The sequence below is a fragment of the Providencia sp. PROV073 genome (assembly GCF_033688125.1).
Taxonomy (GTDB): Bacteria; Pseudomonadota; Gammaproteobacteria; order Enterobacterales; family Enterobacteriaceae; genus Providencia; species Providencia hangzhouensis.
Map to the genome: position 1 here is coordinate 1,787,815 of NZ_CP096353.1, position 57,671 is coordinate 1,845,485.

The 57,671-nt window shown below is 40.8% G+C and carries 50 protein-coding genes, 8 tRNA genes and 2 pseudogenes (2 of these 60 only partly in view); 39 read left to right on the forward strand and 21 right to left on the reverse strand.

The features are described 5' to 3' along the window. The 4 genes from ptsI to cysZ all read right to left on the reverse strand — a co-directional run. Nucleotides 1-1,443 carry the 5' portion of a phosphoenolpyruvate-protein phosphotransferase PtsI gene (ptsI, locus tag M1F17_RS07910; protein WP_004264877.1) on the reverse strand. Its footprint begins 285 nt before the window's first position, so 1,443 of the gene's 1,728 nt are visible here — the first part of the coding sequence; its start codon is at nucleotides 1,441-1,443; its stop codon lies beyond the left edge, outside the window. A gap of 140 nt (nucleotides 1,444-1,583) precedes the next feature. Continuing rightward, nucleotides 1,584-1,841: a phosphocarrier protein Hpr gene (ptsH, locus tag M1F17_RS07915; protein ID WP_004264876.1), complete on the reverse strand. Its 258-nt coding sequence runs from the start codon at nucleotides 1,839-1,841 to the stop codon at nucleotides 1,584-1,586. A gap of 352 nt (nucleotides 1,842-2,193) precedes the next feature. Next, on the reverse strand, nucleotides 2,194-3,147 hold the full coding sequence (gene cysK / locus M1F17_RS07920) for a cysteine synthase A (RefSeq protein WP_004264875.1): 954 nt from the start codon (nucleotides 3,145-3,147) through the stop codon (nucleotides 2,194-2,196). Between the two features lie 226 nt (nucleotides 3,148-3,373). Then, on the reverse strand, nucleotides 3,374-4,138 hold the full coding sequence (cysZ, locus tag M1F17_RS07925) for a sulfate transporter CysZ (protein ID WP_004264874.1): 765 nt from the start codon (nucleotides 4,136-4,138) through the stop codon (nucleotides 3,374-3,376). A 218-nt stretch (nucleotides 4,139-4,356) separates the two neighbouring features. On the opposite strand from cysZ, the gene zipA reads away from it, so the two are divergent. From zipA to M1F17_RS07945, 4 genes are all read left to right on the forward strand, one after another. Further along, nucleotides 4,357-5,340, forward strand: coding sequence for a cell division protein ZipA (gene zipA / locus M1F17_RS07930; protein WP_004264872.1), 984 nt, complete (start codon nucleotides 4,357-4,359; stop codon nucleotides 5,338-5,340). Between the two features lie 57 nt (nucleotides 5,341-5,397). Then, nucleotides 5,398-7,413 (forward strand): NAD-dependent DNA ligase LigA, encoded by a 2,016-nt coding sequence (gene ligA / locus M1F17_RS07935; protein ID WP_272656757.1) that lies wholly within the window; start codon nucleotides 5,398-5,400, stop codon nucleotides 7,411-7,413. A gap of 278 nt (nucleotides 7,414-7,691) precedes the next feature. After that, nucleotides 7,692-8,876, forward strand: coding sequence for a NupC/NupG family nucleoside CNT transporter (locus tag M1F17_RS07940; protein ID WP_004264869.1), 1,185 nt, complete (start codon nucleotides 7,692-7,694; stop codon nucleotides 8,874-8,876). Between the two features lie 80 nt (nucleotides 8,877-8,956). Continuing rightward, on the forward strand, nucleotides 8,957-9,172 hold the full coding sequence (locus M1F17_RS07945) for a DUF3820 family protein (RefSeq protein ID WP_196732337.1): 216 nt from the start codon (nucleotides 8,957-8,959) through the stop codon (nucleotides 9,170-9,172). Here M1F17_RS07945 and M1F17_RS07950 read toward each other — a convergent pair. Beyond that, nucleotides 9,169-9,588 (reverse strand): MarR family winged helix-turn-helix transcriptional regulator, encoded by a 420-nt coding sequence (locus tag M1F17_RS07950; RefSeq protein ID WP_004264867.1) that lies wholly within the window; start codon nucleotides 9,586-9,588, stop codon nucleotides 9,169-9,171. The genes M1F17_RS07945 and M1F17_RS07950 overlap by 4 nt on opposite strands. 120 nt (nucleotides 9,589-9,708) lie before the next feature. Here M1F17_RS07950 and M1F17_RS07955 point away from each other — a divergent pair, with 120 nt between their 5' ends. Further along, the gene (locus M1F17_RS07955; protein WP_004264866.1) at nucleotides 9,709-10,461 is read left to right on the forward strand and encodes an SDR family NAD(P)-dependent oxidoreductase; all 753 of its coding nucleotides are present in this window, start codon (nucleotides 9,709-9,711) and stop codon (nucleotides 10,459-10,461) included. A 70-nt stretch (nucleotides 10,462-10,531) separates the two neighbouring features. On the opposite strand, the gene M1F17_RS07960 is transcribed toward M1F17_RS07955, so the two are convergent. From M1F17_RS07960 to gltX, 3 genes are all read right to left on the reverse strand, one after another. Next, nucleotides 10,532-10,607: transfer RNA gene (locus M1F17_RS07960), tRNA-Ala, on the reverse strand. 42 nt (nucleotides 10,608-10,649) lie between these two features. Then, nucleotides 10,650-10,725 (reverse strand) — tRNA-Ala (locus M1F17_RS07965). 176 nt (nucleotides 10,726-10,901) lie between these two features. After that, entirely contained in the window at nucleotides 10,902-12,323 is a 1,422-nt protein-coding gene (gltX, locus tag M1F17_RS07970) for a glutamate--tRNA ligase (protein WP_094961729.1), read from the reverse strand. Nucleotides 12,324-12,746: 423 nt separating this feature from the next. On the opposite strand from gltX, the gene M1F17_RS07975 reads away from it, so the two are divergent. From M1F17_RS07975 to M1F17_RS07995, 5 genes are all read left to right on the forward strand, one after another. Then, nucleotides 12,747-12,822: transfer RNA gene (locus M1F17_RS07975), tRNA-Val, on the forward strand. A 26-nt stretch (nucleotides 12,823-12,848) separates the two neighbouring features. Then, a tRNA-Val gene (locus tag M1F17_RS07980) sits at nucleotides 12,849-12,924 on the forward strand. A gap of 34 nt (nucleotides 12,925-12,958) precedes the next feature. Further along, a tRNA-Val gene (locus tag M1F17_RS07985) sits at nucleotides 12,959-13,034 on the forward strand. A gap of 36 nt (nucleotides 13,035-13,070) precedes the next feature. Beyond that, nucleotides 13,071-13,146: transfer RNA gene (locus M1F17_RS07990), tRNA-Lys, on the forward strand. Nucleotides 13,147-13,178: 32 nt separating this feature from the next. Beyond that, nucleotides 13,179-13,254: transfer RNA gene (locus M1F17_RS07995), tRNA-Lys, on the forward strand. Nucleotides 13,255-13,818: 564 nt separating this feature from the next. Here the strand turns inward: M1F17_RS07995 and M1F17_RS08000 are convergent. Further along, nucleotides 13,819-14,516 (reverse strand): IS1 family transposase gene (locus tag M1F17_RS08000; RefSeq protein WP_104872948.1). Its coding sequence is split into 2 segments (ribosomal slippage): nucleotides 13,819-14,267 and nucleotides 14,267-14,516, totalling 699 coding nucleotides; the frame shifts between segments, so codons are not numbered across the junction. Between the two features lie 71 nt (nucleotides 14,517-14,587). On the opposite strand from M1F17_RS08000, the gene M1F17_RS08005 reads away from it, so the two are divergent. Both M1F17_RS08005 and M1F17_RS08010 read left to right on the forward strand, forming a co-directional pair. Continuing rightward, complete coding sequence (locus M1F17_RS08005) at nucleotides 14,588-15,031, forward strand: MetQ/NlpA family ABC transporter substrate-binding protein (RefSeq protein ID WP_318837351.1); 444 nt, start codon at nucleotides 14,588-14,590, stop codon at nucleotides 15,029-15,031. A gap of 228 nt (nucleotides 15,032-15,259) precedes the next feature. Next, nucleotides 15,260-15,997, forward strand: coding sequence for a cyclase family protein (locus tag M1F17_RS08010; protein WP_004264854.1), 738 nt, complete (start codon nucleotides 15,260-15,262; stop codon nucleotides 15,995-15,997). A gap of 52 nt (nucleotides 15,998-16,049) precedes the next feature. Here the strand turns inward: M1F17_RS08010 and M1F17_RS08015 are convergent, their stop codons facing one another. Next, on the reverse strand, nucleotides 16,050-17,285 hold the full coding sequence (locus tag M1F17_RS08015; protein WP_110591942.1) for an SLC13 family permease: 1,236 nt from the start codon (nucleotides 17,283-17,285) through the stop codon (nucleotides 16,050-16,052). Between the two features lie 546 nt (nucleotides 17,286-17,831). Here M1F17_RS08015 and M1F17_RS08020 point away from each other — a divergent pair. The 6 genes from M1F17_RS08020 (at nucleotide 17,832) to M1F17_RS08045 (ending at nucleotide 23,107) form a co-directional block, all read left to right on the forward strand. Then, nucleotides 17,832-19,781 (forward strand): PTS mannitol transporter subunit IICBA, encoded by a 1,950-nt coding sequence (locus M1F17_RS08020; protein ID WP_110591941.1) that lies wholly within the window; start codon nucleotides 17,832-17,834, stop codon nucleotides 19,779-19,781. Between the two features lie 11 nt (nucleotides 19,782-19,792). Beyond that, on the forward strand, nucleotides 19,793-20,953 hold the full coding sequence (locus M1F17_RS08025; protein ID WP_036958981.1) for a mannitol-1-phosphate 5-dehydrogenase: 1,161 nt from the start codon (nucleotides 19,793-19,795) through the stop codon (nucleotides 20,951-20,953). A 101-nt stretch (nucleotides 20,954-21,054) separates the two neighbouring features. Beyond that, nucleotides 21,055-21,585 carry an MltR family transcriptional regulator gene (locus M1F17_RS08030; RefSeq protein WP_036958979.1) on the forward strand — a complete coding sequence of 177 codons (531 nt, stop codon included), beginning with the start codon at nucleotides 21,055-21,057 and terminating at the stop codon, nucleotides 21,583-21,585. Between the two features lie 97 nt (nucleotides 21,586-21,682). Continuing rightward, entirely contained in the window at nucleotides 21,683-22,105 is a 423-nt protein-coding gene (locus M1F17_RS08035; RefSeq protein WP_094963173.1) for a GNAT family N-acetyltransferase, read from the forward strand. A 95-nt stretch (nucleotides 22,106-22,200) separates the two neighbouring features. Further along, the gene (locus M1F17_RS08040) at nucleotides 22,201-22,707 is read left to right on the forward strand and encodes an AAA family ATPase (protein WP_094963172.1); all 507 of its coding nucleotides are present in this window, start codon (nucleotides 22,201-22,203) and stop codon (nucleotides 22,705-22,707) included. Between the two features lie 229 nt (nucleotides 22,708-22,936). Continuing rightward, nucleotides 22,937-23,107, forward strand: coding sequence for a hypothetical protein (locus M1F17_RS08045; RefSeq protein ID WP_153673958.1), 171 nt, complete (start codon nucleotides 22,937-22,939; stop codon nucleotides 23,105-23,107). 330 nt (nucleotides 23,108-23,437) lie between these two features. Here M1F17_RS08045 and M1F17_RS08050 read toward each other — a convergent pair. Continuing rightward, a tRNA-Arg gene (locus tag M1F17_RS08050) sits at nucleotides 23,438-23,512 on the reverse strand. A 355-nt stretch (nucleotides 23,513-23,867) separates the two neighbouring features. Here M1F17_RS08050 and mlaA point away from each other — a divergent pair. Then, on the forward strand, nucleotides 23,868-24,620 hold the full coding sequence (mlaA, locus tag M1F17_RS08055) for a phospholipid-binding lipoprotein MlaA (RefSeq protein WP_004912414.1): 753 nt from the start codon (nucleotides 23,868-23,870) through the stop codon (nucleotides 24,618-24,620). A 570-nt stretch (nucleotides 24,621-25,190) separates the two neighbouring features. Here mlaA and M1F17_RS08060 read toward each other — a convergent pair. Next, a pseudogene (locus tag M1F17_RS08060) lies at nucleotides 25,191-25,520 on the reverse strand (outer membrane protein transport protein); the annotation flags it as partial. Between the two features lie 99 nt (nucleotides 25,521-25,619). Here M1F17_RS08060 and M1F17_RS08065 point away from each other — a divergent pair. Next, nucleotides 25,620-26,828 (forward strand): IS4-like element ISVsa5 family transposase, encoded by a 1,209-nt coding sequence (locus M1F17_RS08065; protein ID WP_001339197.1) that lies wholly within the window; start codon nucleotides 25,620-25,622, stop codon nucleotides 26,826-26,828. 12 nt (nucleotides 26,829-26,840) lie between these two features. On the opposite strand, the pseudogene M1F17_RS08070 reads toward M1F17_RS08065, so the two are convergent. Next, nucleotides 26,841-27,824 (reverse strand): annotated as a pseudogene (locus tag M1F17_RS08070) (outer membrane protein transport protein); the annotation flags it as partial. Between the two features lie 353 nt (nucleotides 27,825-28,177). On the opposite strand from M1F17_RS08070, the gene M1F17_RS08075 reads away from it, so the two are divergent. From M1F17_RS08075 to sixA, 4 genes are all read left to right on the forward strand, one after another. Then, nucleotides 28,178-28,474, forward strand: coding sequence for a YfcZ/YiiS family protein (locus M1F17_RS08075; RefSeq protein ID WP_004257173.1), 297 nt, complete (start codon nucleotides 28,178-28,180; stop codon nucleotides 28,472-28,474). A 272-nt stretch (nucleotides 28,475-28,746) separates the two neighbouring features. Then, nucleotides 28,747-30,066 carry an acetyl-CoA C-acyltransferase FadI gene (gene fadI, locus M1F17_RS08080; protein WP_094962705.1) on the forward strand — a complete coding sequence of 440 codons (1,320 nt, stop codon included), beginning with the start codon at nucleotides 28,747-28,749 and terminating at the stop codon, nucleotides 30,064-30,066. Then, nucleotides 30,066-32,288 (forward strand): fatty acid oxidation complex subunit alpha FadJ, encoded by a 2,223-nt coding sequence (gene fadJ, locus M1F17_RS08085; RefSeq protein WP_318837352.1) that lies wholly within the window; start codon nucleotides 30,066-30,068, stop codon nucleotides 32,286-32,288. Before fadI ends, fadJ begins: the two co-directional genes overlap by 1 nt. Before the next feature lie 345 nt (nucleotides 32,289-32,633). Next, nucleotides 32,634-33,116: a phosphohistidine phosphatase SixA gene (sixA, locus tag M1F17_RS08090; RefSeq protein ID WP_004257190.1), complete on the forward strand. Its 483-nt coding sequence runs from the start codon at nucleotides 32,634-32,636 to the stop codon at nucleotides 33,114-33,116. Between the two features lie 19 nt (nucleotides 33,117-33,135). On the opposite strand, the gene smrB is transcribed toward sixA, so the two are convergent. Then, nucleotides 33,136-33,678 carry an endonuclease SmrB gene (gene smrB / locus M1F17_RS08095; RefSeq protein WP_004257192.1) on the reverse strand — a complete coding sequence of 181 codons (543 nt, stop codon included), beginning with the start codon at nucleotides 33,676-33,678 and terminating at the stop codon, nucleotides 33,136-33,138. A gap of 224 nt (nucleotides 33,679-33,902) precedes the next feature. On the opposite strand from smrB, the gene hutI reads away from it, so the two are divergent. The 11 genes from hutI (at nucleotide 33,903) to M1F17_RS08150 (ending at nucleotide 45,961) form a co-directional block, all read left to right on the forward strand. After that, the gene (gene hutI, locus M1F17_RS08100; RefSeq protein ID WP_112307554.1) at nucleotides 33,903-35,141 is read left to right on the forward strand and encodes an imidazolonepropionase; all 1,239 of its coding nucleotides are present in this window, start codon (nucleotides 33,903-33,905) and stop codon (nucleotides 35,139-35,141) included. Between the two features lie 270 nt (nucleotides 35,142-35,411). Beyond that, entirely contained in the window at nucleotides 35,412-36,149 is a 738-nt protein-coding gene (gene hutC / locus M1F17_RS08105; RefSeq protein WP_196724298.1) for a histidine utilization repressor, read from the forward strand. A gap of 322 nt (nucleotides 36,150-36,471) precedes the next feature. Then, nucleotides 36,472-38,151 carry a urocanate hydratase gene (gene hutU / locus M1F17_RS08110; protein WP_094962702.1) on the forward strand — a complete coding sequence of 560 codons (1,680 nt, stop codon included), beginning with the start codon at nucleotides 36,472-36,474 and terminating at the stop codon, nucleotides 38,149-38,151. An 11-nt stretch (nucleotides 38,152-38,162) separates the two neighbouring features. Beyond that, nucleotides 38,163-39,695 (forward strand): histidine ammonia-lyase, encoded by a 1,533-nt coding sequence (gene hutH, locus M1F17_RS08115; RefSeq protein ID WP_164561095.1) that lies wholly within the window; start codon nucleotides 38,163-38,165, stop codon nucleotides 39,693-39,695. Between the two features lie 89 nt (nucleotides 39,696-39,784). Continuing rightward, nucleotides 39,785-41,176: an amino acid permease gene (locus tag M1F17_RS08120; protein WP_318837353.1), complete on the forward strand. Its 1,392-nt coding sequence runs from the start codon at nucleotides 39,785-39,787 to the stop codon at nucleotides 41,174-41,176. A 212-nt stretch (nucleotides 41,177-41,388) separates the two neighbouring features. Beyond that, the gene (prmB, locus tag M1F17_RS08125) at nucleotides 41,389-42,336 is read left to right on the forward strand and encodes a 50S ribosomal protein L3 N(5)-glutamine methyltransferase (protein ID WP_206277500.1); all 948 of its coding nucleotides are present in this window, start codon (nucleotides 41,389-41,391) and stop codon (nucleotides 42,334-42,336) included. Nucleotides 42,337-42,436: 100 nt separating this feature from the next. Continuing rightward, nucleotides 42,437-43,525, forward strand: coding sequence for a chorismate synthase (gene aroC, locus M1F17_RS08130; RefSeq protein WP_004257206.1), 1,089 nt, complete (start codon nucleotides 42,437-42,439; stop codon nucleotides 43,523-43,525). 177 nt (nucleotides 43,526-43,702) lie between these two features. Beyond that, nucleotides 43,703-44,506, forward strand: a complete 804-nt coding sequence (locus tag M1F17_RS08135; RefSeq protein WP_004257209.1) for a TSUP family transporter — start codon at nucleotides 43,703-43,705, stop codon at nucleotides 44,504-44,506. Nucleotides 44,507-44,523: 17 nt separating this feature from the next. Beyond that, nucleotides 44,524-45,072, forward strand: a complete 549-nt coding sequence (locus M1F17_RS08140; RefSeq protein ID WP_004257212.1) for an elongation factor P hydroxylase — start codon at nucleotides 44,524-44,526, stop codon at nucleotides 45,070-45,072. A gap of 28 nt (nucleotides 45,073-45,100) precedes the next feature. After that, nucleotides 45,101-45,373, forward strand: coding sequence for a YfcL family protein (locus M1F17_RS08145; RefSeq protein WP_004257217.1), 273 nt, complete (start codon nucleotides 45,101-45,103; stop codon nucleotides 45,371-45,373). A 72-nt stretch (nucleotides 45,374-45,445) separates the two neighbouring features. Continuing rightward, a complete protein-coding gene (locus M1F17_RS08150) occupies nucleotides 45,446-45,961 on the forward strand; it encodes a GNAT family N-acetyltransferase (protein ID WP_112307556.1) in 516 nt (171 codons plus the stop codon). A gap of 4 nt (nucleotides 45,962-45,965) precedes the next feature. Here M1F17_RS08150 and mnmC read toward each other — a convergent pair whose 3' ends face one another. Next, nucleotides 45,966-48,005: a bifunctional tRNA (5-methylaminomethyl-2-thiouridine)(34)-methyltransferase MnmD/FAD-dependent 5-carboxymethylaminomethyl-2-thiouridine(34) oxidoreductase MnmC gene (gene mnmC / locus M1F17_RS08155; protein WP_206277501.1), complete on the reverse strand. Its 2,040-nt coding sequence runs from the start codon at nucleotides 48,003-48,005 to the stop codon at nucleotides 45,966-45,968. 201 nt (nucleotides 48,006-48,206) lie between these two features. Between mnmC and fabB the strand changes: the two genes are divergently transcribed. Both fabB and M1F17_RS08165 read left to right on the forward strand, forming a co-directional pair. Next, nucleotides 48,207-49,421 carry a beta-ketoacyl-ACP synthase I gene (gene fabB / locus M1F17_RS08160; RefSeq protein WP_206277502.1) on the forward strand — a complete coding sequence of 405 codons (1,215 nt, stop codon included), beginning with the start codon at nucleotides 48,207-48,209 and terminating at the stop codon, nucleotides 49,419-49,421. A gap of 163 nt (nucleotides 49,422-49,584) precedes the next feature. Further along, nucleotides 49,585-50,439 (forward strand): hypothetical protein, encoded by an 855-nt coding sequence (locus tag M1F17_RS08165; protein WP_272674750.1) that lies wholly within the window; start codon nucleotides 49,585-49,587, stop codon nucleotides 50,437-50,439. On the opposite strand, the gene M1F17_RS08170 is transcribed toward M1F17_RS08165, so the two are convergent. From M1F17_RS08170 to M1F17_RS08185, 4 genes are all read right to left on the reverse strand, one after another. After that, on the reverse strand, nucleotides 50,436-50,894 hold the full coding sequence (locus M1F17_RS08170) for a hypothetical protein (RefSeq protein ID WP_206277504.1): 459 nt from the start codon (nucleotides 50,892-50,894) through the stop codon (nucleotides 50,436-50,438). The two genes, M1F17_RS08165 and M1F17_RS08170, sit on opposite strands and share 4 nt — an antisense overlap. A gap of 158 nt (nucleotides 50,895-51,052) precedes the next feature. Beyond that, nucleotides 51,053-52,561: a tripartite tricarboxylate transporter permease gene (locus M1F17_RS08175; protein ID WP_136135017.1), complete on the reverse strand. Its 1,509-nt coding sequence runs from the start codon at nucleotides 52,559-52,561 to the stop codon at nucleotides 51,053-51,055. Between the two features lie 11 nt (nucleotides 52,562-52,572). Then, nucleotides 52,573-53,004, reverse strand: coding sequence for a tripartite tricarboxylate transporter TctB family protein (locus tag M1F17_RS08180; protein ID WP_094962691.1), 432 nt, complete (start codon nucleotides 53,002-53,004; stop codon nucleotides 52,573-52,575). Between the two features lie 11 nt (nucleotides 53,005-53,015). Next, complete coding sequence (locus M1F17_RS08185) at nucleotides 53,016-53,990, reverse strand: Bug family tripartite tricarboxylate transporter substrate binding protein (protein WP_004257243.1); 975 nt, start codon at nucleotides 53,988-53,990, stop codon at nucleotides 53,016-53,018. A 309-nt stretch (nucleotides 53,991-54,299) separates the two neighbouring features. Here M1F17_RS08185 and tctD point away from each other — a divergent pair, with 309 nt between their 5' ends. Together tctD and M1F17_RS08195 are read left to right on the forward strand one after the other, a co-directional pair. Further along, complete coding sequence (gene tctD / locus M1F17_RS08190) at nucleotides 54,300-54,968, forward strand: transcriptional regulator TctD (protein WP_318837354.1); 669 nt, start codon at nucleotides 54,300-54,302, stop codon at nucleotides 54,966-54,968. Beyond that, nucleotides 54,965-56,392, forward strand: coding sequence for a sensor histidine kinase (locus M1F17_RS08195; RefSeq protein WP_164455493.1), 1,428 nt, complete (start codon nucleotides 54,965-54,967; stop codon nucleotides 56,390-56,392). The genes tctD and M1F17_RS08195 overlap by 4 nt, the downstream gene beginning before the upstream one ends. 72 nt (nucleotides 56,393-56,464) lie before the next feature. Here the strand turns inward: M1F17_RS08195 and M1F17_RS08200 are convergent, their stop codons facing one another. Beyond that, a complete protein-coding gene (locus tag M1F17_RS08200) occupies nucleotides 56,465-57,091 on the reverse strand; it encodes a hypothetical protein (protein WP_094962687.1) in 627 nt (208 codons plus the stop codon). Nucleotides 57,092-57,394: 303 nt separating this feature from the next. After that, nucleotides 57,395-57,671: the 3' portion of a hypothetical protein gene (locus tag M1F17_RS08205; RefSeq protein ID WP_164455495.1), read on the reverse strand. 1,760 nt of this gene lie beyond the right edge of the window; only the last 277 of its 2,037 coding nucleotides appear in the window; its start codon lies beyond the right edge, outside the window — the gene reads right to left on this strand; the stop codon is at nucleotides 57,395-57,397.

Here is a 57,671-nt window from a genome sequence, read left to right on the forward strand (position 1 = left end):
GACAGCAGGTGACATCGGGTTGTAAAGATGAGAAATCAGTTCATTACCACGGTCGACCGCTAAAGTGTATTGAGTGAGATCGTTCGTCCCAATACTAAAGAAATCAACTTCTTTTGCCAAGTGGCGAGCAATAACAGCTGCGGCTGGTGTTTCAACCATCACACCGACTTCAATTGACTCGTCAAAAGCTTTACCTTCTTCACGTAACTGAGCTTTAAGCATTTCTAGCTCTGCTTTTAGTTCACGAACTTCTTCAACGGAAATAACCATTGGGAACATAATACGCAGTTTACCAAATTTAGAGGCTCTTAAAATAGCTCTTAATTGTGAGTGTAAGATTTCTTTGCGATCAAGACAAATACGAATTGCACGCCAGCCGAGAAATGGGTTCTCTTCTTTTGGTAAATTCATATATGGCAGGTCTTTATCACCGCCGATATCCATTGTACGGACAATAACGGCTTGGCTGCCCATTGCTTCTGCAACGGCTTTATAAGCTTGAAACTGTTCTTCTTCGGTAGGAAGAGAGTCTCTATCCATGAATAAAAACTCAGTACGATAGAGCCCAACGCCTTCTGCGCCATTGCGCTCTGCACCAGCGACATCACGTACAGTACCGATATTCGCACAAACTTCAACTTGATGACCATCAAGGGTGATGGCAGGCAAATCTTTTAATTTTGCGAGCTCTTCTTTTTCTTGTAGATATTCATCACGGAAAGCTTTCAGTTTGTCGATTTCGGCTTCAGATGGGTTCAAGTGGATGGTGTTGTTGACACCATCTAATACAATGAAATCGCCATTTTTAATTTTGCTGGTGGCATCACTAGTTCCAACAATGGCAGGTAACTCAAGAGAACGCGCCATAATTGAGGTATGTGATGTACGGCCACCTAAATCAGTAATAAACCCTAATACTTTATCTAAATTTAGCTGTGCGGTTTCTGAAGGGGTTAAATCCGCAGCCACTAAAATAACTTCTTCGCTGATTGCACTTAAATCAACGATAGGAATATTTAAGATGTTTTTTAATAGACGTTTGCCAATATCACGCACGTCAGCGGCGCGTTCTTTAAGATATTCATCATCAAGGGATTCAAGCGCTTGAGCTTGATCTTCAATAACGGAATACGCAGCGGCATCTGCCGTTTTTTTATCGCCTTTGATTAAAGAGACAATTTCTTGTTCCAGCTCTTCATCTTCTAGCAGCATGATATGACCTTCAAAAATCTCAGCTTTTTCGGCTCCAAGATTTTTTTCGGCTTTCTCTTTAATCAAATTGAGTTGTTCGGCTGATTTGTTACGACCCTCAATAAAGCGAGCAATTTCTTTATCAACCTGATCGTCAGCAATTTTTTTTGTGCTAACAACGATAGGATCTTCTTTGAGGATTAAAGCCTGACCAAAAGCAAAACCCGGGGATACTAAAATTCCTGAAATCATAATATTACCTTACTGCTGCTAGTGCTTGGAGTTCTGATGTTGCAGAGACGACAATGAATATAGCCGATTATACAAATGTCCCCGAATGACATCACTCAGGGACATTGAATGAAATCAGTAAATGCTATTTTCGTGCGAAATTATTCTAATTCGCCCATCAGTTTAACTAAATGTTCAACGGCTTCTTTTTCGTCTTCGCCTTCAGCAGAAATTGTCACAACTGTGCCTTGCGTTAGGCCTAAGGTTTGTAATTTAAACAAACTTTTTGCGCTAGCGGATTTGCCGCCAGAAATTAAAGAAATGTCGGAAGAGAATGCTTTTGCTTCTTTTACGAATTGAGCTGCAGGACGAGTATGTAGACCATTTGGTGCCGTAATAGTAACTTCTTGCTGAAACATAGTATTTCCTCAATAACTTTCGTTTTTTTAATTACCCAGCCAATTGTAGATGAAATAGACTAGGTTTGCGTATAAGTTAGATTATTAACTTGAAAAAAGGTTTCCTACTTTGTGCGGTATCAACCCTTTTTCTGTTTTTCTTGCGAACTCGATACTTTTTTCTCGTTGGCAAATTATTTTACTCGCCCTAGAGGTTGGCTAAAAAGTGATTAATTTCGAGGTGCAAAATAATTACTATGTTTAATACTAAACCCCGAATTATAAATCATCTCCATCCGTGCTAAAGTTTGATCTATGCCACAAAAAAAGCACCATTTAGGTGCTTTTTTAACGATATTGTAACGAAGTTATGCTACTCAGCCGAGATGTCAGCAAACAGGGCTGTAGACAAATAACGCTCACCTGAAGAAGGTAAAATAACGACGATATTTTTACCTTTATAGGCAGGGTCTGCGGCAATTTTAGTGGCAGCAGCAATAGCAGCGCCTGATGAGATACCCGCAAGAATTCCTTCTTTTTCCATCAGCTCACGAGCCGTTTTGATGGCTTCGTCATCGCTGATTTGAATGACCTTATCGAGTAATTTTAAATCTAAGTTACCCGGAATAAAACCAGCGCCGATCCCTTGTATTTTGTGAGGGCCCGGTTTAATTTCTTCGCCCGCTAAAGCTTGGGTAATAACAGGGGATGTTTCTGGTTCAACAGCCACGATAGTCACATCTTTGCCTTTGGTGTTTTTCAGGTATTTTGCAATCCCTGTAATCGTCCCGCCCGTACCAACACCTGCGACTACAACATCGACATTGCCGTCAGTATCTTCCCAAATTTCAGGTCCAGTGGTTTTTTCATGGATTTCAGGGTTTGCTGGGTTATTAAACTGTTGAAGTAATAAGTATTTTTTAGGGTTGCTATTCACTATTTCTTCAGCTTTAGCTATTGCACCTTTCATGCCTTTTGCCCCCTCAGTTAAAACGAGGTTGGCACCTAATGCTTTGAGCAGTTTACGGCGCTCAATACTCATGGTTTCAGGCATGGTTAACGTCAATTTATAACCTCTCGCCGCAGCGACATAGGCTAAAGCGATACCCGTATTTCCACTAGTTGGTTCAACTAATTCTTTGTCTTTGTTTAGGATACCTTTTTTCTCTGCATCCCAAATCATGTTAGCACCAATACGGCACTTAACACTGAAGCTTGGGTTGCGAGATTCCACTTTTGCTAAAATATTGCCATTACCAAAATGTTTTAGGCGAACAAGAGGGGTGTGGCCAATGGTCAACGAGTTATCATCATAAATTTTGCTCATGGGATATCCTTAAAAATCGGTTAGCCAGTAATGTAATCGGTATTAATTAAAAATAATGAGATGGATTCAACATACGTTAAGAACAAATTAATGCAAATATGATTTGAGTATAAGCTTATAACGAAATGTTATTTTAGATCTAATAGTTCTAAGGAATAATTATAGTGTAACAATAATAAGTAAATAAAAGAGCGCAGGCGATAAACCTGCGCAATGATTTAATAGATTAGTAGCGTGCGTAACGCTCACGATACCTGTCAACCCACATCAATGTTGCACCACAAACTGCAACAGGCATGATCACTAAGTTGACAAAAGGCACCATCATTAACAAGCTAATGACGCCACCAAATTGAACGTTTCTCATCCGCTCTTTGGCAAGCGCCTGCTTCATTTCGTTAAAGCCAACACGGTGGTTATCAAACGGGTAATCGCAATATTGGATTGACATCATCCAAGCACCAAATAAAAACCACAGTACGGGGGCGACTGTTTGGCCAATACCGGGTATGAAAAATAGGATTAATAACCCAATAGCGCGAGGTAAGTAGTAACCGATTCGGACAAACTCGCGCTTTATCATACGAGGAACATCTTTTAATAACTCAGCAACACCGGTATCTGGTGATGGTTTACCCGTTAACTCGGCTTCGAGTTTTTCTGATAACCAACCGTTAAAAGGTGCAGCGATTATATTAGCAACCGTACTAAAAAAATAGGTAAACACGAGCAAAATAGAGATAACAGCGATTGGCCAAATAACATAATCGAGCCATTGTAGCCAGTCAGGAACGTAACTCATCACTTGGGCTATCCAGCCGCCAAGCTTTGTATATAACCACCAAAATGCGCCGCCTAAGAATAAAATATTGGCTAATAGGGGCAAAATAACAAAACGTTTAATACCGGGCCGAGTGATTAATCTCCAGCCTTGTGTAAAATAATAAAAACCAGAATGGTCTTTTTGTGTCGAAAATGTCGATTGGGTCATACTTCTTGTTCTCTCCTTTTCGGTTGACCATGTATCATATAGATATGAAATTAGGCTGACTAGCCATTATTCGCTTAAAAAAGCAGCAAATGAAAGCGGAATATTCTCTTTCTTGTAAGAAAATCGTTCTGGGGGTTGCACTTAGAGCAATTGAGAAATAATCTTAAGGAAGTTTCCGCCGTGTTGGCATTATCATTCATCAACTAGAGATAGCAGCGATGCAGGATTTGCGTCTGATATTAGTGGTCGTAGGTGCGATAGCGATTGTCGCTTTATTACTGCATGGTTTATGGACCAGCCGTAAAGAGCGCTCAAAGTTATTTCGCGACAGACCCGTAAAACGTAGAAAAAACGATATGCAGGAGAATTCATCAGAATATGATGATTCTGCATTATTTACTGAAAATCAACCGACTCAGCAGGCGCCTGTTCATCCCGCTGCGACTGAGCCTGTATATCCGGTAAAAAATGAGTCTCCAGTTGAGCCTAATATACAGCCAAAAGCATCGGTTGAACCTGACATTATTATGAACAAGGAGCCTGAGGCTAAATCGCCGGTTCATAATGAGCCTACGATGCATCAACGTACTGAACCCGTTCATGTACCCGAACAACTCACCATTAATATGAGTGAGGAAGTGATTGTTGAGCCAGCCACTGAAACTGTCGCTGAACCACATATTGATTCAACCAAATTGAGAGAAGAGCCTCAGCCGAGCACCTATGAACAAGAGACGCAGCATATTGAGAAGAAAGCTGAGCCGCAGGAAAATTCTGCTACAACAAGTAGCAAGGAGACAGTCCTGGTACTTCACGTAGCCGCTTTGCAAGGGCAGGAACTTCAAGGTGAATTATTACTGCAAAGTATTTTACAAGCCGGTTTCCAATTTGGGGAAATGAAAATATTCCACCGCCATGTAAACCCGTCTGGTACGGGACCTGTTTTGTTTAGCTTAGCCAACATGGTGAAACCGGGCTCATTCGACCCAGAGACAATGGCTGATTTTACCACCCCAGGGGTTTCCATGTTTATGATGGTCCCGTCTTACGGTGATGCAGGGCAAAACTTCAAATTGATGTTGCAAGCTGCTCAACGTATCGCATCAGATGCGGGAGGGGTTGTTCTTGATGACGAACGCAAAATGCTGACACCTCAAAAAATAGAGGTGTATCATGCTCGAATTAGAAACACATTAAGTTAAATAAACGTTGAACAAAACCCCCATTAATTGGGGGTTTTTTATCTGTATGAGTGAATCATGACTACCAAACAAGAAATAGACGAATTAAAAAAACAGTTACGTCATCATGAATATCAATACCATGTATTAGATGCCCCCGAAATTCCAGACGTAGAATATGACAAGTTAATGCAACGTCTAAAAGAGATAGAGGCACAGCATCCTGAACTTGTCACAAGTGATTCACCGACTCAACGTGTTGGTGCCGCACCATTGGCTGCGTTTGATACCGTACGCCATGAAATACCTATGTTATCCCTAGATAATGTTTTTGATGAAGAAAGTTACCTTGCGTTTGATAAGCGGGTAAGAGATCGTTTGAAAAATCATCAAGAACTGACTTTCTGTTGTGAGCTCAAGCTCGATGGGTTAGCGGTAAGTTTGTTGTATGAAAATGGTGAATTAGTACAAGCGGCGACTCGTGGTGATGGGACCGTAGGTGAGAATATTACCGCGAATGTACGAACCATACGAGCTATCCCATTGCGTTTAAGGGGAAGCAATATTCCTGATCGCGTTGAGATCCGTGGCGAAGTCTTCATGCCCCAAAAAGGTTTTGAAGCACTCAATGAGCAGGCACGTAAAACGGATGGCAAAGTCTTTGCAAACCCGCGTAATGCGGCTGCGGGTTCGTTACGTCAATTAGACCCACGTATTACCGCCAAAAGGCCACTCACTTTTTATTGTTATGGTGTTGGGCTTGTGGAAGGTGGCTCGTTACCGGACACACATTATGACCGTTTGATGCAATTTAAAGCATGGGGTTTACCGGTTAGTGATTATGTTCAATTACGTGTTGGTCATCAGGCCGTATTAGATTTTTACCATGAAATTGAGCAAGTTCGACCTGATCTTGGCTTTGATATCGATGGGGTAGTCATTAAAGTTAACTCAATTGCTATTCAAGAAGAGTTAGGTTTTGTTTCTCGGGCACCTCGCTGGGCGACAGCGTTTAAATTCCCAGCTCAAGAACAAGTCACATTATTAAAAGATGTTGAATTTCAAGTTGGGCGTACAGGTGCTATCACGCCTGTGGCGCGTTTAGAGCCCGTGCAAGTCGCAGGTGTGGTGGTCAGTAATGCGACGTTACACAATGCAGATGAAATTGAACGCCTTGGCGTGCATATCGGTGATACGGTCATTATTCGTCGAGCAGGGGATGTTATTCCACAAATCGTCAGTGTTGTGGTTGACAAACGACCAACAGATAGCCGTGAAATTGTCTTCCCGACCCATTGCCCTGTATGCGGTTCTGATATCGAACGAGTTGAAGGTGAAGCGGTGGCACGCTGTACTGGTGGGCTTATTTGTGGGGCACAACGCAAAGAAGCACTGAAACATTTTGTCTCACGCCGAGCAATGGATGTGGATGGCATGGGCGATAAAATTATCGACCAGTTAGTCGAAAAAGAGTATGTCAAAACGCCGGCAGATTTATATCAATTAAGTGCGGGTATCTTAACAGGCTTGGATAGAATGGGGCCGAAGTCGGCACAGAATCTGGTTGATGCACTCAATAAGTCTAAGCAAACAACATTGGCTCGCTTTATTTATGCCCTTGGAATTCGTGAGGTTGGCGAAGCAACGGCGGCAAACTTAGCAGCGCATTACACCACACTTGAGGCTGTGATGGCGGCGGATGAAGAGTCACTAAAAACCGTTCAAGATATTGGTCATGTAGTTGCGAAACATGTGGTCAATTTTTTCCGTGAACCTCATAACCAAGCGGTGATTGAAGATTTACTGACGAAGGCAAGTATTCATTGGCCTGAAGTAAAAGTCGTTAATAGTGCAGAAATCGATAGCCCATTTGCAGGTAAAACAGTGGTGCTAACAGGGTCAATGAGCGTATTGACGCGTGATGAAGCCAAAGACAAGTTAGTGGCTTTAGGTGCAAAAGTCTCAGGAAGCGTCTCGAAGAAAACGGATTTAGTCATTGCAGGTGAGGCCGCTGGTTCTAAATTAGCCAAAGCAAATGAACTTGGCATACGCGTTATTGATGAAAATGAATTGGTTCGTTTGCTGAATATTTAATAGTGAACTATATTCAATTTGACTTAGTTGCCTACGATCTCTGTAGGCAACAATTTTATACGCAGGTTGTTGTAAGTCTTAACTTAAATTCTCAGTAAAATTTCTGTGCAAAAAAAGCGAATGCTAGGAATTGTTATAGTTGAAACGTGATCCCCTTCTTCTTTTTGCAAAATACACCTAGTAAGCTTTCATATTAATGTGACCTCTGTCTCATTTAAATGTTGTCTATTACATAGAATATGCACATAGACTGATTCTTAAATTTGTTGGAGTCGCATATGACCTCGATCCTGCATTTCGTTTTATCTTTAGTAGTAATTGCCGCTCTTGCCATTTTAGCCAGTAGTAACCGTAGAGGGATCCGTCCTCGCTATGTTGTTCAACTACTGGTTATTCAAATTGCATTAGCTTATTTGTTCTTAAAATCGAATATTGGCGAATCTTTTGTTCTTGGTGTGGCTGGGGTATTTACTCACTTGCTAGGCTATGCAGCAGAAGGGACTAAATTTATTTTTGGTGGCATGATTGAAGGGAACTTAGCGTTCTTCTTCTTACAAGTGTTATGCCCAATCATCTTTATTTCTGCGTTGATCGGGATCTTACAGCACGTCAAAATTCTCCCTATCGTGATCCGTATCATCGGTACCGTGTTATCGAAAGTGAATGGTATGGGTAAGTTAGAGTCTTTTAACGCAGTCAGTTCATTGTTACTGGGTCAGTCAGAAAACTTTATTGCGTATAAAGACCAATTGAACCGGATGTCAGACCGCAGAATGTACACCATGGCGGCAACTGCCATGTCAACGGTATCTATGTCTATCGTTGGGGCATACATGACCATGTTAGAGCCGCGTTTTGTGGTCGCTGCATTGGTTCTAAATATGTTTGGTACTTTCGTCGTACTATCACTGATTAACCCGTATCCACCTGAAGGTGAAGAAGATATTCAAATGAGCAACCTGCACGAAGGGCAAAGCTTCTTTGAAATGTTAGGTGAATATATTCTTGCAGGGTTTAAAGTAGCGATTATCGTTTCAGCGATGTTGATTGGTTTTATTGCCCTCATTGCGATGATTAACGGTATTTTCTCAGCTGTATTCGGTATCGACTTCCAAACCATGTTAGGTTACGTATTCTATCCATTTGCATGGATGCTCGGCATTCCTGCCGATGAAGCCTTACAGGTTGGCGGAATTATGGCAGTGAAAATGGTAACGAATGAATTCGTTGCGATGGATGGCTTACAAGCGATTGCTGGTGGATTATCTGAGCGTTCTGTTGGTATCTTATCCGTATTCTTAGTTTCTTTCGCTAACTTCTCATCCATCGGTATTATTGCAGGTGCGATTAAAGGCTTAGATGAGAAACAAGGTAATACCGTGGCTCGTTTCGGTTTAAAATTACTGTATGGTTCAACCTTAGTTAGCTTCTTATCCGCAGCGGTTGTTGGGTTAGTTTTGTAATCCACTAAAACATGTTAGATTAAAAAACGGCGTTCAAATGAGCGCCGTTTTTTATGCTTTGATACGAAAGAGAAATAACAATGGAAAAACAAGATCTCATTGATATGGCCAATACGTATATGCCATTTGGTAAATATAAAGGCTGTATCTTAATTGATTTACCTGAAGAATATTTATTATGGTTCTATAAGAAAGGAGAGTTCCCTGCTGGACGTTTAGGGCAGTTAATGGAGATGACCCTAGGACTAAAAATAGAAGGCTTAGAAGGGCTGGTAAAGCCTTTAAAACGGAGTTAATCGTGGCCTAGTGCGTGAGTAATTTTCTGACTTAAAGTAATAAATAGTTTTTGTTCTTGGGGCGTTAATGCTGCTTTGACCTTAGCTGCATTTTCAGCACGTCCTGTGGCTGCACGCTGCAAAAAATGATGCCCTTTGTCGGTTAAACGGGTGATCAGCTCCCGTCTATCTTCTTCAGATTGATATTGCTCGACAAATTCATAAGATTTCAGAACTCGAAGAAACTTCGATAAATTTTGGCGAGAGAGCCCAAGTGATTGGCTTAACTGGCTTGGTGTTAAATCCCCTTTTAATCTCAATATCTCTAGCACATCATATTGACCCCAAGTTATTTGCTCTGGGGTAAAGCTAACTCTGCGCGCAACTAGCGTACATTGCAGCAGGGAAAGCGCATCTTCAAGAGAATTTGGCATCATGAAAACTCCGTAACATTCAATCTATTGAGTATATATTGATTTTAATAATAAGACGACCAGTTGATTAACTTTGGTTAATTAATTATAGTTAACTAAAGTTAATCATAATTGAGGTGAGCTATGGGGAAGTTTAATCAGCGAGTTGCATTGGTTACAGGGGCATCGACAGGTGTCGGTTTTACTATTGCACAAAAGCTGTATTCACTTGGCGCGATAACGGTAATTACGGGGCGCAATGAGGTCGCTTTACAACAAGCCGCTAGAGAGATAGACCCAACAGGACAACGTGTCTATGCCATAAAAATGAATGTCGCAAATGCACAAGACTTTAAAACAACAGTCGAAAAAATTGAGCAACAATACGGTGTTTTGCACTATTTGGTGAATAATGCGGGGATCACTGGACCTCATGGCGTCAATATTGAGGATTATCCTTTAGAGGCTTGGCATGAGGTGATTGAAACCGATATAACAGGGACATTTCACGGTATGAAGTATAGTATTCCTGCGATTTTGCGTAGTGGTGGGGGAGCTATCGTAAATTTATCAGCTTGCAATGGGGTAACAGGAATAGCGGGTATAGCACCTTACACTGCAGCAAAGCATGCGGTACTGGGATTAACACGTTCCGCTGCCTTAGAGAACGCTCAAAAAGGTATCCGTATCAATGCTGTTGGCCCTGGCTATATAGAAACACCGAATATTAGTGCATTACCACAGGAAACGCAGCAATGGATGGCTTCTACTCACCCAATGGGCAGAATGGCTACTCGGCTAGAAATTGCTAATGTGGTGGCCTTTTTGTTATCAGAAGAAAGTAGCTTTATAACCGGTGCATTTATTCCTATTGATGGTGGTTATACCGCTCAGTAATTCATAATCTAAAAGATATTATTGATTTAAAATGGAAGAGGTGAATAGTGACTTTTAGTATTTAAGTGATTGGTGGAGCTAAGCGGGATCGAACCGCTGACCTCTTGCATGCCATGCAAGCGCTCTCCCAGCTGAGCTATAGCCCCAATCGAAATGTTTTGTATTGTGCCACCTAACAGGGAATTAGATGGTGGAGCTAAGCGGGATCGAACCGCTGACCTCTTGCATGCCATGCAAGCGCTCTCCCAGCTGAGCTATAGCCCCAAACAAAATCTTTTGGACGGGATGCATCATATTCAAGCTAAGTTAGAGTGTCAATAAAATAATCGGGTTTTAGGTTTAATTGCTGAAATATAGAACATTTTGCAATCAGTTGAGTGGAGAAGGGAGGATGAATCAGAGAATTGGCCCCCAATAAATTGAGGGCCAATAATATTAAATTATTGAGCAGAAGCTTCACGTTCAGCGATAAACGCTAAGGCTTTCTCAATACGAGTGATAGAGCGAGCTTGACCGATAGCGTGAACGGTCACATCAAGGCCTGGAGACTGGCCAGCACCTGTCACAGCAACACGTAAAGGCATACCCACTTTACCCATACCCACTTCTAATTCAGCGGCAGTTGCTTCGATGGCTTGATGAACATTCTCAGCCGTCCAATCAGTGATCGCAGCTAATTTATCTTTTACGACTTCTAAAGGCTGACGAGCAACAGGTCGCAAGTGTTTTTTCGCCGCATCAGCGTCAAATTCTTCGAAATCTTGGTAGAAATAGTGGCAAGATTCCGCCATTTCTTTTAATGTTTTACAACGTTCACCAAGTAATTTGATTAGATCAACTAATTGAGGTCCTGTGCTGGTATCAATATTCTGTTGTTCAATATGCCATGCAAGATAGGTTGCAACTTCTTCTGCTGGTAATGAATTAATATAGTGGTGGTTTAACCATTGCAGTTTTTCAGTATTAAACGCGCTTGCTGACTTGCTGATAGCGTCAAGGCTGAAATACTCTTTCATTTCTTCAACAGTGAAAATCTCTTGGTCGCCATGAGACCAACCTAAACGCACAAGATAATTAAGAAGCGCTTGCGGCAAATAACCGTCATCACGATATTGCATAACACTAACCGCACCATGACGTTTTGATAGTTTTTTACCGTCATCACCTAGGATCATCGAAACGTGAGCATACACAGGTACTGGTGCCCCTAATGCTTTTAGAATGTTGATTTGGCGAGGCGTGTTGTTGATATGGTCTTCACCACGGATAACGTGGGTAATTTCCATATCCCAGTCATCAATAACCACACAGAAGTTGTAAGTTGGTGAACCATCAGTACGACGAATAATTAAATCGTCCAGCTCTTGGTTACTAAATTCAATTGGCCCACGAATTTTGTCGTCAAAAATAACGGAACCTTCTTGTGGGTTACGGAAACGAACAACGTGCGGCTCATCAGGTGTATGGTTGTGTGCATGGTCACGGCAGCAGCCATCATAACGAGGCTTTTCATTATTTGCCATTTGCTCTTCACGTAACGCTTCTAAGCGCTCTTTCGAACAATAACAACGATAAGCGGTACCCGCATCTAACATTTGGTCAATGACATCATTATAACGGTCAAAGCGTTTAGTTTGATAGTAAGGGCCTTCATCCCAATTTAAATTCAACCAGTTCATACCGTCCATAATGGCGTCGATAGCTTCCTGAGTTGAGCGTTCTAAGTCAGTATCTTCAATACGCAGGACAAATTCGCCCTGATTGTGGCGACTAAATAACCAGGAATACAGAGCGGTACGTGCACCACCAACGTGTAAATAGCCAGTTGGGCTTGGTGCAAAACGGGTTTTGATTTTACTCATCGAGATTGCCTTAATTGCAAAACATGTTTTTGAAGCGCTTATCTGTTTACTGTTTAGAAGACTAAAAACAGGCACAATTAACTTGATGGCGAGTTTGATGTTCTAAGCAGTGAAATGTCTAAGCATTGCTAAAATGTATATCTATTCTATCATCCTACAATGATTCCTCAATCAAGTTATCAGGATAGAAGACAAGAAATTAGTTTGTTTCGCCAAATTTGACATAAATAAATACGCTTTAAAAATAGTTTCTGTTTTTTTCTTAAAAGAATAAAGAGAAAATGATAGGTAATTGATTAAAAAGGCAGCTTTTCTGGTGAATATTGAAACATCTTGATTATTTTTGCAACGAACGAAAAAAATCTATTGAAAAAGCGTTGACTCAGAACTCAGTATCCCTATAATGCACCTCCATCGACGACGGGGCGATTAGCTCAGTTGGTAGAGCACCTCCCTTACAAGGAGGGGGTCAGTGGTTCGAGCCCGCTATCGCCCACCACCGTTGACGATGAAAAATAAATAATTGGGCGATTAGCTCAGTTGGTAGAGCACCTCCCTTACAAGGAGGGGGTCAGTGGTTCGAGCCCGCTATCGCCCACCAATTATTTATTATAATGTAGTATAAGTCATGAAGTGGGCGATTAGCTCAGTTGGTAGAGCACCTCCCTTACAAGGAGGGGGTCAGTGGTTCGAGCCCGCTATCGCCCACCACTTCATCAGTTATTTGCATTAAAACACAATTTAGATGGGTCGTTAGCTCAGTCGGTAGAGCAGTTGACTTTTAATCAATTGGTCGCAGGTTCGAATCCTGCACGACCCACCATCTAAGCAGTAAAAAATCAGATCTTCCAAGATGGGTCGTTAGCTCAGTCGGTAGAGCAGTTGACTTTTAATCAATTGGTCGCAGGTTCGAATCCTGCACGACCCACCATCTCAAGCCATTCCCAAGCAAGTAATCCAATTTAACCGTCACCTAAGTAAACACTCAGTCGTTAAGCCGTACCTCGACAAGCTGGTTGCAGGTTCAGCCCGTAGGGCAAATCCGAAGGATTTCAATCCTGCACGACCCACCATCTCAAGCCATTCCCAAGCAAGTAATCCAATTTAACCGTCACCTAAGTAAACATTCAGTCGTTAAGCCAGACCTCGACAAGCTGGTTGCAGGTTCAGCCCGTAGGGCAAATCCGAAGGATTTCAATCCTGCACGACCCACCATCTCAAGCCATTCCTAAGCAAATAATCCAATTTAACAATCACCTAAGTAAACATTCAGTCGTTAAGCCAGACCTCGACAAGCTGGTTGCAGGTTCAGCCCGTAGGGCAAATCCGAAGGATTTCAATCCTGCACGACCCACCATCTCAAGCCATTCCCAAGCAAGTAATCCAATTTAACCGTCACCTAAGTAAACACTCAGTCGTTAAGCCGTACCTCGACAAGCTGGTTGCAGGTTCAGCCCGTAGGGTAAATCCGGTCGTGTATTCAATATAGAGATCATCATAATAGATAGTGTTCACGTTCAATGAATGTCCCGATAATTTTGTCATGCATTTCAGGTGACTTCGAGTAACCTAACGTCTTACGGTTAAGGCGCTTCAAGCGGTTTCTCAGATTCAAATTCTCTCTTTCTATTCGTTGCGTATAAAACTTACTTGCTACATGTTTCTGCTTGGGCAATATCTCATAAGCACTGAACTTATCCGTGCACCAAAAAGCGACATTAAACCTAGACAGTAAAGCCAGTAACTGGCGAAGAGTCCTTTTGTTTCGACGACCAAACGTATGAGCAATAATCCGTTTTAGGCGGGGCTCCCACGCATACCAAAGCCAGCGTTGTTGCTTCTTATTAGTCACAAAAGACCACTGTTCATCGACTTCGCAAAGGAGTTCAATGTGCAGATTATCAAGAGGTAAAGAGGTTACCTGTCTAGGCGAGAGTTTTTTAAAGTACGAACAACCGCATTAATGCTGATATGAAGGGCCCTAGCAGTATCACGAATACCGGCATTATTCATCGTGAGGTCGATAATTTTATCTTTAGTTCCGGGTTGGCAAGCACGATATTTATAATCGAGTTGGAAGCTTCGGCAGCAATCTTGGCAACGATAACGTTGATGACCAGTGCTACCTAATCCATGTTTTTTCACTGGGGGCGTTTGTTGACAAAATGGGCACCTTACATCGACTTTAGCCATGAATATTCTCCGATAAATTACCCTATATTACAGGTTAATCACCGGATTGAATACATGACCTGAAAGATGGTATGATTGTTGCGTTATCTAATGACCCCGTTAATGCAGAGCGTGGCGCTAGGATCCTGGAAAAGTTAGGTTGGATTACAATTAAGCCTGATGTGAGTACATTAAGTTTTAGTGTTAATGATATCTCCCCAAATGAATATAACTTAGATATTCGAGAAACCGATGCGGCTCAAGGGTTGCGATTATTAGATGATGTTGATTTTGTCGTTGTGAATGGTAACTATGTGGCAAGTGCCGGCCAACGTATTGCAGATGGTTTAGTTGTAGAAAACTCACCGCTAGAGCATCGCGTTATTGTGACTGTCATGCAAAAAGACCTAGATGCTCAGTGGGCAAAAGATTTGAAAGAAGCTTTTGAATCTAAAGAGTATGCAGATTATATTCGTTCTCAGCGTATTTATGATGGTTTTATTGAACCTGACAGCTGGAACAAATACCCTAAATAAAATCCTAGTCTATTTTTTTATTATTAATATTATATTAACCACTAATTTTTATTAATTAGTGGTTTTTTGCTATAAAAGATAAATATCTTACTGATTTAATATGAAAAAGATTCGTGTTGAATTTGTAGACAACAGGATGTTTTTTCGTTATTTAATAGGTTAGGAAAGGTATTATAAAAATAGTCTGTAGATAATTTTATTTAGAAAATAGAACTGACAGGGGAAAATATGAGCAATGAATTAATTGATGCATTTAATGTAATAAAATCTAAAAAATGGGTTGATTTGACACATAGCTTCGATAAAGACTCACCGCATTTTTTTATGTTTGACTCTGCTGAGTTTAAAACATTATTTGGCTATCCAGAAGGTTTCTTTGCACAGCAATTTACATTTCCAGGACAATATGGCACCCATATTGATGCTCCCTGTCATTTCGTTGAAGGGAAACGTTATTTACATGAGCTTGAATTAAAAGAACTTGTTCTGCCATTGATTGTTATTGACCAGTCTGAAAGGGCAAAAGAAGATCCTAATTTTGCATTTTCTCTTGATGATGTCCTTAATTTTGAAGCGAAAAATGGCCGAATTGAATCAGGGAGTTTTGTTGCATTACGTACTGACTGGAGTAAACGTTGGCCATCACAAGAGCTGATGGATAATAAAGATGACGAGGGCAATAACCAAATACCGGGTTGGGGAATGGATGCACTTAAATTTTTATTTGAAGAACGCGGAATAAAAGCGATTGGCCATGAAACATTTGATACTGATGCAGCAAAAGATTTTCGAAAAAATAATGCGTTACTTGGTGAGTATTATGTATTAGAACAAGATACATACCAAGTTGAATTACTTGCTAATTTGGACCAAGTCCCCACGCGTGGTGCTGTAATTTTTAATATTGTTGCTAAACCAAACAATGCTAGTGGTTTTCCTGTTCGTTCTTTTGCAATACTGCCATAGGATTTATAATTATAGCCAATCTGCTTATGTAATAGCAGATTGGCTAAAAAGCCTATAAAGCAAATAAAATCCATGCAGCAGCTAATAACATGCACAATAGTGCTACAACTCCCCCTGATTTAGAAAACTCACCAAAAGAAATTTTCACGCCATATGCCGCTGATTGTTCGACCACAATAATGCCAGCAAGACTACCGAAAACCAGTAAGTTGCTTGAAAAACCAGAACCCAAAACGAGAGCTGCGCCTAACGAATCGGCATTACCTTCAGGTGTTAAGAAGGGAACGAGTAACATGACTGAAGGGTTGTTTCCAACGATAGTACTTAGAACACCAGTAACTAAAAATAGGGCTAATGGATTGTTGAGATCCACACCATAGCTTCGCAAATCAGTTAATAATTGCTGAGGAAGACCTGTGGCGGCAAAAGCGGCATTGACGACAAATAATCCCATGATGAGTAATAAAAGATTGCCATCGACGAGTTTAAGCATATCACTCGAGGCAATGGATCTATTTAATAATAAAAATCCAGCAGCCGTTAATGCTATAAGTTCTTTAGGAATATCAGTCACAATAAAGGTAATGATAACTGCGAAAGTAATAACACCAGCTTTTGCAGTTTCCCATACATTTAATGTTTCTTGGGTGGTTTGAGGGGGAGTTGATAGCGCATTTTCTTTAGTCAAATACCAACGATTACGATATAACCAAACAAGTACCAACCATGTTAATGGTAAGGAAAGCAGGGCTGGTATTGCAGACGCCTGTAATAAGCCAACAAACGAGATATCGAGTCCTTGCGCTGCGATCATATTCTGTGGGCTACCAATTAATGAGCCCGCCGCTCCGTTATTAGCTGCGAAACAAAAGCCAAGCAAAAAAGGAATTGGGTTTAAACCGCGAGATAAACTAATTGATACTAATAATGGTGTCATAGCGACAACAACAACATCATTCGTGAGCAATGCAGAAAGAAAGCCGCCGACAAGAATTAAAACAGCCAGTAATATTGGTGGGGAAACTTTTAGCATGGCTACCCGGTTTGCGGTCCAGCTATAAAAACCAGAAACAACGAAAGAAGCAGAAACGACCATAAGCCCAAATAACATACCAATAGTTCGGTAATCAATAGCATTCCATGCATGGGGAGGGGTAATACTATCGATAGCCATCATAGCTAAAGCACCAATAACCGCAGCGCCAGTTCTATCAACTTTGAAGCCAGGTAGCTTACCAAAGCCCATCGCAATATAAACCAAAAGAAAAACAATAACGGTTAACGTCATGATGTTCACATTTTAATTAAGAAAATTAGAGGTAATTTATCGGTGAACACCTGACGAAGCAAGGCTAAATAATGTATTGATAATAATGCGTTGCTGTTGATTCTATTTAAGACTATCTCAAAAAGACAGTGGCTATAATGAAATAGAAAATACGTTTAGTAATTTTATTACAAAATTGAGAAATGATCTGTGCAGATGAGAAAATGTTGGCAGTTCACTGGGTAGAAAAAGATAAATAGAAAATAAATCGTGATGGTTGTCACTAATTTAAGATAAATTGCGATTTTTATTTTGTGATTCAAATCACGAAAAAAGGTTTTTTAGTGCAAAAAAAGAGCAATGTAATTTAGTAACACGATTTTTTTGTGATCTTTGTCAATATAAAGATGGGGTAAGTAGGGGGTGGATGGTGATGATGGTCACAAAAAGGCCCGCGTGGTGCGAATCTGATCAAGCTCATGCTAGAGTGAAAGTGTTGAAAAAATCACAGACGTTATTTGGCGATAACGTTACAACTTTATCATTTTCGTACCACGGGGTTCTGTCATGGTAACATCAAATATCAAATTAAAGGTACAGAATTTTGGGCGTTTCCTCAGTAATATGGTTATGCCTAATATCGGTGCCTTTATCGCTTGGGGATTAATAACGGCGTTATTCATCCCAACTGGCTGGTGGCCTAATGAGACATTAGCTCAACTTGTTGGCCCTATGATCACTTATTTATTACCACTATTAATCGGTTATACTGGTGGCCGTTTAGTTGGTGGAGAGCGGGGCGGAATAGTCGGCGCAATAACAACAATGGGGGTAATTGTTGGTGCTGACATGCCAATGTTTATGGGGGCAATGATTGCTGGCCCATTAGGCGGATATGCAATAAAACGTTTTGATTTGTGGATAGAAGGCAAAGTTAAAACAGGTTTTGAAATGTTGGTGAATAATTTTTCCTCCGGCATTATCGGCATGTTATTAGCCATTTTGGCTTATTTAGCTATTGGGCCTCTTGTTGCAGGGCTATCCAAAATATTGGCAGCAGGCGTGAATGTGATGGTGGAGAATAATTTACTTCCACTCACATCTATTTTTGTTGAGCCAGCCAAGATATTATTTCTAAATAACGCGATTAACCACGGTATTTTCTCACCCTTAGGTATTCAACAAGCGACTGAAACTGGCGCATCTATTTTCTTTCTTATTGAAGCCAACCCTGGACCGGGTTTAGGTGTTTTACTTGCTTACATGTTTTTTGGTAAAGGAAATGCGAAGCAATCTGCACCAGGAGCCGCAATTATTCACTTTTTTGGTGGGATACATGAGATTTATTTCCCCTATGTCTTAATGAACCCTCGGTTAATTCTTGCAGTTATTCTGGGTGGGATGACAGGAGTGTTTGTTATGAACCTTTTTCATGCTGGGTTAGTCTCTCCTGCATCACCGGGTTCAATATTTGCAGTTCTGCTGATGACGCCTAAGTCATCATTGGTCGGTGTGATTTTATCAGTCACCAGTGCGACGTTAGTTTCCTTTATTGTTTCCGCGATTTTATTAAAGAAAACTCGCATAGGTGATGATGATGAGCTCGAAAATGCTACGAAAAAAATGCGTAATATGAAATCGCAATCAAAATCATCGGCAGCAGTAGAAATCAATCAAAATACCTCTGTTAATTTAGCAGAAGTACGCAACATTATTGTAGCTTGTGATGCAGGAATGGGTTCTAGTGCCATGGGAGCAGGGGTATTAGCTAAAAAGGTGCGTGATGCGGGCTTATTAGGAATTTCTGTTACGAACATGGCAATTAACGACCTGCCGGATAACGTTGATATTGTGATAACGCATAAAGATTTAACACAAAGAGCGAAAACATTTGCACCAAATGCAATGCATATATCGTTGACTAATTTCCTAGATAGCCAAACGTATAATGATCTTGTAACAAACTTAATAGCTAAAAAAAATCCTAAAGCAGCAAATGATGGACGACTGATTAAACAAACGATTATTGCAGCAAATGATGAATCCTATGAAATGGAAGATCATGATGATGCGATATTTACATTGAGTGCAAAGCATATTCATTTAAACCTATCTGCACAGAATAAAATGCAAGCCATTCAATTTGCGGGGCAAAAATTAGTTGAGGGTGGCTATGTTGAGCCTGACTATATTGAGGCGATGTTAGCTCGCGAAAAACTGACTTCAACCTATCTAGGTGAATCTATTGCTGTTCCTCATGGCACCATAGAAGCAAAAGATCGAGTATTAAAAACTGGCATTGTTATTTGCCAATATCCTGAAGGCGTACAATTTGGTGAAGAACCTGATGAAATTGCCCGCTTAGTTATTGGTATTGCAGCACAAAATAATGAGCACATTGAAGTTATCACACGAATTACTTCCGCTTTAGATGAAGATGGGGTTATTGAGCGTTTATGTGAAACCCAAGATGTTCAGGAAGTACTCGAAATTTTAGCGTCTCAAAGTGCAGCATGAGGAGAATAATAATGAAAGTCATTCATTTTGGTGCAGGAAATATAGGCCGCGGTTTTATTGGTAAATTATTAGCAGACGCAAATTCACAAGTAACTTTTACTGATGTCAATCAGCCATTAATTGACCAATTAGCACATCAACAATCTTATAATGTTCATGTTGTTGGTCAGGAAAATCGTATTGAGAAAGTCCAACACATTCACGCTGTTAATAGTAATGACCCTAAAACGATAGAGTTTATTGCAACAGCAGATATGCTTACAACAGCAGTCGGGCCACAGGTGCTGGAAAAAATTGCCTCAACGATAGCTAAAGGCATTATTCATAGAAAATCGTTGGGAAATAACCAGCCGCTCAATATTATTGCATGTGAAAATATGGTAAGAGGAACTAGCCAACTAAAGCAACATGTATTGGCTCAATTGCCTGAAGAGTTGCATCAATGGGTTGAGCAGCATATTGGCTTTGTAGACTCCGCAGTTGACCGTATTGTTCCTCCGATGGATGCAGCGAATGATGACCCGCTTGACGTTACTGTCGAATCCTTTAGTGAGTGGATTGTTGACCAGACACAATTTGTTGGTGATATTCCTATTATCAATGGAATGGAATTAACGGATAACCTAATGGCATTTGTTGAACGCAAACTATTTACGTTAAATACAGGCCATGCGATGACAGCGTATTTGGGACAATTATATGGATACCAAACAATTAGTGAGTCAATTGGGGATTTGAGGATCCATACTGTTGTTAAATCGGCTATGCAAGAAAGTGGACAAGTTTTAATTCAACGTTATGGCTTTGATTCACAAATACATAATCAATACATAGATAAAATACTAAGTCGCTTTGCAAACCCATATTTAAAAGATGATGTTAGTCGAGTAGGGCGACAGCCTATGAGAAAGTTAAGTTCTAATGATCGCTTAATTAAGCCGTTGTTAGGCACATTTGAATACCAATTACCAAATGAAAATCTGATCATAGGAATTGCTGCCGCATTGCATTTCAGATGTGAAGCTGATCCTCAAGCAAATGAAATGGCAAAGTTAATTGCTGACAAAGGTATATATCAAGCGGTTGTTGAGCTTTGTGGGTTAGAGCAATATCCCGAGGTTGTTGATAGAATCTGTTCCCAATACCAGTTATTGATATTGAGTAACAAGTGATATTACGGATAATAGATTGATTAATTGAGGTTCAGTCACTTTATGGCTATCTACAGTATGATAGTAAGTAGTATAGCTATAAAGTGATAAAAGAAGCTAATATGGAAAATAAACAAAACATTGAAAATCAGATTCTTGAGCGGTTAAATCAACGGCCGGAAGTAAATTTATTTGTTCAAGAGGTCGTTCTTTTAATTTCACAAGCTATTGATAAATTAATGTTAAAAGTTTTTAGAAAGGATGATTATGCGGTAAAATATGCAGTTGAACCACTTTTAACTGGAAATGGGCCATTAGGAGAGTTATCGGTTCGTTTGAAACTTCTATTTGCATTAGGGGCGATTTCTCGTGAAACCTATGAAGATATAGAATTATTTCTTGCTTTGAATGAATCGTTATCAGCAGAAAATTTAAATATAAATTTTACAGATGATGAAATTTTAGGCAGTATTAAAATGCTTCATTGTATGGAACCTTTACCAGAAATGATGAGATTCAATCAACCAGAGGATCTTGTCGATAACCAATTAATTGAATTGCAAAAACACCGTTTTCAACAAATGATAAAATCATCGTTAGTATTATCTGTAACTGCTTTAATTACCCAAATTATAGAAACCGATGTATTTTAAAATTGTAAACTCAATTCTCTGATATTTTATTGTTTACTTATCAAAGTAAATATGTATGAAATAATGCTTTATTATCCGACTATCAATAGAATATAGAATGAATATTATTGTTGCACATGAAATCACCACTGAAGATAAAGAAGAACTACTTGCAGGGTTACGTAGTTTTAATATCCAATATTTGAATGCAGAACGTTTTAGTGAGTTAGGCGTTTATTTTAAAAATGACTCTGGTGTTATGCTTGGTGGATTACTGGCTTCTGTAAAGGCAAATTGGCTTTGTATCGATTTTTTATGGGTAAGTGAGGACGCCAGAAAAACGGGATTAGGCAGTAAATTGATGTATACCGCTGAACGAGAAGCAATAAAATTAGGGTGTATTCATAGTTTAGTAGATACATTCAGTTTTCAAGCCTTACCCTTTTATGAAAAATTAGGATATGTAAAACAAATGTCCTTGCCTGATTTCCCAGAGACAGGCATGGAAAGGCATTATCTCACTAAAACTGAATTATCATAATCATATTTACTGCATTTAATCTGCTGTAAGTTGACATTGTTGTTATCATTTAAATTTATTTTGTGCGGCTAGCATTTGATACACGAAGAGAAGATATGAAAGTTTGTATTATAGGAACATCTGGAGCAGGGAAGACGACGTTATCTGCCAAGTTATCTGATGAATTTAACACGCCCGTGTATGGTTATGATGAGATTTATTGGGATAAAACTCAGCAGGAATATATCAAAAATCCTCAACCTATTATTAACGCCTTAGTTTCAGCGATAACGTCTAAAACGGAATGGATAGTTGAAGGTGCTTACGATAGGCGTTTAATACCATTTTTTAACGATTGTACGCTGATTATTCGCTTAATTATACCTTATCGTATTTGTGTCTTTAGAATTGTAAAACGATACCTTTCATCGAAATTTACAACAATGGGGCCTAAAGAAACGCTTTTTAATATGATTGAACTGCTACGCTTTGCAAAGCAATTTGATAAGAGACTTGATGATTTCTTTGCTAAAAATCCTTTATTTGCATCTAAAGTCATCATCATAGATAACTCCGAACAATGTATTGATACGATAAAAAAACATTTAGAGCAAATAAAATAAATAGAGTTGGTTTACTACCAAGCACCTGCCTTTATAACTAATCTTTGCGATAATTTTATTTAAGATGATTAAGTTTGGGTTACTACCAACCGAGGCTTATGCGAACACAGCGTTTGTGTCTATGGTACTTCTTATTTTCTTAATGTTTAGATATTGTTTGATTGCTGATCTGAACTTACAAACTTATATAGGTCTAAAACTTAATATAAGTGTAAATATGAGGTATGACATGAGGCTGTTTATAATAGTTTTTGCAGTAATGCTTTCCGCTTGTGCATCTTCTGGGCGTGAGTTAAGTAAAGAAAATCCTAAAGATGACCCTTACGTTGATAGCACATTAAACAGTATTAAAGCTGGTCAGAATATTCAAATAGAGCGGAAAATGCGACGAGGATATTAATCTAGCAATAGAATAATTAATAATAAACTAAGAAGTCTGCCTATGAAGTGCCTTCTACTAATCGTTGGGCAACTAATTACTGGGGGGCATTTCATCGTTATAAATTTTTCTTTTTGGCGATTTAGTATTTTAAAAGCCAAGACATAGGGCCGTTGTTGACATATGAAGATACAAACCTTAGGTATCGGTTAATTCGTATGCTTTTTTTGTGTCTTGCTGTTTCGATTTGGCTTGTATTTCGCTTTATAGGGGGGATTGAGTATGAGTAGTAGACATGACTAGCTTGATGAGGTTTTTGTTTAGGTGGGAATAGCTGGGTTTAGCTTGCTGTGGTGTCCCCTGCAGGAATCGAACCTGCAACTAGCCCTTAGGAGGGGCTCGTTATATCCATTTAACTAAGGGGACTTTTGGAGTCATAATTATGACAGCGAAGGCATTTTACTGTTCAGGTCTAATTGAATCAAGTTGTTACGGGCAAATAATCTAATTTATCTTCCATAAATGTTTTTTTGACTATTTTTTACTCTAAAATAGGGTGATTATCATTTCCATAATTAAGGGAAGCGAGCATTTCTGCTTTGTACTAATTGTTCAATTTTCTTATAATAAGAATATGATTAAATGGCGTATAATTAATCCTTAAGGTAATTAAATAACTCAAAAGGATTAACATAATTCTTTTTTTAGCCTTACTATAAGCAAAACAGTTATTACAGTGGAAAGTACCGTAGTGGAACGGTGCAGGGAATGGAGAAATGTTATGAAGTTTCGCATGACGGGCGTTTTTCTGGCAGGGGTGCTAATTGCAGGTTGTGCAAGTAGCATTGATCCAGAAACACATGAGCGTTCAGACCCCTTAGAAGGGTTCAACCGAGCAATGTTTAATTTCAACTATAACGTCCTCGACCCTTATGTGTTAAGGCCAGTCGCTGTTGCTTGGAATGATTATGTCCCGATGCCTGCCCGTAATGGATTAACCAATTTTTTTGTTAACCTTGAAGAACCTGCAAGTATGTTGAATAGCTTTTTGCGGGGTGAAGTCACTCAAGGTTTCAAACATTTTAACCGCTTTTTCCTTAATACCGTCTTTGGTATGGGGGGACTCATTGATGTTGCATCAATGGCTAATCCTCAGCTAGTTAAAGAAGAACCTAAACGCTTTGGTAATACATTGGGTTATTACGATGTGGGCTATGGCCCCTATGTGGTACTGCCAGGATATGGTAGCGCAACACCGAGGGAACAAGGGGGGGACTTAGTTGATGATTTATATCCAATGCTAAGCTATCTCACATTCTGGATGTCAGCGGGTAAATGGGCACTGGAAGGAATTGAAACTCGAGCAAGGTTATTAGATTCAGATGGATTACTGAAAAACTCTTCAGACCCGTACTTAATGATGCGAGAAGCCTATTTCCAACGTAATGACTTTTTATCAAGTGGTGGTGCGTTAAAAGCAACAGAAAACCCAAATGCAGCAGCGATTGAAGACCAACTTGATTCGATAGATTAGTATATTGAATTGTTTTGGAAGGTTTATCACTCTCTTGTATACGAATGATACTAGAGAGTGATAAATAAAAAGCTAATCATTGTCTCGCTTTCCTCGTTGAGAGATGGTGTCAATTAAGGCTATTACCCCTAATACACCAATAAAACCGACAGTAAACAGTGTTCCCATAAAGCCTCCTAAGTTTTAGTCATTGTTGCCTCTTTTACATGCCTTTCGGCTTTAGCCAATAATAGAATATAGCGTGATTAATACAGTTTGATGAAAAAGCCATACATATTAGTGGATATCATCAGTATAAAATATGCTATTAGGTTGTACTTGCAAATAAGAACATTCAGAGAATGAATGGTAATCTAATGAAATATAAAGCGATTTATCTTAAAAATGCGATAGTGTGTATTTTATAAAGAAATGATGAGGTGAACCCATGTGCTTAACATTTAATTTACATATGATGCGGGTTAGGGTCAAGAAAATTTATGTTAAGTTTTGAAAATTAGTGGGATGAGATAGTTGAAGTTGAAAATAGTATCAGGGAGGGAGCTCCCTGATACTTAAAAATTCAATTAATTAAAATGTATAGTTGAAGTTTACGCCGTATAACCAAGCAGAACCTTCAGATTTGAAGCGAGTTGTTGTGCTTGGGTCACCTTCTTTTAACATTTCATTGATATTAACCTTCTTGCCATGCATATAAGCAATACCCACATCAACAGAAGTGTTTTCATTGAATGCGTAAGTTGAGCCCGCACTTAACCAGTAGCGATCTTGGTCAGGTATAGAAATTGAGCGGTACTCTGCACGAACAGGCGTTTGGTCGTAGGCGATACCGGTACGGAATGTCCAGTTGTCGTCATAGAAATAAGTGGTACCCAAAGCTAAACGCCAAGCACTGATGAATCCCCTAATGATTTTGGTAAAAATCATTAAGTTAAGGTGGATACACATCTTGTCATATGATCAAATAGTTTCGCGAAAAATCAATAATCAGACAACAAGATGTGCGAACTCGATATTTTACACGACTCTCTTTACCAATTCTGCCCCGAATTACACTTAAAACGACTCAACAGCTTAACGTTGGCTTGCCACGCATTACTTGACTGTAAAACTCTCACTCTTACCGAACTTGGCCGTAACCTGCCAACCAAAGCGAGAACAAAACATAACATCAAACGAATCGACCGATTGTTAGGTAATCGTCACCTCCACAAAGAGCGACTCGCTGTATACCGTTGGCATGCTAGCTTTATCTGTTCGGGCAATACGATGCCCATTGTACTTGTTGACTGGTCTGATATTCGTGAGCAAAAACGACTTATGGTATTGCGAGCTTCAGTCGCACTACACGGTCGTTCTGTTACTCTTTATGAGAAAGCGTTCCCGCTTTCAGAGCAATGTTCAAAGAAAGCTCATGACCAATTTCTAGCCGACCTTGCGAGCATTCTACCGAGTAACACCACACCGCTCATTGTCAGTGATGCTGGCTTTAAAGTGCCATGGTATAAATCCGTTGAGAAGCTGGGTTGGTACTGGTTAAGTCGAGTAAGAGGAAAAGTACAATATGCAGACCTAGGAGCGGAAAACTGGAAACCTATCAGCAACTTACATGATATGTCATCTAGTCACTCAAAGACTTTAGGCTATAAGAGGCTGACTAAAAGCAATCCAATCTCATGCCAAATTCTATTGTATAAATCTCGCTCTAAAGGCCGAAAAAATCAGCGCTCGACACGGACTCATTGTCACCACCCGTCACCTAAAATCTACTCAGCGTCGGCAAAGGAGCCATGGGTTCTAGCAACTAACTTACCTGTTGAAATTCGAACACCCAAACAACTTGTTAATATCTATTCGAAGCGAATGCAGATTGAAGAAACCTTCCGAGACTTGAAAAGTCCTGCCTACGGACTAGGCCTACGCCATAGCCGAACGAGCAGCTCAGAGCGTTTTGATATCATGCTGCTAATCGCCCTGATGCTTCAACTAACATGTTGGCTTGCGGGCGTTCATGCTCAGAAACAAGGTTGGGACAAGCACTTCCAGGCTAACACAGTCAGAAATCGAAACGTACTCTCAACAGTTCGCTTAGGCATGGAAGTTTTGCGGCATTCTGGCTACACAATAACAAGGGAAGACTTACTCGTGGCTGCAACCCTACTAGCTCAAAATTTATTCACACATGGTTACGCTTTGGGGAAATTATGAGGGGATCTCTCAGCGCCAAGCATCTTTGAAATGCTCAGGTTTATGGAATAGCTCTTTGCCATCACTTTTTTGATAAGCGGTTAGCTCTTTAAATTCACTCCAGCCAGTATAGGCAACGCTGTAATGTAGAGCCCACTTAGGCGCAACTTTATGATATCCAGAGAATTCCCAGATATCCGGCAAATTAAGGTCCAACGTGCCTTTAACGGTTTCTCCGCCCATTGGATTAAGAGGTTTCAGCAGAGGATGTTTTGGAATGTCATTAGTATATTTGCCATTTTCAAATTTAACTTTAACTTTTGAACGGTATGTGAAGCTTAAGCGGTTGTCTTGGTTGATTTCATATAAAAGACCCGCATTCCAGCCATAGCCCCAATCATCACCTTCTAATTTAGCTGCTGTTGTGCTTGATGTCACACCGAAAGGCGCCAATTGTTTTGCACTTACTCCTAAGTGGCGAGTGATCTCGGCATCAGCATAGACTGCATTAACGCCTAAGCCGAAACTAAAATTATCATTTAACCGATAGGCGCCGCTTAGATTTAAGTTAACCGTTTTTAAATCTGTTTTTCCGCCAACAGGCCCACCAGCATAATTTTTAGGGAAATCGGTGGCTAAACCAAAGTTGGTAGTCATTGATGTACCAACCGCCCATTTATCATTGACAGGAAAGATAAAGTGAGCGTTAGGAACAAGAGCATTTGGTGCGATATTGTTCGAAGTAAATATATCGTTATCACGCCCTTTAATATCAACACTTGGATCAATATAAACAGCACCAATAGAAAGAGAAGGGCGATCAAACAACATCATGGCAGCAGGGTTTCGGCTTCCCTCACTTGCGTTGTCGCCCATCGCACCAGCCCCCGAAAACGCGCGTCCCAGTGCGGATGTAGAATATTCATTAAGCAAAAAACCAGCCGCGCCTGCGTTGGATGATACAATTGCCACTGCTATTGCTAAAGCTGATCTAGAGAACAGGTTTTTCTGGTTCATGACCAAAACCCTCTTATGTTTTATTTTGAATAAAGCGACTTCTATCGCAAGAAGCGCAGAATTGTAGGGTCCCTTGCCGCTATGACAAATCAGACCAGTTACTAGAGTATAGGTCTGACCACCTGATATGTTGCAAGCTTGTTTTGCAGTTATTGTGACTTTGTTTTCAAAAATGCGACACATTTAACAAAATGGCAACATAAACTGACGAATTGGGAGCAATAAGTATACGAATACGGGGTAAGATCAAACTTATGTTTAATTATTAGCGATATATTTTGATACACACTAGTTTTTAGCACTTTTTCAGCGTTATGATAGCAGCTTAACAGTTTGTTTATTTGGAGAGTAAGATGACTGATGCGATTAACCGTTGTAGCGCGGATGAAACCGCAGCCTGCTGCTGTGTAGATGTGGGAACAGTATTGGATAATAAAGACTGTACTGCTTCGTATCAGCATGTTTTTGCTACACAAGGTGAAGCAGAAACCATGTTGAAAACACTCACAGAGAAAGCAAAATCTGTTGAGTCAGACCCTTGTGTAATAACCCATTCTATCAAGTCTGTAGAGGGTGGAGTTGAGCTGACGGCTGAGTTTAGTTTTAGCTGTGAAGCTGAAAGCCTGATTTTTCAATTAGGCCTTCGTTAATCAAACGATTGAATTTACTCTGATTTGCCTTTTATCACTAAAACGATGGTGTGATTAACGTTCAGTGGTAAAAGGCTTCCTTTATCTTTTCACTTTCTTCTATTGCAAATCGCTGTGTTTTTACTCTAAGTTGCGTACCTGCTCGCATTTTTTATTAATACCCATTGATAATTGTGAATTTTATGTTAACAATCATTACAGGTCAGACCTCTTTGTCCGCTTAGTGAGTTAGTTAACTATAATTTTCATTTTTGCTTTTAGCAGGAGCGACCATGAATCAATATCTCCACCATGGTGAAAATACAGATAAAACAAAAGAAAGGATCGCCATTGTCAGTGGTCTACGCTTGCCTTTTGCAAAGCAATCTACGGCATATGCAGGAATTCCAGCCGTCGATTTAGGTAAAGCAGTCGTTGCTGAATTATTAGCCCGCAGTGATTTAGACAAAAACCTTATTGAGCAACTGGTATTTGGGCAAGTAGTACAAATGCCTGAAGCGCCGAATATTGCGCGGGAAATTGTTCTTGGAACAGGTATGAGTGTCTCAACAGATGCCTATAGTGTATCAAGAGCCTGTGCGACAAGTTTTCAAGCAATTGTTAACGTTGCTCAAAGTATGATGGTAGGTGATATTTCTATCGGTATTGCTGGCGGGGCCGATTCATCTTCTGTGCTTCCTATTGGCGTATCAAAAAAATTGGCCGAGACATTATTAGCATTAAGTAAAGCGAAGTCTGTTGGGCAAAAATTATCCCTGTTAACGAAATTACGCCTGAAGGATTTAGCGCCAGTCGCACCAGGCGTTGCGGAATATTCTACAGGGCTGCGTATGGGCGATACCGCAGAGCAAATGGCGAAAAGTTATCAAATTAGCCGAGCCCAGCAAGATGAACTCGCCCATCGTTCGCATATATTAGCGACAAAAGCGTGGGAAAATGGTGCTTTAAATAATGAAGTTATGACTGCGTATATGCCTCCCTTTAAGCAAGCATTTTCCCAAGATAACAATGTACGAACAAACTCAGTATTATCATCTTATGCGAAATTAAAACCTGCCTTTGACCGTAAACACGGTAGTGTTACCGCCGCAAACAGTACTCCGCTGACCGATGGCGCCGCAGCAGTGTTGATGATGACAGAATCTCGTGCGAAATCGTTGGGTTATACACCGTTAGGCTACATTCGAAGCTATGCGTTTTCAGCGATAGACGTATGGGAAGATATGCTATTAGGGCCTTCTTATGCCACACCACTCGCATTAAAACGTGCAGGGCTATCGTTGCAAGACTTATCCCTGATTGATATGCATGAGGCCTTTGCTGCGCAAACGCTCGCTAATTTACACATGTTTGGTAGCCGTAAATTCGCTCAGGAGAAACTGGGAATGGATAACGCAATTGGCGAAGTGGATATGGCTAAATTTAACGTCTTAGGCGGTTCTATCGCTTATGGGCACCCATTTGCGGCTACAGGCGCACGAATGGTGACTCAAACCCTAAATGAATTGCGCAGACGGGGTGGTGGTTTTGGTTTAACAACAGCTTGTGCTGCGGGTGGTTTAGGTGCAGCTATGATCTTAGAGGTGGAATAATGGCTCAAAATTCTGCTACAGAAGTTGCAAGAGAAACAACACAACAGGCTTTTAGCTTAGAAATTTATGGCGAAAACGTGGGGGTGATTTTCATTGATGTTCCCAATGAAAAAGTCAATACATTAAAAGCTGAGTTTGCGGAGCAATTCCTTGCGATTTTACAGCAAGCGCAGTCTACCTCTGGCCTGAAAGGGTTAGTTATTACCTCAGGGAAAAAAGATAATTTTATTGCAGGTGCGGACATTAGCATGATCGCTGGCTGTGAAAATAAAGCCCAAGCCAGTGAGTTGTCAAAAGCAGGCCATGTATTATTTGATAAAATCGATAATTACCCCTTGCCTATTATTGCTGCGATACATGGTGCGTGTTTAGGGGGTGGGCTAGAGCTTGCTTTAGCATGTCATGCACGAGTTTGTTCAAATGATAATAAAACGAAATTAGGCTTACCCGAAGTACAATTGGGGTTGTTACCCGGTTCCGGAGGAACGCAGCGTTTACCTAGGTTGATTGGCATTCCACATGCATTGGATTTAATGCTGACAGGTCGTCAGTTAAAAGCCAAACAGGCGCTGAAATTAGGGTTGGTTGATGATGTGGTTCCTGAGTCTATTTTACTCGACGTTGCAGTTAAAATGGTGAAAAAAGGGGGCGTTCAGCGTCCTGCTATTCATTGGCAACAGCGCCTATTAAGTAGCAAATTACTTCGCAATAAAGTGTTCGATAGTGCCAAACAAAAAGCACTCAGCAAAACCAAAGGCCATTACCCCGCCCCTGAAAAAATTATTCATGTTGTGAAAACAGGAATGAATAAAGGGTTGCAAGCCGGTTATGCAGAAGAAGCGAAAGCCTTTGGTGAGCTTGTGATGACACCAGAGTCTGCTGCATTACGTAATTTATTTTTTGCGGTTACTGCGTTAAAAAATGAAACGGGTGCACAAGCAACACCCTTGAAGATTAATCAAGTTGGTGTGCTTGGTGGCGGGTTGATGGGGGGCGGAATTGCTTATGTCACGGCTTTTCAAGGTAAATTACCCGTTCGTATTAAAGATATTTCAGACAAAGGTGTTACCCAAGCCTTGCGCTATAGCTGGGATCTGCTGACTCAGCGAGTTATCAAGCGGCGGTTATTAGCTCAAGAGCGTGCAGCCGTTATGGCTAGAGTATCAGGCACATTAAGTTATCAAGGTCTTGAAAACGCTAATGTTATTATTGAGGCGGTATTTGAAGATTTAGCACTAAAACAAAAAATGGTTGCTGAAGTTGAAAAGATGTCGAAACAACAAGCCATTTTTGCTTCTAATACATCATCTTTACCTATTCACCAAATTGCACAGAATGCGACCCATCCTGAAAAAGTTATTGGCTTACACTATTTTAGTCCAGTGGATAAAATGCCGCTGGTTGAAGTCATCCCTCATCAACACACCGATGAAACAACGATTGCAACTGTTGTTGCTTTGGCAAAACGCCAAGGCAAAACAGCGATTGTTGTAGGGGATGATGCAGGTTTCTATGTAAATCGTATTTTAGCGCCATTCTTATGTGAAGCCGCCCGATGCCTTGTTGAAGGTGAATCAATAGAGCATATTGACCGTGCTTTAGTTGAATTTGGCTTCCCTGTCGGGCCTTTTAATCTATTAGACGAAGTCGGTATTGATGTAGGGACTAAAATTTTACCGATTTTAGTTGAGCGTTTTGGTGAGCGTTTTAAAGCCCCTGATTTACTCGATAAAGTCGTTAAAGATGACAGAAAAGGGAAGAAAAACGGCAAAGGTTTTTATGAATATGGTCATCACACAAATAAGTTGTGGTTTTGGAAAAAAGCCAATAAACGTCAAGTTGATAAAACCATTTATTCACTGATTGGCGTAGTTCCCAACAATACACTGACTAAAGCGGATATTGCGCAGCGGTGCGTTATGATGATGCTTAACGAAGCTGCCCGTTGTCTTGATGAAAATATCATTAAAAGTGCGCGTGATGGGGATGTGGGGGCGGTATTTGGTATCGGTTTCCCGCCTTTCTTTGGTGGCCCATTCAGGTATATGGATAGCTTGGGGATTGCAAAAACCGTGGAAACCCTGAATAACCTCGCTGTGAAATATGGTGATAAATTCGAGCCTTGTGAATTGCTATGTAACATGGCAGAAAATAATCAAACCTTTTTTTCTGCAAATGCAGAAGATGAGGTTAACGCAACAAAACTAAGTAACGAACAATAATGGCATAGCAGGGTAGACTATTAGCCGATGGTTGTTTGATTCAATAAAACTAGTCAAGGCCTGATGCCAAATATATTCTTGGTTATCAGGCTTTTTTAAGTAAAGTTCGCATGATTAGAATAAATAATTATATTATCTTTAACTGATTGATAATAAATAGCAAACTTTAGCCCACAACATAGCCAGCTAAAGAAACATACATAAAAATCTACCCAAATCATTTTCTTTGTTGGTCATTTCATGCAGAATCACATTTCACCCCAACTGATGGTTACTTTTACAACAATTATCTTAACAACAAAAGAATAACCACCTTAATAAGGTAGGTTACTCAGATGGTGGATTATGCAAGTTTACATTATGCGTCACGGTGATGCAGCGATACAAGCGCCTAGCGATGCTGAGCGCCCATTGACTCAAAAGGGAAAAGACGACTCAGTATTAATGGCTCAATGGTTACAGAACCAAGGTATTAAGATTGATTCGGTGTTAGTAAGCCCTTATTTAAGAGCCGAACAAACTAGGCAGGTTGTGAGTCAATACCTTGATTTGCCAGCAAAGTCGGAAATTTTAGGGCAATTAACACCTGGAGGGAATGCTGAATTTGTGGCTGATCATATTCGAGACCTTGCTGTGCTAGGTGCAAATGCGATATTAGTTGTATCTCATTTACCGCTGGTTGGTTATTTAGTATCGGAGCTGTGCCCACATAAAGAACCACCTATGTTCACCACATCAACAGTTGCATGCGTAGATATTGATGTGGCTCATCAGAAAAGTCATTTCGAATGGATGTTGAGCCCATCACAATTGCTGTTTGCTAAATAATACAGAACAGTATGAGCGCTTAACGGCGAGCGCTCTCTGCAGTTTCAATAAGTAGTAATAAGGCAGCATTACCACCCCATTCTTTAGGTGCTTGGTGAAAAGCAATAATATCAGGATGTTGGGCAAGCCATAGTGGTGTTTGCTGCTTTAAAACATGCTTGCCATGGCCGTGCATAATGCAGGCACAATAGACATTTTCACGCTTACAGGCCGCAATAAGCGCGCCAATTTCTTGTTTTGCTTCCATTTGTGTTAAGCCATGTAAATCTAAAAATAGCTCGGGAACGTAGTCACCCCGACGAAGTTTCTTTAATTCATAAGGGTTGGCTTCTGGCCTTAAATAACGTGTAGGCCCTTCATTTTCAAGTTGAGGCTGGAATTCATCTGAAAAATAAAAAGAGGCGTCAACCTGTTCTTGCATGACTTTTTTATTTGATGCTTGTGTCACTTTGGCACGTACAGGTGCGTGCAGGACTTGGTCCTGACGGATTTTTTTTGCTCCATTAATGGCTTCTTTGAAAAGACGAATATCTTCATCTTCTAGACCAAATTTTTTTTTCATAATTTTAGTAATGTATTTTTGTGATTAATTTTTCTGGTTGCTAGTGTAACTCATTTTTAATGAATGGTGATAATCGTAGATTGTTCGCGTGAAGTAACATTTTTATAACCTTTTTACAGGTAAGCATTGACAAAAGGGGACTTGCTAGTCTAATTGTATATACATATCTATACTATTTATTAATACAATGATTAAAACTGAATTCAATAACAATAGGAAAAACGATGGTATTCAAAACACACTCACAAGATATCGTTTGGCGTAATGGCCGTATTGCCACTATGGACCCAGAACTATCGGTCCCTTATGGACTTGTTGAACACCATGATTTAGTTGTCCGTGATAATAAAATAGTTGCAATTGTTCCTTCTCGGGAAGTTGAATTAAATGACTGCCAGGTTATTGATGTCAAAGGTAAATTAATAACGCCCGGATTAATTGATTGCCATACACATTTAGTTTTTGGCGGTGACCGTGCTTCTGAATGGGAACAGAGAATGAATGGGGTTTCTTATGAAACCATTAGTTCTCAAGGTGGTGGAATTAATTCTACTGTGCGTGAAACTCGCAAGATGAGCGAGAACGAATTGTTTGAACGAGCTAAACCAAGGCTCGAAGCATTAATTCGAGAAGGCGTGACAAGTATTGAAATGAAATCAGGTTATGGGCTTGACTATGAAAATGAAGAAAAACAATTACAAGTCGCGAAACAGTTATCTGCACAATATCCTATTTCAGTCAGTTCAACCCTGCTTTCCGCTCACACTGTCCCCGTTGAATATAAAGATAGACCTGATGAATACATTGATTTGATTTGCCAAAAAATCATGCCTGAATTATGGGAAAAAGGCCTGTTTGAGGCGGTAGATGTTTTCTGTGAAAGTGTAGGGTTTTCCCTTTCTCAAAGTGAAAAATTATTTTCAGCGGCTCAGAAATTAGGGATCCCAGTGAAAGGGCATGTGGAGCAGTTATCAAACTTAGGTGGGAGCGAGTTGGTTGCTCGTTACAAAGGTTTGTCAGTTGACCATATTGAATATCTAGACCTAGAAGGGATTAAAGCACTTAAAGCGAGTGGAACGGTTGCAGTTTTATTACCGGGAGCATTTTATTTTTTACGGGAAACCAAGTTACCGCCAATTGAGCTGTTGCGGGAACACAATGTTCCTATGGCAGTTTCAACGGATTTTAACCCGGGCACCAGTCCTTTTGCCTCATTACGTATTATTATGAATATGGCGGCCGTCCTATTTAAGCTGACACCGGAGGAGATATGGGCAGGCGTGACACGTAACGCTGCAAAGGCGTTAGGCCGTGAAAATAGCCATGGGCAATTGAAAACGGGCTTTGTTGCTGATTTTGTTGTGTGGAATGCGCAAGAGCCTGTCGAAATGATTTATGAACAAGGGAGTAATCCATTGTTCATTAGAGTGCATGAAGGCAAAATTACCCATCGAAACGGGTGATATATGTGACCCGCAGTTCTAGCTACGAAAATAACAATAATTAATAGTGGTAAATGATGTTGTTTGCCGCAATTTACCCTAAATATTTTCTGTTTTTTGTTTGTTTTTATTAAAATTACATCGTTTAATTATGTGAATGCTTAATAATTAAGCATGATGTTTTTATTCGCGACTGTCAGGATAAAAAATGTCCGATAGCACTAAGGTCGTGTTGTATGCTATCCAATGAATAGCATATTAATACTTAAGATTTTAATCATTAAATTGGAAATGACTGTGACAGCCGATAAAAAGGATAAACAGGGGGCACCGCTCCCACTCTATTTGCAAGTAAAACAATCGATAATTGAAAAGATCCATACGGCAGAGTGGAAGGCAAATGACCGTATTCCATCTGAGTCTGAGCTCGTGACACAGTTTCAATGTAGCCGGATGACCGCTAACCGAGCACTACGTGAATTAACGGCTGAAGGGTTATTGGTTCGCTTGCAAGGTGTGGGAACGTTTGTGGCTGAGCCAAAGGGGCAATCCGCACTATTTGAAATACACAGTATTGAAGCCGAAATACTGGCAAGAAACCATAAATACAGTTGCAGGATCATTAAACTCGAAGAAATACAAGCGTCTCCAGCGCTCGCAAATGAATTAAATATCAGCCCAGATAGCGCCGTGTTTCATTCTATTATTGTACATTTAGAAAATGATGTCCCTGTACAAATTGAAGACAGATATGTCAATGCCTTAGCAGCACCTGACTATTTAAAGCAAAATTTTTCATCGATTACACCGCATGATTATTTGTCTCAAGTCGCTCCTTTAACACAAGGGGAGCATATTGTTGAGGCCGTAGAGGCAGATGAGCGCTCAGCGAGGTTATTGCAAATTACCATAGGTGCATCTTGTTTGTTAATTACAAGGCGTACTTGGTCCCAGTCTTTCACGGTGACAAGTACCAAACTATTGTTTCCTGGTCACCGCTATAAGCTTAAAGGTAGTTTCACGTCATAAGTTATTTCTCCACGTAAAAGTATGGGCGGAATGATATACAACATATTTTCCGCTTATCGTATCGAGTGATTTCCTTTCATACCCATTTCGTGTGAATTTATTGTGAATTAAATGTGATCCAACAAGCATATTTAGAATAAAAAACACACACAAAAATATCAGGTTCATTTTATATCCAATTGTTTTATTTGAATAAAAATATTTTTATATCATATTTTTTTAATCTTTATGTTAAAAGATTGATTGATCGTACATGTATATACAACTATATCTATAAGAACAATAAAAGGTAGCTAATGGACAGATAAAAGAGGGTATATAAGTGACAGCACTGAATAATAAATATCGAAATATCGAAATTAGGGCGCCGCGGGGAAACACATTAAATGCCAAAAGTTGGCTGACAGAAGCCCCATTACGCATGTTAATGAATAACCTTGATCCTGATGTTGCAGAAAATCCTCATGAATTAGTGGTCTATGGCGGTATCGGGCGTGCAGCACGTAATTGGCAATGCTATGACCAAATTGTTGAGTCCTTAAAACAACTCGAGAGTGATGAAACACTGCTGGTTCAGTCAGGTAAGCCCGTCGGTGTTTTCAAAACCCATGCAAATGCTCCACGTGTTTTAATTGCTAACTCAAATATAGTGCCACATTGGGCAAACTGGGAGCATTTCAATGAGTTGGATGCGAAAGGCCTCGCCATGTACGGGCAAATGACGGCAGGTAGCTGGATTTATATCGGTAGCCAAGGCATTGTTCAAGGAACGTATGAAACCTTTGTGGAAGCCGCTCGTCAGCACTTTAATGGTGATTTAACCGGGCGTTGGGTATTGACTGCAGGTTTGGGTGGAATGGGGGGAGCGCAACCTCTTGCTGCAACATTGGCTGGTGCATGCTCATTGAATATTGAGTGCCAGCAAAGCCGTATTGATTTCCGTTTAAGAACTCACTATGTGGATGAACAAGCGGCCGACCTTGATGATGCATTAGCGCGTCTTAAAAAATATACATCGGAAGGAAAAGCCATTTCTATTGCACTGTGTGCCAATGCCGCTGAAATTCTGCCTGAGCTTGTCAAACGTGGTGTAAAACCGGATATGGTGACCGATCAGACAAGTGCTCATGACCCGCTAAATGGTTATTTGCCAATTGGGATGAGCTGGGAAGAGTACCGTGAGCGCAGTGTCCAAGAGCCCCAAGCCACCGCGTTGGCAGCGAAAAAATCCATGGCTGAACATGTTAAAGCCATGTTAGCGTTCAAACAACAAGGCATTCCTACGTTTGATTATGGGAACAATATTCGCCAAATGGCGTTGGAAATGGGCGTAGAGAATGCGTTTGATTTCCCTGGTTTTGTGCCTGCTTATATTCGCCCACTATTTTGCCGCGGTGTTGGCCCATTCCGCTGGGTCGCGTTATCAGGGGATCCTGAAGATATCTATAAAACCGATGCGAAAGTGAAAGAGCTGCTACCGGATGATAAGCATTTACATCGCTGGTTGGATATGGCTCGTGAACGTATTAGCTTCCAAGGCTTGCCAGCACGTATTTGTTGGGTAGGGCTTGGGGACCGCGCTAAATTAGGTTTAGCATTCAATGAGATGGTAAGAAGCGGTGAGGTTTCGGCCCCGATTGTTATTGGTCGTGACCATCTGGATTCAGGTTCAGTGGCCAGCCCAAACCGTGAAACAGAATCCATGAAAGATGGCTCTGATGCCGTTTCAGACTGGCCGTTACTCAATGCGTTATTAAATACAGCCAGTGGTGCGACGTGGGTATCTTTACATCACGGTGGTGGCGTAGGTATGGGCTTCTCTCAGCACTCTGGGGTAGTGATTGTGTGTGATGGAACGGATGAAGCAGCAGAGCGTATTGCCCGAGTGTTGCACAATGACCCGGCAACCGGTGTCATGCGCCATGCCGATGCGGGCTATGACATCGCTATCGCATGTGCGCAGGAAAAAAATCTTAATTTACCAATGATTAAAACACGTTAAGGAGTGCCATGATGACTAAGTTAACCATTCACCCAGGAAAAATGACACTCGAAGACCTCCGCATTGTTTTCCAACAGGCAGTAACAGTGGTACTGGATAAACGCGCTCACGCGGCTATTGAAAAAAGCGTTGCAACGGTCAATAAAATTATTGAAGAAGATAGAACCGCTTACGGTATCAATACAGGTTTTGGTTTGCTTGCCAATACCCGCATTGCAACTAAAGATTTGCAATCATTACAACGCTCTATTGTGATGTCTCATGCTGCGGGTGTTGGCGAGCCGTTAGATGACGACCTCGTGCGTTTAATCATGGTGCTCAAAATTAATAGTTTAGCTCGTGGTTTCTCGGGTATTCGTCTTGAAGTCATTAATGCCTTGATTGCATTAGTGAATGCGCAAGTTTATCCATTTATTCCTGCGAAGGGTTCTGTGGGAGCTTCTGGCGACTTAGCGCCATTAGCACATATGAGCCTAATTCTGTTAGGAGAAGGGAAAGCCCGCTATGAAGGCAAATGGATTTCAGCGAAAAAAGCGTTAGAAAAAGCAGGGTTGACCCCGCTAAAATTGGAAGCTAAAGAAGGCTTAGCCCTATTAAACGGTACGCAAACCTCCACGGCTTTCGCGTTGAAAGGGTTATTTGAAGCAGAAAAATTGCTGTTATCTGGTATTGTTTGTGGTGCGCTTAGTGTTGAAGCCACACTGGGCTCTCGTAAACCGTTCGATGCACGCGTGCAAGAGGTTCGAGGGCAAAAAGGGCAAATTGATGTTGCGGCGATGTTCCGTGATGTTTTATCACCGACCAGTGAGTTGGCGAAGTCCCATGAGAACTGCGTGAAAGTGCAAGACCCTTATTCACTACGTTGTCAGCCACAAGTGATGGGGGCTTGTTTAACCCAAATTCGCCAAGCCGCTGAAGTGATTTTAATTGAATCAAATGCCGTGTCGGATAACCCGCTAGTCTTTACCGATAATGGCGATATTATTTCAGGTGGTAACTTCCATGCAGAGCCTGTTGCTATGGCAGCCGATAATATTGCGCTTGCGTTAGCGGAAATCGGTGCGTTATCTGAACGCCGTATTGCATTATTGATGGATACCCACATGTCACAGTTGCCTCCTTTCTTAGTGAATAATGGGGGGGTTAACTCAGGTTTTATGATAGCTCAAGTCACCGCGGCTGCATTAGCCAGTGAAAACAAAGCATTAGCCCATCCTTCGAGTGTTGATAGCCTGCCGACATCAGCCAACCAAGAAGACCATGTCTCGATGGCGCCTGCCGCGGGTCGTCGTTTATGGGAAATGGCAAAGAATGTCACGGGTATTTTAGCCATTGAATGGCTTTCAGCGTGTCAGGGAATGGATTTCCGCGAAGGTTTGAAATCGAGTGAAACCTTGGAGAAAGCACGTAAAACATTACGTGACCAAGTGGCTTACTATGATAAAGACCGTTATTTTGCCCCTGATATTGAAGCGGCAATTAATTTAATTAACCAATATAAACTGTCCGCGCTTTTTAAGGACGGCACTGTTTTCCCTAACTAGTCTATCAAGCAAATAAAAGGTGGCCGGCAATGTACTGGCCGCCTGAAGTATTTATCTGCACGACAATAAAATAATACGAAGGATAAATCATGCAAAGCACATCACAACTTGCGCGAGGGCTTTCTGCGCGCCACATTCGATTTATGGCTTTAGGTTCTGCGATTGGTACAGGTTTGTTTTATGGTTCAGCGAAAGCAATAGAAACCGCTGGTCCCGCGGTATTACTCGCCTATATTATCGGCGGTGCCGCAGTGTTTATGGTTATGAGAGCGTTGGGTGAAATGGCGGTCCATCGGCCACTTGCTGGGTCGTTCTCACAGTATGCTAGTCATTATTTAGGGCCGAGAGCCGGTTTTTTTGCGGGTTGGACCTATGTTTTTGAAATGCTTATTGTTTGCTTGGCGGACGTGACAGCATTTGGTGTTTATATGAAACTGTGGTTTCCGGAGGTTGCGCAGTGGATCTGGGTGTTGAGCATTATTTTCTTTATTGGTGCAATAAACCTATGCCACGTGAAAACTTTCGGCGAAATGGAGTTTTGGCTTTCAATCATTAAAGTTATTGCGATTATTGCAATGATTGTTGGTGGTGCAGCCATTATGATGTTTGGCTTTGGCCAAGCGGCAGACCATGCGGTTGGGGTATCAAACTTATTTATTCACGATGGGTTTATGCCAAATGGTATTGGTGGGGTGATTGCTTCCTTTGCAGTGGTGATGTTTGCGTTTGGGGGAATTGAAGTTATTGGTATTACCGCGAGTGAAGCGAAAAACCCGGAAACCACTATCCCAAGAGCGATTAATGCCGTGCCAATTCGCATCTTACTGTTTTATGTCCTGACCTTATTTGTCTTAATGTGCATTTACCCGTGGAACCAAATTGGGCAGCAAGGTAGCCCATTTGTGCAAATTTTCGATAGCTTAGGTATTCAATCTGCAACGAATATCTTAAATATTGTGGTGATCACGGCGGCAATTTCGGCGATTAACAGTGATATATTTAGTGCTGGGCGTATGATGTATGGCATGGCACATGAAGGACAAGCGCCAAAAGCCTTTACCAAGCTGACAAAAAATGGTGTGCCTTGGATGACGGTATTAGTCATGGTTGCGGTGCTGTTAGTCGGAGTGGTATTGAATTATGTCATTCCTGATGATGTGTTTGTAGTGATTGCGTCAATTGCAACATTTGCCACCATTTGGGTATGGTTGATGATTTTGCTGTCACAGTTTGCAATGCGTAAAAAAATGTCACCAGAAGAAATTAGCCAATTAAAATTCCCTGTGCCTATGTGGCCTGTCGCACCTATTCTAGCCATCGCATTTATGGTATTTGTTTTTGGTGTACTGGGGTATTTTGAATCAACACGAATTGCACTCTATGTCGGAATTGTTTGGTTAGTATTACTGGCTATCGCCTATGCACTTTGGGTGAAAAAAACTACGAAAGAGGCGGAAGTCGTGCTGCAAAACGAAAGCTAATATTGTTACTTTCTTACTGAGCTTGTTATTTTTCTCACGCCCTTTAGCTAAAATAAAGGGCGTTTTTACATCACCGCATTCATTAATAAGCGCGATAACCAGACTTTTTGGGCAAATTTTATTATATTAATCTGCTGATTTGTCTTTCACTTCGTGGCAAACTTTAACTATTCATATATTCCCTTTCAAAATACAGGCTGGAGAACCCCTTCTTGGAAAAGATTTTCGTTGATGAAGCCGTTGCAGAACTTCATACCATTCAAGATATTTTGCGTTGGACGATGAGCCGCTTTAATGCGGCTAATGTGTACTATGGCCACGGTACAGATAACCCATGGGATGAGGCGCTACAACTGGTGTTACCAACACTTTACTTGCCTCTAGACCTGCCCGATGAGCTGTTAACATCCCGCTTAACGCCAACAGAGCGTCACCGTATTATTGAGCGTGTTTTACGCCGCATCAATGAGCGTATTCCAGTTGCATACCTGACAAATCGTTCATGGTTCTGTGGTCATGAATTTTATGTTGATGAACGTGTGCTTATCCCTCGCTCGCCAATTGGTGAGTTAATCAATAACCACTTTGTTGGCTTAGTGGCTGATGAACCGCAAACCATTCTTGATTTATGTACCGGAAGTGGTTGTATTGCGATTGCTTGTGCTTATGAGTTCCCTGATGCAGAAGTTGATGCGGTTGATATTTCAAGTGATGTGCTGGCGGTGGCTGAACAAAATATTGCCAATCATGGTTTAGAACACCGTGTGATACCGATTCGTTCTGACTTATTCCGTGATATGCCAGAGGTTAAATATGACCTGATCGTGACGAACCCACCGTATGTTGATGCGGAAGATATGGACGATTTACCCGAAGAGTTTCGTGTCGAGCCTGAATTAGCACTGGCTGCTGGAAGTGATGGTTTGAAACTGGTACGCCGTATTTTAGCGAATGCCCCGCGTTTTCTGACGGAAGAAGGGGTGTTAGTGTGCGAAGTGGGTAACAGTATGGTTCATTTAATTGAACAATACCCTGAAATTCCATTTATTTGGCTGGACTTCGAATACGGCGGTGATGGTGTGTTTATGTTAACACGTGAACAACTTGTTGAGCACCACGCACATTTTGAGCTTTATATCGATGAATCAACAGTTGCGTGATGTTCCAAGATCATGTAATCAATAATAACGACACAACGATATAATAACTAACAACCAAAATTCTTGGTAAAACAAGAATGGCTTAGAATAGGAAACTCCGATGGCAGGAAATTCAATTGGGCAGCTGTTTCGTGTGACCACATTTGGGGAATCACACGGGGTTGCATTAGGTTGCATCGTCGATGGGGTTCCCCCAGGCTTAGCACTAACAGAAGCAGATTTACAAAAAGATTTAGACCGTCGCCGTCCAGGAACATCACGTTATACGACTGCGCGTCGTGAACCTGACCAAGTAAAGATTTTATCGGGTGTATTTAATGGGGTAACAACCGGAACCAGCATCGGTTTATTGATTGAAAATACTGACCAGCGTTCGCAAGATTATGGTGCAATCAAAGACGTGTTTAGGCCGGGCCATGCGGATTACACTTACGAACAAAAATACGGCCAGCGTGATTACCGTGGTGGTGGCCGCTCATCAGCACGTGAAACGGCAATGCGTGTTGCGGCAGGCGCGATTGCGAAAAAATATTTACAAGAAAAGCTCGGTGTGCAAATCCATGGCTGCTTAACGCAAATGGGCTCCGTCGCTTGTGAAATTAAAGACTGGTCAATTGTCGAAGAAAACCCATTTTTCTGTCCAGATCCAAGCAAATTAGAGGCTCTTGACGAATTATTGCGCGGTTTAAAGAAAGAGGGTGATTCGATTGGCGCTAAAATTACTGTCATTGCAGAGCATGTGCCTGCAGGCTTAGGTGAGCCCGTATTTGACCGATTAGATGCCGATCTCGCTCATGCATTAATGAGTATTAATGCAGTGAAAGGGGTGGAAATTGGTGATGGCTTCGGTGTTATTGCACTTAAAGGCAGCGAAAACCGTGATGAAATTACACGAAATGGTTTCACATCAAACCATGCAGGCGGTATTTTAGGCGGTATTAGCAGCAGTCAGCCTATCATTGCACATATTGCGTTAAAGCCGACATCCAGTATTACCGTTTCAGGTAAAACATTAAACCGTGATGGCGAGGAAGTGGAAATGATCACCAAAGGGCGTCATGACCCTTGTGTAGGCATTCGCGCGGTACCGATTGCGGAAGCAATGATGGCGATTGTTCTAATGGACCACTATTTACGTCATCGTGGCCAGTGTGCGGATGTAACGCCAGCAATGGAACCTTTTGAGTAATCGGTTTTACTGTGTTTTATGTAGTGACAACAGAGCGGCCTATAAGGTCGCTTTGTTGATGATGAAGGTTCGGATGAAGCCTCCTAAAAATACCTCATCTAGGTTGTGATATCACCAAACCTGACTGGCGATATATTCACATCAACATCATGATATTTCTTCTCTTTGGATAGTAAAATGGATTGGCTAACTGCCGTTGCACCTGAAGTTTATGCTTTACTCTTCTTTGTTGCGCTGTTTGCAGGGTTTATTGACTCCATCGCGGGTGGTGGTGGGTTATTAACGATCCCAGCCCTGTTATCTGTGGGGATAACACCTGTTGAAGCTTTAGCAACCAATAAGTTGCAAGCGGTTGGCGGTTCGTTTTCTTCAACGCTCTATTTTGTTAGGCGCAAAGCCATAGATTTACGAGCACAACTGTTTCCGTTCATTATGACCATGATTGGTGCCATGCTGGGTGCGATTGTCATTCAAATGATTGATACCGCGTTCTTAAAACAGCTATTACCCATCTTGGTGATTTGTGTCGGCTTATACTTTTTATTGACGCCATCAATTGGTGTACAAGACCGCCAACAGCGTATCAGTATGCCTTTCTTCGGGGTGGCAATTGGGATGACGCTGGGTTTTTATGATGGTGCCTTTGGTCCCGGAACCGGTTCATTTTTGGCATTGGGTTATGTTTTGTTGCTTGGTTATAATCTTGCCAAAGCTACCGCGCATGCGAAGTTACTTAATTTTGCCTCTAATTTTGGCTCTTTAGTGTTCTTTATTATCGGGGGTCATGTTCTTTGGGCCTTAGGTTTTGTTATGCTAATCGGCCAAATGGTTGGCGCTCGTTTAGGTGCGCGTTTGGTCTTAACTAAAGGACAAAAACTGATCAGGCCGATGATCGTGGTGATTTCGTTACTGATGAGTATTAAATTACTCCATGATAGCCATGGTGACGTGATTAAAGCTTGGTTTCTCTCATTATTTTAAGATGATTTAAATTATTCATGAGTACACATAATTATCAGGATCTAATCAATATCTTTGATGAATGTTTTGGTGTGACATATAACACCAAGCTGGTAAAAGGGGATGATGAACCCATTTATTTACCCGCAGATGAGGCAGTACCTTATCACCGGATCGTCTTTGCACACGGCTTTTTCACCAGTGCGCTGCATGAAATCTCACATTGGTGTATTGCTGGGGAAGCAAGACGTCAGCAAGTCGATTACGGTTATTGGTATTGCCCAGATGGGCGAGATGAAAAAACACAGTGTGAGTTTGAAGTGGTGGAAATCAAGCCCCAAGCGTTGGACTGGCTGTTTTGTGTTGCCGTTGGCATTCCATTTAATGTCAGTTGTGACAACTTAGAGGGGGATTTTGAGCCTGATCGTATTGCGTTTATGCGCAAAGTTCATGCACAAGTCATGCTTTATTTAGAAAATGGCATCCCTGAACGGCCATTACGCTTTATTAATGCGTTACAATTGTTTTACAATACGCCACCTCTTTGTGCAGAAGCTTTTCCTTATCCGGAAGATATTTTTGCCTAATGAACACACATTTAAGTAAGGATTAAGCATGCTTGCGGATTTAGAAACACGCATACTAACGAAAATTGATGATATGGTTGAACACGCGAGCGATGATGAACTCTTCGCTGGCGGCTATTTGCGTGGTCACTTAACCCTTGCTGTGGCTGAACTGGAAGAAGAAAACGAAACCAGTTCTGAAGCATTATATCAACGTGTCGAAGTCAGTATTCAAAATGCCATCAAAGCTGGCGAATTGACGCCACCAGACCAAGTACTGGTTTTAGATATGTGGAAAAACTTATTAAATAACGCCATTTAATTTGTTGAGTTCTGCATGAAAAGCGGGGAAACCCGCTTTTTTGTTAGCTAAATTTTATTGCGAGTAAAAATTATGGCGAATATTCGTTTAGCAACCCCCCTTGATGCCAAATATCTTCCTCCGGTGGAAGCCTCCGCAGGCCAGGCATTTACGAGTATCGAAAAATATAAATGGCTTGCTGAAGGTGATGGGCAAACGGAGCAAGACCACCTCGATTTTATTTCTGAGCAATTAGAGTGGGTAGCAGTGAATGATTGTGATGAACCAATTGGTTTTATCAATGCTGAAGATCATCATACTAGCCTGCATATTTGTGAGGTTTCTGTTTGCCAGCAATGGCAAGGACGCGGGCTGGGTAAAAAGCTGATTAAGCAGGTTCTTGATGCTGCTTTGGCACGGAATATCACGGTAGTGACATTGACCACTTGCCGCGATGTGCCTTGGAATGCACCTTATTACCAACGCTTGGGTTTTAAAATTCTTGAAGATAATGAGCTAACCACCGAACTACAGGCTATTTTACAGTCTGAGGTCGATGCAGGGTTTGCTGCTGAAGACCGTTGTGCAATGGCTATCTCATTAACTTAATGCATTAATAAGGGAGTTTAATAGGGCGACCTAATAATAATTTCCTTACCCAAAAACGGTTTGGGTTGAGTTCTGCAAGAGTTTCATCGTCTAGGGGGAGTACTTCCCCAAAAATTTGCGCCGCAAGCAATTCTGCGCAAAGTGGTGCGGTTGATAACCCTCTTGACCCTAATGCACCAAAAATAAATAAATTTGGGTGCACTGGAGCGAGTGCAATAGGCTGTTCTTTGGCAATTTGAGTGGGCAAATTGTGATAGAGTGCCACATGTTGTTCGAAATCAGGCACATTGCCTAATAACGGAAAATGGTCGCGAATAACACAACGAATACCTTGGCGTGAACGTTGTTGAGAAATATCGATATCCTTAGGCCAAGTTACATCGGGTAGGTTATCAACCAGCTTTTGGCGGTTCCCTTGCTGTTCCTCTTCACTATAATCGAAATCAAGTCGTTCACGTTGGTAGCTAGCACCTAAGCAATGTTGTGTACCCGTGGCATCGGCAGGGGTTAAATAGCCTTCAAAGCACAGAACATTTTTCAGTTGTTGTAGGGTGTGATTGGTTGGAATATGGCTGACTTGCCCACGCACAGGCGAAATAGGTAAATTAACGGTTTGAGCAAATTGGCGCAGCTTGTGCCCATTAGCAATAATGACAGTTGAGTGAACACGTGTTAGCTGTTTGTGTTGTGCGGTTTCAATTAATAACTGCCAATCTTGTTCTGTTTGTTTTAATTCAACGACATTATGTTCAAAACAGAAGGTAATACCCTGCTGTTGTAAATATTGTTGTAAACTCTCACAAAGCTGGGCAGGGCACAGCCATCCTCCAGACTCATAATGAATGCCATCATGGTTGACATCAACGCCGCAAATATCACTCAGTTGCTGACGACTTTTACCAATAGCAAAATCAGTCGGCCATTCGGTTCCTAGCATTCCCGCTATCTTGCGAGCCACTTTGTCGTTATAGGCTAATTGGCTCACGCCACACCATTGCCCTTCAAACGCGAGCCCTTGTTTTGCTAATTGGTGATAAAAGCGAGAGGCAAAGGGGAAAGCGCTGACAAAAAAACGTTCGAGTGGGTCGTTATTGCCGGTGAGTAAGGGGTAAATAGCCCCTTGGCGATTGCCCGAAGCATTCTGCGCAACTTGTGCATCTTGGCAGTATAAGGTGACTTTAGCACCGCGGTTATGAAGGGCGTAGGCCGCTGTTAAACTGGCAAGCCCACCACCAATGATAGCGACATCAGTTGGGTTATCTGCGCTTTTTCTGGCAAACCAAGGCGTTGGGATATCAATTTCTTTTTCAGCTAAGACCCCAGTTAACATTTCTCGTTTGTTACCAAAGCCTTTGACTTTTTTAAGGGTAAAGCCAGCTTGTTGCAGGCCTCTCTTGACCGCACCTGCCACGGTAAATGTTGCAAAAGTTCCATTGAGGCGGGCGAATTTTGCCATATTAGTGAACAGTTGTTCACTCCACATTTCGGGATTTTTTGAGGGAGCGAAACCATCTAAAAACCAAGCATCTATCTTATTGTTTAAATTGTTTTTTAGTAAAGATATTTGCTCATTTACATCACCAAACCATAAATCTAATATCACGCTACCATTTTCTAACATGATCCGCTGGTTACCCGGTAAGGTTTGTGGCCAATTTTCACAAAGGGATTGTGAGAAGCTGCTCAGTTCAGGCCAACATTGGTGGGCTGTCATTAAGTCAGATTGTGTTAATGGGTATTTTTCAAAACTAATAAAATGTAATTGTTGCAATTTTGCGTTTGGATTTTCTGCTTTAAATTGTTTAAAAGATTGCCATAATGCTAAAAAATTCAATCCAGTACCAAAGCCAGTTTCGGCAATCACACAGGTTGTGAAAGGGTGCGTCGCGAAGCGATCAGGAAAATGATTTCCTTGCAAAAACACATGGCGAGCTTCTTCTAAGCCATCTTGGTTAGAAAAATAGATATCTGCAAACTGTTCAGACATGGGGGTGCCTTCGTCATTCCAGCTCAGGCGTGCGGTTTGTACAGCGTTCTTTTTCACGATAAGCCTACATTCTTTATTTAATTCCTAAATTTTACCGCTGATATGGGTGTAAGGCTACCGTCATAAAAAAGTCTTATTGGCGTCATAAAGAAAAAAATACAAATATTTACCCTGATCGGACTTGTTCAGCGTACAAGTGTAAGCTAAAGTGACAACCTGTAATCCCGCAATCATATAATTATAGACATGAGGTAACGAATGAAGCGTGCAGTCATCACTGGTCTAGGTATTGTTTCCAGCCTTGGTAATAACCAGGAAGAAGTACTGGCTTCTCTGAAGGAAGGTCGTTCCGGGATCACTTTCTCAGAAGAATTCAAAGAGGCAGGGCTGCGTAGCCATGTCTGGGGTAATGTTAAAAATTTAGACCCAAAAGATTTAATCGACCGTAAAATTTTCCGTTTTATGAGTGATTGCTCCGCCTATGCTTATTTATCGATGGAACAAGCGATTGCGGATTCAGGTTTAACAGAAGAACAAGTTTCAAATTTACGTACAGGTATCGTTGTTGGCTCTGGTGGTGGTTCTCCACGTAACCAAGTTGCTGGTTCTGACGGTATGCGTGCTAAAGGTTTGCGTGGTGTGGGCCCATACATGGTGACTCGTGCAATGGCATCGGGTATTTCTGCTTGTTTAGCAACGCCATTTAAAATCAAAGGTGTGAACTACTCCATCAGTTCTGCTTGTTCAACATCAGCGCACTGTATTGGCCATGCGGTTGAGTTAATTCAATTAGGCAAGCAAGATGTTGTTTTTGCTGGTGGCGGTGAAGAACTGAGCTGGGAAATGACCTGTGAGTTTGACGCAATGGGCGCATTGTCGACTAAATACAATGAGACGCCAGACAAAGCATCAAGAACTTACGATAAAGACCGTGATGGTTTCGTTATTGCAGGCGGCGGCGGTATCGTCGTGGTTGAAGAGTTAGAGCACGCTTTAGCTCGTGGTGCGCATATCTATGCTGAAATTGTTGGCTATGGTGCAACGTCTGACGGTGCAGATATGGTTGCGCCATCAGGTGAAGGTGCTGTACGCTGTATGCAAATGGCAATGCAAGGTGTTGAAAAAATTGATTATATCAATACACACGGTACATCAACACCAGTGGGTGACACCAAAGAGTTAGAAGCGATTCAAGAAGTGTTTGGTAGTAACTCCCCAGCAATTTCTGCAACGAAAGCGATGAGCGGTCACTCATTAGGTGCTGCGGGTGTCCACGAAGCAATTTACAGCTTGCTAATGTTAGAACACGGCTTTATTGCACCAAGCATTAATGTCGAAAATCTAGATGAGAAAGCAGCAGGCCTGAATATCGTGACTAAACCAACGGAGCAAGCGCTGGAAACAGTCATGTCTAACAGTTTCGGTTTTGGTGGAACTAACGCCACATTAGTGATGAGCAAATACAAAGCATAATTTGTATCAGGAAAACTAATTAAATAAGCGAGAACTTCGGTTCTCGTTTTTTTTATATATATGAAATCAATAGGCACACTATCGTTGTTTTATTAAATAATTAATATTTTGAATATGGGAGTATATGGCAAATAAACAAAGTTAATTGATATAGGAAAAATTTATGAGTATTAAAAATTTCTTTTACACAATGAGTAATAGTTCGACAAAGATGCTTGAAGTCTATATTAAAAATAGCTCCGAAGCGAATAAAAAAAATGTATTTAACATGGCTTTTTCTAAGATAAGTAACATATACAACCGATATGGGTGGGATGTTGAAGGAAAAGGTAAAGAGAAAATCACAAAGCAAATTAAAATTTTAAATTATCTAGTGGATATAAATACCGACAAATCGAAAAATAGTGATAGTAGTCATCTATTACACGTCAAATCAGAACATAAACTCGATATGCTTGCAGCCTACTATGACTATTCGAATAAAAAAATAACTGCGGAAAGCATGGTGAAACTTCTTCTTGGTAGTACCTATAATAGAAATATTCATGTTAGTAGCGCAAATATTGATTTCTCAGGCTCAGATTTGTCGAACACAATAGTTGAAACAAGTAATAACATCCCTTTGTTAAGAGCTAATTTTTCTGAGGCCAATGCTGAAAATACGAAAATTAACATCCCAGTTAAAATAGATGTTGATTACAACTTTACGAATACTAATTTAAAAAATGCGACAATAAAACTAGATATCCAGTATGATAATTTGAGTGATACGGTTATGAGTAGCTTATTTGGTAATGATGACTTCCCTTATAAAAGTGTTTTTAGTTCAATATCGACAATTGATAATAAATATATTGGAATTAAACAAGAGGCATTTAATAAGCTTGCGAAAGCTTATGCCGGAAGAAAGGATTATTTTGAAAAAAACAGTCTAATTAAACAAAGTTTTTTGGAGCAATATCGTGATATTAATATGGCATTAGATGGGAATAAACATGATGCCGACTACATGGCTTAACTAATCTCCACCATCACCACCCCCTGAATCAGATGATGAGCAATCTGAACTTGAGTTATCATTAGAACAATAATGGTTGCTTGAGCGGTGATTATTATCACTGGATGAACTGTCATAATAAGGGGGGGGCAGCTTGAACTCGAATTATTTGAATTTACTCGATATGCAGTTTCTTTCACGTTTTTACGCACTTCAAATATTTGGCTTTTCCCTTTTGACCAGCCAATAGTCACAAGCGTCGTATTTTTCTTTACGCTGATATGCAACATTTCCCCACAAAAAATATGCATTTTACCCAATGCTTTTATTTGGATATAACCACTGTCTTTTTCCGTGATAGTGACAGGTTTCTGACTATGGATAGTGTAACAGTCACCATGGACATTAACAGTGCGAGTATATGCTAACGGTTTTGGCTGGATATTAAAAAGGACAAAAAGTAATCTATCGAACATTGTGTTTTATGTTTTAATAAATGAGATGGCTAAGATAATTGATTGAGCTTATTCAATACATCGTCATTATCTGAATCCGTGGTTTTTCTACTGACTAATAAAAAATGCCCCAAAATCACACTGGGGCAAAGTTTTACAGAGATTGTATGAACACTTAATTACGATGAGACAGCGGATTGTTTACGTTTACGAATGCGCTTTATAATTGGCGGCAAAATTAGCACTAATACCGCTAGAATTAATAAACTTTGGGAAATCGTACTGCTCCAAAGAATATCGAAATTACCATTACTGATGGATAATGAACGGCGTAAATTTTGTTCTAACATTTCACCCAGTACAAACCCTAAAATTAATGGTGAAAGTGGGAAGTTCATTTTGCGTAATATAAACCCAAATACGCCTAGCCCCATCATGAGTAACAAATCAAACGTCGTACTATGAACGGCATATACCCCGACAGCAGAAATGCAAGCAATAGCAGGGACTAAAAACCATAACGGAACGGTTAGCATACGCGTGAATAAGCCAATTAACGGAATATTCATGATGAGCAAAACCACGTTAGCAATCAACAGAGCTGCAATTAACCCCCACACAATATCCGGTTGCTCTGTAAACATACCAGGGCCTGGGGTGATATTATAGAGCGTTAGGGCACCCATCATTACTGCTGTTGTTCCCGAGCCCGGAACGCCAAGAGTTAACATAGGAATAAATGACCCACACGCAGAGGCATTATTGGCGGCTTCAGGCGCGGCTACCCCTCGGACATCGCCATTACCGAAATCGCCTTTTTCACCACTGATTTTCTTTTCCGTCATATAAGTGATGGCGCTGGCAATGGTGGCACCAGCTCCTGGTAGAACACCAACAAAGAAACCGATAAAAGAGGAGCGTAAAGCTGGACCTGCACACGCTTTAGCTTCTTTGCGATTGAATAGCATTCTGCCTGTTTTGCGGATCAGCCCTTGGCCTGTCGCGGTACCTTCGAGCATCAATAAAATTTCGCTGACAGAGAACAAACCAATAACCACGACGATAAACTGTACGCCATCTGATAAATGTACGCTATCAAACGTAAAACGATATTCCCCAGAGTTGGCATCCACCCCCACAGTGGCAAGTGATAGACCAATTAATGCAGCCAGTAGTGATTTAATTGGGTTTTGGCTCATCATGCTACCTAAGCAGGCAATGGCAAAAACCATTAAGGCGAAATATTCGGCAGGACCAAAGGCGAGTGACCATTGAGCAAGCAAAGGAGCGAATAGAATTATCCCTACAATTGCAATCGTTGAACCAATAAATGAACTGACCGCGGATATAGAGAGCGCAACGCCACCTTTTCCCTGTTTTGCCATAGGATAACCATCTAGCGTGGTCATGATTGCTGCGGCATCGCCGGGGACATTAAGTAAGATTGATGATATGCGTCCGCCATATTCACAGCCTAAATAAACCGTGGCGAGTAAGATTAATGCAGACTCAGCCGGTAATTTAAGCGCAAAAGCCAACGGCAGTAAAATTGCCACGCCATTGATAGGGCCGAGGCCGGGAAGCATACCCACGATTGTACCAATAAAACAGCCAATTAAGGCGATCAAGATATTTTGAGGAACCAGTGCGACCTCAAAACCTTGCGATAGATACATCCAAGTTTCCATGATTTCGCTCCTTAACTTAGCAGGCTGCCAATAGGCAAGGTTACATCTAGCCATTTATCAAAGGCATAGAACAAAAAGATACCTAAGACCGGGCCCGAAATAATCGCGGCGATAGGTGTCGCACCAAATAGCAGGGCGATACTGATGGTGAGTAAGCTGGTTGCAATCGGGAACCCTAACCATTCAAAAGCCCATGCATAAATAACAAGTGCAACAACTAATAAAACTAAACGACGTAATACATAGGGTTTTGGCCACTCAACGGCTTCTTGCTTGCCAAATAATAAGGCAAGGGCACAAAGCGCCATTAAGGAGAGTATGACAACCGGAAAAGGGCGGGGGCCCAGTGGTTCATAACTGAACTCACTTTGGATCCCCCAACCAATATAAATTCCGATAGCACACAGTATTAGCCAAACTATGGCAAATATGCGTTGGCTCATCGTTTACTCCGTTATTTGGCTAAACCGAAGGCACGGGCTTGTTCACGATATTGCTCGATTTCTTTTTTGACATAGCTATCGAGTTCTTGCCCGGTTAAGTTGTATTCAAATAAACCACGCAGTTCACGTTGTTTTTTGAATTCGTCGGTTTGTTGCAGTTTTTGGAAGGCTTCGACCCATTGGTTATAGTCAGCATCGGAGACTTTCGGCCCCATATAGAAACCACGAATGATTGGCCATACAATGTCATACCCTTGTTCTTTTGCTGTTGGAATATCTGATAAACCATCACCAAGGCGCTTGTCTGAGTAAACAGCAAGGATACGAATTTTACCTTCATTGATATACGGCGTCATTTCACTGATATCCCCTGAAAGGACTTGAATATGGTTGCCCAGTAGTGCAGTTAAGGTTTCACCGCCGCCTTCAAAGGCCACATAACGCATTTTTCGTGGGTCGATATCAATGGCTTTGGCTAATAAGGCCGTTTTCATCCAATCTTGGCTGCCAATAGACCCTCCCGCACCAAATACGATGCTGTTAGGATCTTTTTTGAAGGTATCCATTAAATCTTTCAGGGTTTTATAAGGTGAGTCGGCACGTACGGCTATCATACCGTAGTCGCTTCCCACACTGGCGAGCCAGCGCACGTCATTTTCGTTATAGCGGCCAAATTTACCTTGCGCGAGATTGAGTAAGGAACCTCCTGAGAAAGCAACAATGGTGCCGGGTTCCGCAGGGCGTTGTGCGACAATAGCGTTATAAGCAACGGCACCAATACCGCCTGGCATATAGGTCACTCGCATTGGTTTTTCAATTTCTTTAGTTTCAAGAAGAGACACTTGTACTAATTTACAGGTTAAATCAAAACCGCCTCCAGGTTTGGCGGGGGCAATACATTCTGTACGTTCGGGTAGGGCGTTTGCTTGATTGATGCCAACTAAAAATATTGCTGTTGCTAAGGCCGTCTGGGTGAATTTTTTCATTATTTTTCCTTACTAAGACAATAATTAGAGGTATATATTATTACTGCTTGTTGTGCTGGTATGGCATCATCGCCCGATGAAGCTTTCATTTACCTTTCATTAACAAATATTATTATTTTTATGTGATATATATCAGATTGTTTTGTATTTTTACTTTTTTGTTATGTTAATTTAATGTTAAATTAATCACGTTAATAGTGTTTGTTAGCAATAGTTGTGATGGACACAGTAAAAATGTGCACATTTGCTTTCCATTCATTCAATGGAATGCCAACGTATACTGATAAATAATTATAATGAGTATGCGGAATGAGAATTTTATTGGTTGAAGATCATGACGAGTTGTCATTATGGTTACAGAAGGCCTTATCGTCATCTGGGGTTGCGGTTGATCTTGCTAGTGATGGTGCGATAGCAGACCAGCTATTACAAACTGAACGCTATGAATTAGTCGTGTTAGATGTATCACTTCCGAGAATGAGTGGGCTTGAGGTATTGGCGCAAATGCGCAAACGGCATCAAGAAACCCCCGTCTTGTTACTAACGGCGAATTCCGACGTAGCCGACCGTGTACAAGGGTTAAATGCAGGGGCTGATGACTACCTGACGAAACCTTTTGATATTGCGGAATTAGAAGCACGTCTTCGTGCTTTATTACGGCGTAGCCAAGGGCAAGTTAATGAGTCACAACAGTTTGGTTTACTTAGTTACCATGAGGACGGTTATTTTTTATTAGGCGAAGAGCCGTTAGGCTTAACACCAAGGGAATATGCGGTGTTAAACACCCTATTTCATCGACGAGGTCGACCTGTTTCTAAAATGCAATTATTTGAACAGGTATTTTCGCTGTCAGATGAAGCCAATTTACAAAGTATTGAGTTATATGTTCACCGTGTAAGAAAAAAACTTGCCGGTTCGGATGTTAACATCAATACCTTACGCGGATTGGGATACCGATTAGAGCAGTGTAGTGTATGAAATTAGTCGCTCATCCACGCTCTCTCTTTCATCAGTTACTGCTCTTTTTCGGTATCCCCCTCATTTTGTTGGGGAGTTTTTCGGTTTATACCCACTATTACAGTGCAAAAAATGCTGCAAATTTAGCCTATGATCGAACGTTACTAGCTTCAGCTCGAACAGTTGCAGAACGCTTACAAGTGGTAGATGGGCATCTCTCGGTGAATGTGCCTTATGTGGTGCTCGATAGTTTCGAACTAAATAATAATGACCGAATTTTTTATCAAGTTATCTCTCCTGACGGTGAAACTATCTCTGGTTATGACGACTTACCGCCAATTCCCCCTTATTGGATGCGTTCACAGCACTATACTGCGCTAGTTTATTTTTATGATGCACAGTATAAAGGTTTACCTATTCGTATTGCTGCGTTTTATCAACCGATTAATGAAGGTGGCATCACTGGGATGGTTGAAATTCGTGTTGCGGAAACGGTCTATTCGCGGCAAGATTTCGCTAATCAATTATTAATTTCTGCCTTGATGAGTCAAGGTACCGTGGTACTTTTAACCATGGTGCTTGCCTATATTCTACTGAGTAAGCTGCTGGCACCGTTGAAAAGATTATCTCACTTAATGTTAGGCCGTTCTGCCAATGATTTAACACCCTTGCCAGATTTACTGCCGTGGTCGGATTTATCGCCATTAATTGATGCATTAAACCGTTATATTTCTCGCCTAAAGCGGATGGTTAGACGACAAGAACGCTTTAGTGCAGATGCATCTCATCAGCTTAAAACACCTCTAACCGTTCTTAAAACTCAGGTTTCCGTCGCGATTAATAGTACAGATGAAACTCAACGGCAACAGAGTTTACAAGCCATCAATAAAACCCTCGATAATACGATCATTTTGACTGATAGGCTTTTGCAGCTATCGCGGTTAAAAGCCCATGAAAAAGAATCAATTACGCAGTATCGTGCCATAAATCTAGTGGAAATTGTTCACCAAGCGTGTTTTACTCGGCTATCTCAAGCTGAAAGCCAAAATATTGACTTAGGTTATGAAGGTGCGGAAACGGCATGGATTAAAGGCGAGCCTATCTTATTAGCTGAGATGTGTGCAAATTTAATTGATAATGCGATTAAATACACGCCTGCAAATGGGGTGGTCACCGTTCGAGTGGTCAGCAGTGATGACCATCTTCATTGGGTCTTAGAGGTTGAAGACTCTGGTCCTGGGATCCCAGATGCGAAAATTAACCGTTCTATGGAAGCCTTTACTCGTTTAAATAATGCGTTAGGTAAGGAAGGCGCTGGCCTTGGGCTGGCGCTTGTGAAAGATATTGCTAGCTATCATGGTTCTGAACCTCAATTATTAAAAGGTAAATTACTTAATGGATTATTGGTTAGAATCGCATTTAAAGCTAGCCAAGCGCCGTGGTAAGAAAAACGCCCTTACTAAGGCGTTTCTCTGGTGACAAAGTCTAAACGCAGTAAAAGCTAGATACGTTTAGTTTCACATTGATATTAATATCTGCGATAGCGTGTTATTTGAAGGTTCGTGTTTAAAATCACAGGTTATTGTGTTTTGTTCGAGGCTTGCTATTGAGGATGATAATAATGATTCTGAATCTAACTTATTGTCTTCATTAAGAAATATATTAGCTATAGCTAGCGCTGTGTCATTTTTTACTTCATTAATAAATGTCTCGATTGATTCTATTTTTAAATTTGTGTTGTATATTTCATCAAGCAAAGCCGATATGTCTTGGGAAATCAAATTTGAATCTTTATTTTCTGAGTGCTCTTGAATGTATGTCACTAGATCATTTTTTGCACTAGCAAGTTTTTCTTCTTGTAAATATGTAGTATCAACAGATTCTGATTTCAATTTTTGTATTTTGTTTAATTGTAAGCGTTGATTAGTGATATCTAGCAATGCATCTTTAATCGTTTGACAATAGGTTTCCTCGCTGACATTAGATGTGACAGATTTTAATGGGACATAATTATATACGTTAGAAATAAAGTCATCTCTTACTGCGGTTAGATATTCTTTCTCACGTAAAACCTCAGATATATTGATATTGTTTTCACTTTGTTGTAACTCTTGGTTCGTATTTAGGGTTAAATTTGAAATCATAGTAAACACTCCATGTTAATAATTTTTAAATGTTTCATTACTGTGGTCGTAGTTAATTAATATAACCTACTTAAAATGAGGTGACTAATTTTTATTTGGTATGGAAGTATTGTTGATATCATTTGAAATATTGCTAGCTATCATGGTTCTGAACCTCAATTATTAAAAAGTAAATTACTTAATGGATTATTGGTTAGAATCGCATTTAAAGCCAGCCAAGCGCCATGATAACAGAAACCACCTAATTCAGTAGGTGGTTTCAATAATAGTAAAATACAAATCTAGTGAAAATAAAAATACGTGTTAATCCCGTAATGGGATAAATACAGGTATTGATTTGTTATGCAATGGTTGGTCGTATACATCGCTAATTATTGTGTCTTGTGGAAATTCAGCCATGATAGATGATAATAAGGATTCAAAGTCTTTATTATTTCCATTACCATCAGTGAAATTGACTTCATCAGTTCCCTCGTTAATGCGAGTTTCAATTGACATTATTTTTGATTTTTTATTCATGATTTCAATAATTAATGGTGTTATTTCTGAAGAAATTGATTTTTTGTCTTTATTTTCTGAA

Coding starts and splice junctions, on each gene's coding strand:
- smrB (WP_004257192.1), bottom strand. CDS start 33,678: ATGAAAAAAAAATTTGGTCTAGAAGATGAAGATATTCGTCTTTTCAAA.
- M1F17_RS08065 (WP_001339197.1), top strand. CDS start 25,620: ATGTGCGAACTCGATATTTTACACGACTCTCTTTACCAATTCTGCCCC.
- M1F17_RS08015 (WP_110591942.1), bottom strand. CDS start 17,285: ATGACGTTAACCGTTATTGTTTTTCTTTTGGTTTATATTGCGATGGGC.
- ptsH (WP_004264876.1), bottom strand. CDS start 1,841: ATGTTTCAGCAAGAAGTTACTATTACGGCACCAAATGGTCTACATACT.
- M1F17_RS08195 (WP_164455493.1), top strand. CDS start 54,965: ATGAAATTAGTCGCTCATCCACGCTCTCTCTTTCATCAGTTACTGCTC.
- mlaA (WP_004912414.1), top strand. CDS start 23,868: ATGAAGTTTCGCATGACGGGCGTTTTTCTGGCAGGGGTGCTAATTGCA.
- cysZ (WP_004264874.1), bottom strand. CDS start 4,138: ATGACCCAATCGACATTTTCGACACAAAAAGACCATTCTGGTTTTTAT.
- M1F17_RS08045 (WP_153673958.1), top strand. CDS start 22,937: ATGAGGCTGTTTATAATAGTTTTTGCAGTAATGCTTTCCGCTTGTGCA.
- fabB (WP_206277502.1), top strand. CDS start 48,207: ATGAAGCGTGCAGTCATCACTGGTCTAGGTATTGTTTCCAGCCTTGGT.
- M1F17_RS08145 (WP_004257217.1), top strand. CDS start 45,101: ATGCTTGCGGATTTAGAAACACGCATACTAACGAAAATTGATGATATG.
- M1F17_RS08025 (WP_036958981.1), top strand. CDS start 19,793: ATGAAAGTCATTCATTTTGGTGCAGGAAATATAGGCCGCGGTTTTATT.
- ligA (WP_272656757.1), top strand. CDS start 5,398: ATGACTACCAAACAAGAAATAGACGAATTAAAAAAACAGTTACGTCAT.
- M1F17_RS08120 (WP_318837353.1), top strand. CDS start 39,785: ATGCAAAGCACATCACAACTTGCGCGAGGGCTTTCTGCGCGCCACATT.
- fadI (WP_094962705.1), top strand. CDS start 28,747: ATGAATCAATATCTCCACCATGGTGAAAATACAGATAAAACAAAAGAA.
- M1F17_RS08175 (WP_136135017.1), bottom strand. CDS start 52,561: ATGGAAACTTGGATGTATCTATCGCAAGGTTTTGAGGTCGCACTGGTT.
- zipA (WP_004264872.1), top strand. CDS start 4,357: ATGCAGGATTTGCGTCTGATATTAGTGGTCGTAGGTGCGATAGCGATT.
- M1F17_RS08170 (WP_206277504.1), bottom strand. CDS start 50,894: ATGTTCGATAGATTACTTTTTGTCCTTTTTAATATCCAGCCAAAACCG.
- M1F17_RS08030 (WP_036958979.1), top strand. CDS start 21,055: ATGGAAAATAAACAAAACATTGAAAATCAGATTCTTGAGCGGTTAAAT.
- M1F17_RS08035 (WP_094963173.1), top strand. CDS start 21,683: ATGAATATTATTGTTGCACATGAAATCACCACTGAAGATAAAGAAGAA.
- aroC (WP_004257206.1), top strand. CDS start 42,437: ATGGCAGGAAATTCAATTGGGCAGCTGTTTCGTGTGACCACATTTGGG.
- cysK (WP_004264875.1), bottom strand. CDS start 3,147: ATGAGCAAAATTTATGATGATAACTCGTTGACCATTGGCCACACCCCT.
- hutC (WP_196724298.1), top strand. CDS start 35,412: ATGACTGTGACAGCCGATAAAAAGGATAAACAGGGGGCACCGCTCCCA.
- M1F17_RS07945 (WP_196732337.1), top strand. CDS start 8,957: ATGGAAAAACAAGATCTCATTGATATGGCCAATACGTATATGCCATTT.
- M1F17_RS08140 (WP_004257212.1), top strand. CDS start 44,524: ATGAGTACACATAATTATCAGGATCTAATCAATATCTTTGATGAATGT.
- M1F17_RS08005 (WP_318837351.1), top strand. CDS start 14,588: ATGATTGTTGCGTTATCTAATGACCCCGTTAATGCAGAGCGTGGCGCT.
- M1F17_RS08040 (WP_094963172.1), top strand. CDS start 22,201: ATGAAAGTTTGTATTATAGGAACATCTGGAGCAGGGAAGACGACGTTA.
- M1F17_RS07940 (WP_004264869.1), top strand. CDS start 7,692: ATGACCTCGATCCTGCATTTCGTTTTATCTTTAGTAGTAATTGCCGCT.
- M1F17_RS08180 (WP_094962691.1), bottom strand. CDS start 53,004: ATGAGCCAACGCATATTTGCCATAGTTTGGCTAATACTGTGTGCTATC.
- sixA (WP_004257190.1), top strand. CDS start 32,634: ATGCAAGTTTACATTATGCGTCACGGTGATGCAGCGATACAAGCGCCT.
- tctD (WP_318837354.1), top strand. CDS start 54,300: ATGAGAATTTTATTGGTTGAAGATCATGACGAGTTGTCATTATGGTTA.
- M1F17_RS08010 (WP_004264854.1), top strand. CDS start 15,260: ATGAGCAATGAATTAATTGATGCATTTAATGTAATAAAATCTAAAAAA.
- hutI (WP_112307554.1), top strand. CDS start 33,903: ATGGTATTCAAAACACACTCACAAGATATCGTTTGGCGTAATGGCCGT.
- M1F17_RS08135 (WP_004257209.1), top strand. CDS start 43,703: ATGGATTGGCTAACTGCCGTTGCACCTGAAGTTTATGCTTTACTCTTC.
- M1F17_RS08020 (WP_110591941.1), top strand. CDS start 17,832: ATGGTAACATCAAATATCAAATTAAAGGTACAGAATTTTGGGCGTTTC.
- M1F17_RS08075 (WP_004257173.1), top strand. CDS start 28,178: ATGACTGATGCGATTAACCGTTGTAGCGCGGATGAAACCGCAGCCTGC.
- M1F17_RS07955 (WP_004264866.1), top strand. CDS start 9,709: ATGGGGAAGTTTAATCAGCGAGTTGCATTGGTTACAGGGGCATCGACA.
- M1F17_RS08165 (WP_272674750.1), top strand. CDS start 49,585: ATGAGTATTAAAAATTTCTTTTACACAATGAGTAATAGTTCGACAAAG.
- fadJ (WP_318837352.1), top strand. CDS start 30,066: ATGGCTCAAAATTCTGCTACAGAAGTTGCAAGAGAAACAACACAACAG.
- M1F17_RS08150 (WP_112307556.1), top strand. CDS start 45,446: ATGGCGAATATTCGTTTAGCAACCCCCCTTGATGCCAAATATCTTCCT.
- M1F17_RS07950 (WP_004264867.1), bottom strand. CDS start 9,588: ATGATGCCAAATTCTCTTGAAGATGCGCTTTCCCTGCTGCAATGTACG.
- M1F17_RS08185 (WP_004257243.1), bottom strand. CDS start 53,990: ATGAAAAAATTCACCCAGACGGCCTTAGCAACAGCAATATTTTTAGTT.
- M1F17_RS08200 (WP_094962687.1), bottom strand. CDS start 57,091: ATGATTTCAAATTTAACCCTAAATACGAACCAAGAGTTACAACAAAGT.
- gltX (WP_094961729.1), bottom strand. CDS start 12,323: ATGAGTAAAATCAAAACCCGTTTTGCACCAAGCCCAACTGGCTATTTA.
- hutH (WP_164561095.1), top strand. CDS start 38,163: ATGACTAAGTTAACCATTCACCCAGGAAAAATGACACTCGAAGACCTC.